We start from the raw sequence: 57,671 nt of genomic DNA on the forward strand, positions 1-57,671 counted from the left end.
GGCGGCGGGGTCAGGGTCGAGGCCAGGGGCTACCTGTCGGGGCACACCACGCCAACCCACGCCCCCCGACCCCCCAACCGCCGCCCCCAGACGCCCAGCGCAGCGTCGGCCAGACCGGAGCCCCGACCCCGACTGCCCTAAAGACCCCGACCCGGGCCCAAACCCCGACTGGAGGAAGACCCCGACCGTAGTGGCGGTGCCCCGACCGCTGTGGCCGTACCCCGACCGTCGTGGCAGTGCCGTGACCACACCCCCGACCCCGACCCCGACCCAGACGGTAGTCAGCCGCCAAACCTGCCCCGCAGCAACGCGCGCAAATCCACGATGGGCTCGAGCACCGCCCCTTCGCGCGGGCCCGGCAGCGGGTGCAGCGGCGGCTCCGGTTCGCCGATCGTGACCCGCTGCATCGTCTGCCGCACGCCGGGGTCGAGAAAGCGCGAGAGTTGCGAATAGGCGAAATCGGCGCCCATGCGCGTGGCGTAGCTGTGCAGCGGGTATGTCACATAGAGCTCGTGGCGCGCGCGCGTCATCGCCACATACAGCAGCCGACGCTCCTCCTCTATCTGCGCCTCGTCGTTCGCCAGGCGGGCCATGGGGAACACCCCATCGCTGGCGTGGATGACGAACACCGCGTCCCATTCCTTCCCCTTGGCCGAGTGCACCGTGGAGAGGATGAGTGCGTCGTCCTCGTCGGTGCTCCCCACCGCCAGATCCTGCGTCGCCGCTGGCGGCTCGAGCGCCAGCGTGGCGAGGAACGTGGTACGGTCGGGGTAGCCCGCGGCAATGGTCTCGAGCTGGTCCAGATCCGCCATCCGCGGCGGCGCGTCGTCGTACGTCGCCTGCAGGAGCGGGTCGTACAGCTGCCGCACCAGCCGGATGCTTTCGGCGGGGCTGTGTGGCTGGTCCTGTCGTTCCACGCGCCGCATGCCGTCGAAGAGCGCGGCGATCGCCAGCAGGCCGGGGCGCGACCGCGCGGCCGCGCGCACCGCGCCGAGGGCCATGGGTTCCCACTGGTGCTGGGCCAGCAGTTCGATGGCCGCGCGCGCCGTGGCGTCGCCCACGCCGGGGAGCAGCCGCAGGAGGCGGTACCAGCTCACCTCGTCGCGCGGGTTCTCGAGAAGGCGCAGGAACGCCAGCAGGTCCTTGACGTGCGCCGCCTCGAGGAACTTGAGCCCGCCCCACTTCTCGTACGGAATGCGCCGGTTGGCCAGTTCGATTTCGAGATCGGCGCTCAGGTAGCCGGCGCGAAAGAGCACCGCCATTTCCCGCAGGGGCGTGCCCTGCTCGTGCAGTTCCAGCAGGCGGTCCACCACGAACGCCGTTTGCGCCGCCTCGTCGCGCACCGTCACCAGCCACGGGGCCTCGCCGCCGTCGCGCTCGGTGAAGAGCCGCTTGGAGTACCGTTCGGTGCTGCGCGAGATGAGCACGTTCGTGCTCTCGAGAATGGGCGCCGTGCTGCGGTAGTTCTGTTCGAGCGTGATGATGCGCGTGCCGGGAAACTGCCCCGGGAAGTCGAGGATGTTGCGGATGGTGGCGCCGCGGAAGGCGTAGATGCTCTGGGCATCATCGCCCACCACGGTGAGGCGGCCATTGGTACAGAGACCGCGCAGAATGCGCGACTGCAGCGGGTTGGTGTCCTGATACTCGTCCACGAGCACGTGATCGTAGAGCGCGCGCAGCTGCTGGGCGATGGGCGGCGCCTGCTCCAGCAGCAGCGCCCACGAGAGCAGCAGGTCGTCGTAGTCGAGCAGGTTGCGGTCGGTCTTGCGCCGCACGTAGTCGGTGAAGCACCGCTCGATGTCGCCGGTCCAGCTGAGGAAGTGCGGCCACTGCTCGCCGAGGATATCCGCCACCTCCTGTCCGGTGTTCACGTGGCGCGAATAGATCGCGAGCAGCGTTTCGGCGCGCGGGAAGCGCGGGGCGCCGCGGGGGGCGTTCTTGAGGTCTCCATAGCCCAGCGCCGAGCGGGAGAGCCCCATGAGGTCGCCGGCATCGCCCTGGTCGAGAATGGTGAAGTCGGCGGGGAGGCCGGCCGCCGGCCCGAAGCGGCGCAGCAGCCGGTGCGCGGTGCCGTGGAAGGTGCCCCCCTGTACCTGTCGCGAATCGGAGCCGACCAGGCGCTCGCAGCGGCTCACCATTTCCTGTGCGGCACGCCGCGTGAAGGTGAGCAGCAGGATGCGGTGGGCGGGCACCCCGCGGTGGATGAGCGCGGCCACGCGGTGAATGAGCGTACGCGTCTTCCCCGACCCCGCCCCGGCCACGATGAGCAGGGGGGTATCGCCGTGACTGGCGGCGTCGGCCTGGGCCGCATTGAGCGCCGGTCCCTCGGGGGCCGGGGGCGGCGCGACGACCCGTCGGGCCGGCAGTGGGGTGTGGACGCGGGGGAGATCGTCGGCCATCCCCGAAGATACGCAGAAGACGGGCCCCGCAGACAGCGGCGGTGACAGGCGACGCCCGTCCGGGGTACGGCAGCGACCGGACGGGACCCTGGCGCCAACGCGGCCGGCCTCGCCCCGGTGCCGGGTCCGTGACGTTGGCGGGGGGCGGCGCGTCCCTGTCCCATGAGGTACCGTTCCTGAGCGCGGTGCGGGTTTTCTACGGGTCGTGATGTGGATAACTCGCCGGGACGGGGCCAACGTGGTAACATTGTGACAGGCGACCGGAAACTCGGGGGATCTCGGCGGCTTGACCGTGCCGCCGATCACCCCTAGGTTTCGCGCTTGCTATTGTCGCGAGGAGTGTGTGCGCCATCCTACCCTTGGATGGGCGCGGCACTGCTGGTGAGCAATAGGAGAGGGGCCCGCATGCTGGCGGAGCTTGGACCGTCCAGCTGGTGGGGTAGGGCTGCTGCCGTGGGTACGGCAGCGGGCAGGTCTTCCGGGCATCACGCTGCATCTGTACGACACTGAACTCCCTTCGGCCGCTCCCCGATACGAGATCAGGTCCCCTGCACTGCGGTGTTGATGAGGCGGTCGCCGACTGGCGGCGCCTACCACAGCAGGTCTGTTGTAGCGCGGGTACCCGACCCACGCGACGGCAACTACCTCCACTACCTCGCAAGAGGGGGATGAATGCAACTCTTTTCTCGGAACAAGGCGCTCGCCGCCCTGAGCCTCGGTGCCCTGGTGGCACTCGGTGCTTGCGGTGACGACGTCACGGTGCCCGTAGCACCGGCGGCTCCGGTGGTCATCTCGATCACCCCGCCGAGTGCGTCGATGAACGTCGGCGAGGCGCTGAACTTCGCCGTCCAGATCACGGGCGGCAGCACGACGGCCGCGCCGACGCTGTCGTCCTGCACGTCCAGCAATGCCGCCGTGGCCACGGCCGCGGTGCAGGGCTCGGCGTGCCGCGTGACCGCGGTCGCCGCGGGTAACGCCACGGTGACGGCGGCGGCCTCGACCGGTCAGGTCGCGGCGGCGTCGGTTACGGTGTCGGCCCCGACGCCGGCCATCACGTCGCTCGCGGTGTCGCCCTCGGCGGCGCAGCTCGGCGTTGGCCAGTCGGTCACGCTGGTCCCGACGGTGCAGCCGGCTGGCCGCACGGTCACGTTCACTTACGCCACCTCCTCGGCCGCCACGGCGACCGTGAGCGCGGCGGGTGTGGTGACGGCGGTGGCTCCCGGTGTCGCCACCATCACGGTGACGGCGGCGGGTTCGGGCGCGGGCTTTGCCAACGCCAGCATCCAGCAGGCGGTCACGATCACGGTGTCCGAGCGGACGCCTGGCCTCACGGCGCTCAACGTGCAGCCGGCCACGGTGGCGCTCGCGCTCGGTGGCACGCAGGCGCTGACCGCGTCGGTCCAGGGCCCGCGCGCCTCGGCCGCGACGATCACGTACGGCACCAGCGCCCCGTCCATCGCGACGGTCAGCGCCATGGGTGTCATCACGGCGGTTGGTCAGGGTACGGCGGTGGTGACGGTGACGGCGCAGAGCACCGAGTCCGGTGCGTTTGCCGCCTCGTCGGTCACGGCCCTCGTGCCGGTGACGGTCTCGCCGAACGCGCAGGTCGTCATCACGAGCCTCACGGACAACGGCAGCACGATCGACATCACGAACGTCGCCGGCCAGTTCGAAGTGAACCTCTCCGTGCAGCCGAACGGCCAGAACGTGTCGTCGGTGCAGGCGTGGGTCTGCGACCCGGCCGAGACCGTGGCGCAGTGCGCCGCGCGCACCAACGGCGTGCCGGCTGCGCAGCAGTCGTTCACGGCCGCCGGTGCGCAGGCCTCGAACGTCCAGCTGTACATCAACTCGGCGGAGTTCAGCACGCCGAACTTCACCACGGGTGAAGACGCGAACACGCTGTACAAGAACGGCCTCCGCACGATCGTGGCCACGCTGACCACGACCCCGGCCGCCGCGTCGACGATCGCGTCGAACAACATCTCGCAGGTGAACTTCAACAACCCGGACGGCTGGACCATCCAGTGGACGCAGCCGACCAACCGTGCCAATGCCTCCAACGGCATCACCTGGTACGGCGGTCCGAGCACGCCGGATCCGCTCGTCCCGGGCGCCACGTCGGGCGACGGCTCGTTCACGGTTGTGCCGGTCATCTACACCCCGAACCGCACCATCGCCTCGGCCGTGCTCGGCTTCGTCGACGCGGGCGTGGCCACCTTCTCGTGCGGGTCCACCATCCAGGCGACGCAGCGTCCGTTCCGTGCCGCCTACGGCACGAGCGCGCGCAACACGACGCAGGGTTCGCTGTACTTCAACTGCGGTACGCGCCCGACGCTTGGCGTCGCTGGTGCCGTGTCGGACGCAGCGGGCTACTCGCCCTGGGTCTCCAGCTCGGTTGACAACAACAACGCCGCTGGTCCGAACAACACCGGCCTCACGCCGGCTGCGGCCACGTCGATCTACACGCCGATCAACGCGGCGGGCAACCCGGCGTTCGCCGGTCGCTTCCGCCAGTCGCTGGCGTTCCGCCCGAACACCATCTTCATCCCGGGTGACTACCGCTCGCCGGTCGTGAACAACTACGACGTGCGTGGTGGTGGCGGCACGGGCACCTTCGTCGACTCGGCCTGGACCAACGGCACGTACTCGATGGCTGGTGGCTTCAGCAGCAGCACGGGCGACCCGCTGCGTCTGACCGTCACCGACGGCGGTGTCGGCCTGCTCGGTTCCGGCTCGACCACGTCGGCTCGTAACACGCAGTTCCAGGTGTGCGCGTTCCCGGCCACGATCTCCGCGACTGCGGCCACGAACTGCACCGAGCCGATCGCGACGGGTGGCATCACGGCCACGGTGGCCTCGATGAACATCCCCGAAGCGGCCGACCTGACCAACCGCGCGTACATCACGCAGGTTGTGGAAACCGATCGCCTCGGCAACCGTGGCGTCTCGGTGCTCTCCACGTGGAGCAACAGCAGCACGGGTGAGTCGCAGACGCAGACGGCCGGCATCAACACCACGTCGACCTTCCCGTCGTCGTTCGGTGTCGACCTTACGGCGCCGACGGTCGTGGCCATCCCGAACACGGGCACGGGCGCGATCACCGGCTTCACCCGTACGGACGTCGACTCGATCTACGCCAGCACGGCCAGTGGCCTGAACACGGCCGGCGCCATCGCGTCGGAAGCCGCGGTCTTCGCGGTGCGCTTCACCGACAGCCGCGCGGGCTTCCCGACCTGTACGACCACCAGCACGAACTGCTTCGGCAACAACGCAGCCAACGTGCGTGGCGGTAACTTCCAGATCACCCGCCGCACGGCGCCCGCGCTCGCGAACGTGAGCAACGACGCCCTGGTCGAGAGCCTCGTCAACAGCGGCACCGCCGCTGGCCGCACGTTCCGCAACTCGATCGACGCGGGCGTGTTCAGCCTCGACAACTCGGTCCGTGAGTTCTCGATCGCCCTCGGCAGCGTGGCCGGCCGCAACAACCTGACGACTGGCCTCCCGGCCAGCCTCGGCACGGCGGTTGATGGCTACTACACGTTCTCGGGCACCATCACCGACCGCGCTGGCAACAGCCGCGATCTCACGCCGCGCACGGTGGCCGTCGACAACTCGTCGCCTGCCATCTCGAGCCTTACCGCCCCGGCCGTTCTCACCGGTGGCCAGACGGTGACGTTCACGCCGACCGCGTCGGACGCGCTCGAAGTGATCTCGGCTGACCTGCAGCTCACGTACGGCCAGCTTGGCAAGACGGATGGTACCCAGGTTGCGGCGACGCTTCCGACGGGCCTCCGCTTCTGGCGCGTGCCGAACTTCGCGAGCGGCGGCAACCCGGTGCTCGGCCTCTGGAACAATCCGTTCCAGGCCGTCACGAGCGGCAAGCTGGCCTACGTGATCGGCGCGGGCACCACCCTGGGTGGCGGCCTCAACCTGCCGATTGCGTTCGTCCAGCAGCTCATCACGGTGGACGGTGCGGACGCGCCGATCGCGCCGGCCGGTTACGCGACCTTCACGGACGTCAAGCCGTCGGCCGCCTCGGCCCGCGTCTACGACATCCGTACCACGTCCACGCGTGCCTTCACCGACCTCGGCCGCTCGTCGACCGTAGGCACGGTGACCATCGGCGGCGGTCAGGTCCCGACGTCCACGAAGGATTGGACGACGGCGACGGGCGGCTCGGGCATCACCTCGTGGCAGCTGTTCAGCTCCACGGGCGGTGTGGCCGAGTACCGCGCCACCACCTCGACGTCGGTCACCAACCCGCCGTTCACGGCGGTGCACGTGATCCGCGCCGGCACCACGGAGTGGGAGTACCTCGGCACCGCGACCTTCGCGGGCACGGTTGACCAGGGTGCGCTCCGCTTCTACCGCTACACGTTCACGTTCGCGGGCGTCAGCCAGGGCCAGTTCAACCAGGCCGGCCTCACCGGCGGCGACATCATCCGCGCCATCGGTGTGGATGCGAACGGCAACGGTCTGTCGTCGCGCAACGGCCAGTTTGGTCTCGCCAACGCGATTCCGGCTGGTACGACGATCAACGCCGCCACGGCCGCGATCTCGGATGGTGGCACGAACGCGGTGGCGCTCTCGCTCACGCCGAATCCGGCTGGCGTCAGCATCGCCTACACGTGCTCCACGTCGTCGCCGTTCCTCACGGCCGCGATGACGGGCCCGGCTACCTGCACGCTGACCGCGCAGGGTGTTGCGGTGGCCACGGTCAATGCCGATGTGGTCTTCACGGCCACCGGTGTTGCTGCGGGCACGAACACCAACACGATCACCCGCACGGTGCAGTTCACCCGCGTTCCGTAACAACGGAGTAGGGTGGTAAATCAGAGGGCCTCACTCCTTCGGGAGTGAGGCCCTTCTGATTTGCGCCAAAGTTGCGATCTTACAGGCGCCCCGCGTTGCGGGGCGTGTTCGTTTCCACCCAGCCCACAACATCCCATGAAGACTTCCGTTGTCCGCGTGTTTGCTACCCTCTCGTTCACCACCCTGGCCGCCTGTTCGGGTGATGCGGCAGGCAGCTCCCGGCTCAATAGCCTCGATGAAGGCATGACCGTGGATCAGGCCGTCGACGCCATGGGCGCCGGTCCGCTCACCGCCACCGGCAGCGACACCGTGCGCCTGGTGAACGGCTACCGCCGCATGCGCTACTTCCTCAACGGCGCCAACTTCGAGGTGGTCTACGCCCGCGATCTCGAGGGCAACGTTTCGGAGCCGCTACTGCAGGCCAACGAAACCCCCGCCGTCTTCAAGGACGGCAAGCTGGTGGGGTGGGGGTGGAAGTACTACGTGGAGGAAGCCATGCCCAAATTCATGCTCCCCACCCCGCTGCGTGCCGTGGACACCATGCAGGTGTACAAGGCGGACAGCGCCAGGAAGGACAGTGCGCCCGCCCTCCCACCCGGTATGCAGACGCCGGAGCAGGCGGAGCCACCGGCCTCGCCAAAGGCGAATCCGCCGTCCGCCGCCCCCGGCTCCAAGAGCTGAGGTCACCACCGGGCAGTACCGCTGCCCGGCTACCACCCGGCAAGAAGGCGGCATAAACAGCACGGCCCCGGCGATTGCTTGCCGGGGCCGTGCTGTTTGCTCCTGCTGTTTGCTCCTGCTGTTTGCTCCCCCCGCGAGCTCACGGTGACCACCGCCGTTGGCGATGGTCACCGTGGGCCACGGCGCCTTACGGCACGTTGGCCGTGAAGGGGATGGGGCTGCCAAGAATGCTGCCCGACACCGTAGCAGTGACGGTACGCGCACCGCTGCCGCTGGGCATGACCCATGCGCCGGACGAGGCCAGGCCGCTGGCGTCGGTGACCGCGGTGACCGTGGTGCCCCCGCTGATCGTGCCGCTTCCGCTCCCGACCACGAACGTAACGGTGACGCCGAGTACCGGGTTGTTGAACTGGTCGCTCACCCGCACCGTGGGAATGGACGTGACCGCCGTGTTCGCCGTAGCACTCTGCGTAACCGCCGACAGCGCGGCGGCCTGCGAGGCCGCCAGCGCCGTGCCGGTGACGCGCCACGTCACGTCGGGCGTGAGCGTGAGGCCGTTCACCAGGACACGCAGCCGGTAGTCACCGGCCTGCGTGCCAATCCGCCACGAGGTGAGCTGCGCGAGTCCATCTGCGCCGGTGGTGCGCGTAGCCCCTACGAGCGTGTTGATGCCATCGAGCGACTCGAAGGTTACGGCGGCCCCGCTGACCGGGTTGCCGTTCGCGTCCACGACCCGGGCAGTAGGGATGGGCGAGATGAAGCTGTTGACCGGGAAGTTGGGGGCAACGGAGTCGCCCACCACCACCACATTGGCCGCCACACCCGCCGTGGCCGTGGCCGTGAAGGTCACGCTGGGCACGTTGTTGATGCTGGCGGTGAGCGTCTGCACGCCAGCCGTGTTGCCCAGGCGCCAGCTGCCGAGCGTGGCCTGACCGGCCGCGTTGCTGACCGCCGACGCCCCGGTGAGCACGCCCGTGCTGGCCGTGAAGGTGACCGTGACCCCAGACACCGGGTTGCCGCGGTTGTCCCGCACCACCACCGACGGCGCGACGGGGAGCAGGGAACCGGCGACGCCCGTCTGGTTATTGCCCGCCGAGATGCTCAGCGAGGCCGGGGCGCCCGGGGTGGCCTGCGCCGTGAAGAGCACCGGCTGCACGGTAATGCCCGAGGCGGTCGCGCGCAGGGTGTTGGTACCGGGGGTCTCACCCAGCGTCCACGCGCCAACCGTGGCCGTGCCGTTGGCGTCGGTGGTCTGCCGGCGGGCGACCGCCGAACCACCGCCGTCGATGACGTCGAACACCACTTCAATGCCCGACACCGGGTTGCCCAGCGCGTCGGTGATGCGAACGGCCGGGTCGATGGGGAGGGTACGACCCACCGTGGCCGATTGGTTGTTGCCGGCGAGCGCCACCATGCTGGTGGCCGCCCCCGGGCGCGCCACCGCCGAGAACACCACCGGCGGGAGCGAGCCCACCGCGGCGGACAGCGTGTAGGTGGCGGCCGTGCTGCCCAGCTGCCAGCCATCGGGCGACGCGACACCCTGCAGGTTGGTGGTGCGGGTACCGCCCACCACCGTGGAGCCGGTGGAGGCGGTGAAGGTCACGTTGGCCCCCGCCACCGGGTTGCCGTTGGCATCGACCACGCGGATGCTGGGCACCGGCGTGACCAGGGCGCCCACCGTGCCGGTGATGCTGGTGCTGGTCTGCGCGCTGATGCCCGCCGCCGTACCGGCCGTGCCGTTGGCGGTAAAGGTGACGGGGTTGGACGTCACGCCGTTGGCGACCACGAGCGCGGTGAGAGTGTTGGTGCCCACGTTGGCGCCCAGGGTCCACGACCCCACCGTGGCCACGCCGCTGGCGTTGGTGGTGGCCCCGGCGCCGGTAACCGAGCCGCCGCCGCTGGAGACGGAGAAGAACACCGACGTGGCGTTGACCGGGTTGTTGAACCGGTCGCGCACGATGACCGACGGCGGCGTGGGCACCACCGACCCGGCGGTGGCACTCTGGTTGTTCCCCGCCTGCACGGCCACGTTGGCCGGTGCGCCCGCCGCCGCGGCGGCGATGAAGTTGATCTGCGTGGTGACACCGGTCACGGTGGCCGAGACACGCTGCTGGCCGGCGGTGCCGCCCAGGCGCCAGCGAGTGCTGGCAACACCGGTGTTGTCGGTGGTGTCCACGGCCGGCGTGACCGACCCGCCGCCTTCGGCGACGGCAAAGGTGACCACGATGCCGCCCAGCGCGGCGCCCCGGTCGTCGGTGACCTTGACCACGAGGGGGTCGCTCACGAGATCACCGACCGTGCCGGTGATGTTCGTGGCACTGGTGGCTGCGAGCGTGGACGGCGGGCGGGGGCCGTCGTCGCCGTTGCAGGCAGCCAGCAACGCGGCCGTGGCGGCCAGCGCGGCCCAGGAGAACGAAGCGCGTCTCTGCATGGGAGGCAATGAGGTGTGAGGGGGAGGCCGGCGCACGGGCGTGATACCGACAGTGGGCATTCATACGGGAGCGATTACCCCGCATGTGGGCAACGCGTGACAGTAATGCCCAATGCCTCGACTGGAAAGACTCGCCGGACCCGCAGGTCGTGCAGCGTTACCCGTCGAGCACGGACTGATATGCGGAGGGAAACGGCACGGCCTCGAGGCCGAAGACGCGCGCGGTACTGTGCGCCACATCACGTTCCACGGCGGCGAGCGACGGGGTACGCACGCCGGCGGCGACGCACTCGCGCGCCACGGTACTCATGACCACGCCATCGATGCCGCAGGGCACGGTGTGGCCAAAGGTGGCGAGGTCGTTCTCCACGTTGAGCGCCACGCCGTGCCACGTGACCCAGTCGCGGGCGTGCACCCCAATGCTGGCGAGCTTCACGCGGCTGCCGTCGGCGCGGGTATGCCACACGCCGGTCAGCCCCTCCACACGGTGGCAGGACAGGCCGTGCGGCGCGAGGGCGCCAATGATCACCTCCTCCACCTGTCGCAGGTACCAGTGCAGGTCCTTGCGGTGGCGCTTGAGGTCGATGATGGGGTAGGCCACGAGCTGTCCGGGCTCGTGGATGGTGACATCCCCCCCGCGCTCGACCTCACGCACCTGGATGCCGTGGCTTTCCAGGTACGCCGCCGGCGCCAGGAGATGGCCGGGCTTGGTGCTCCGCCCCAGGGTGACCACCGGCGGGTGCTGCACGAGCAGCAGCAGGTCCTCCGGCAGCGCGCCACTGATGCGCGCCGCCGCCGCGCGCTTCTGCAGCGCCCATGCGGTGTCGTACGGGGTGAGGCCGAGGGGGAGGGTGTAGAGGAGCACGGGAGATAGGGGAAGCACCGAAGAACTGACGACCAGAAACTACCACTACAAACTACGAACTCCCCGCCGTTCGCGAGATCTCCTCTTGAGCGGAGATTGCGTGATTGGCGGGGAGTTTGTAGTGCGTAGTGAGAGTCTTCAGTTGTCGGTTAACTGCCTACGCGGCGAACATCTCCTGCAATACCGCCAGCATTTTCTGCTGGGTTGCCGACGTGAGCGCACCCAGTTTGCGCGACAAGCGAACCCGATCGATCGTGCGGAGTTGATCGAGGACCACGTGACCATCCTTCCCGCCGAACCGGCACGCGACGCGGAACGGATACGGATGGGCGCCTGTCGTGAGGGGTGCCACGATGTACGTGGCCAAATGCGCATTCAGCTCATTCGGCGAAACGATGACACAGGGACGCGACTTGCGGATCTCACGCCCGACGGTGGGGTCGAGATTCACGAGATACACCTCGCCGCGGCATGGTGTGGGGGCTACCACATCCACTCCGTGTCGTCGAAGTCCACCGCGGAGACGCCGTCCAACACCGCCTCCTGGGGACCACGTGCGGCTGCTTCAGCCCATCCTGCTCTTGGGGGGGTCGCCGACCTGATGGTGATGGTCCCCGGTTCGGCCACGATCTCCACATCATCCGCCAGCGCCGCGTGCTCCAGCATCGCTTTGCTCAGGCGGACTCCACGGGAATTGCCGATTTGGACGAGGCGGGATTTCATGCGCATGGGGATTCACGCGAATCGGGTGTAATTACACTGTAACTACAATACTATCCCGAAAGGGCCGGATTCGCCATCGCGTACACAATGCCGCAGCGATCCCGGCGATGACGCATCGAAAAACTGCGCGTGCTATCAATCGAACGCGGGTCCGCGCAGGTAAACTGATCACCGACAACTTTTACCAAGAACGACAAACTCCCCGCGGGCCGCGAGATCGTCCGAACGGAGAGATCTCGTGAACGGCGAGGAGTTTGCAGTTCGTAGTTTCAAGTCTTCAGTTGTCAGTCAACTGCCTGTTACGCGTGCAGCATCTTCCCCATGGAATCGAGGACGGCCTCACCAATGGCCTCCGACAGCGTGGGGTGCGCGTGCACGGCGAGATCGATTTCCTCCACCGTGAACTCGTTCTCGCGCGCCACCACCAGTTCGTGAATCATTTCGGTGGCGTGGGCGCCCACGATGTGTGCGCCGAGGATTTCGCCGTACTTGGCATCGCGAATGATCTTCACGAAGCCGTCGGTCTCGCCGCTGGTGCGCGCGCGGCCGTTCGCGCTGAAGGGGAACTTGCCCACCGTGTACTCGCGCTTCTGCTCCTTGCACGCCGCTTCGGTGAGGCCGATGCTGGCTACTTCCGGGTGGCAGTAGGTGCAGCTGGGGATGTTCTGGTAGTTCACCAGGTGCGGGTGCTGCCCACCCAGCAGGTCGGCCAGCACATGCCCCTCGCGCGAGCCCTTGTGGGCGAGCATCTGGTTGCCGGCCACGTCGCCAATGGCATAGTACCCGGGCACGCTGGTCTCGAACTTCTCGTTGATCTTCACGAAGCCGCGCTCGCTCTTGGCAATGCCCACCGCTTCGAGGCCGATCTTCTCCACGTTGGGCGCCCGGCCGGCGGCCACGAGCACCTTCTCCACCTCGAGCGTCTGCGTCTGCCCACCGGCGTCCACGGTAAGCGTGGCGCCGCTCTTGGTGACCTTCACGTTGGAGATCTTCGCGCCGGTGAGCACGTCGATCTTGCGCTTCTTGAAGGCCTTGGCGAGTTCGGCGCTGCAGTCGGCGTCTTCGATGGGGAGGATGTTGGCCGCCACCTCGATGAGCGACACCTTGGTGCCGAAGCTGGCAAACACGTCGGCAAACTCGCACCCCACGGCGCCGGCGCCCACCACGGCCATGGTGGCCGGGGCCTTTTCTGCCACCAGTACGTCGTCGCTCGACAGCACGACGTGCTTGTCCAGTTCGAGACCGATCTGCGGCAGCCCCTTCACGCGCGAACCGGTGGCAATGACCACCGCCTTCTTCGCCTCGTGCGTTTCCTTCTTGCCGTCGGCCAGAGTGACCGTGACCTTCTTGCCCTTCTCGATCACGCCCTCGCCACGGATGTGCTGCACCTTGTTCTTCTTGAGCAGGAACTCCACGCCCTTGGAGTTCTGCGCACTCACGGAGCGCGAGCGCTTCATGGCGGGGCCGAAGTCCAGCGTCACCCCGTCGAGGGTGATGCCGTGCTCGGCGGCCTTGCCGAGCTTCTGCGCGAGGCCGGCGCTTTCGAGCAGCGCCTTGGCGGGGATGCACCCCCAGAGCACACAGGTGCCGCCCAGCGCTTCGCGCTCGATGACGGCGACCTGCAGCCCCAGCTGGGCGCAGCGAATGGCACACACGTAGCCGGCGGGGCCGCCGCCGAGGACGATGACGTCGAACGAAGCCATGGGGAGTTCGGCTGGAATTTCAGTGAAGGCGCCGGAGTGGGCGCAGCGTCCAATCTAGCGGGACGCGCGGGTGCAGGGAGATCGGCGCGGTCCGGGTCGGGGTCGCCGTGTGGGTCGGGGTCGCCGTCTGGGGCGTGGTCCGGGTTCACCGTGCCATCACGGAGCTCACCGAGATGGTGGGAGGCCATGGAGAACGGCGACGGCATGCAATGAGGCAGTGCTCGGTGCCCTCGACCCCCTCGGTGATCTCCGTGCGTTCGCGTTTCCCCTCCAGCGGGACGCGCGCGTGCAGGGAGATCGGCGGGGTCCGGGTCGGGGTCCGGGTTCACCTTGCCATCACGGAGCTCACCGAGGTGGTGGGAGGCCATGGAGAACTGCGCAGGCACAAAAAGAAGCAGTGCTCGGTGCCCTCGACCCCCTCGGTGCTCTCCGTGCGTCCGCGTTTTCCCTCCAGCGGGACGCGCGCGTGCAGGGAGATCGGCGGGGTCCGGGTCGGGGTCCGGGTTCACCGTGCCATCACGGAGCTCACCGAGGTGGTGGGAGGCCATGGAGAACGGCGACGGCATGCAATGAGGCAGTGCTCGGTGCCCTCGACCCCCTCGGTGATCTCCGTGCGTCCGCGTTTTCCCCCGACCCCGACCCCGACCCCGACCCTACCCGGGGTGCAACGTGCGCGTTACCGCCGCACGACGCTCCGCACACCGTCGGAGAACACCACCTCCGTCGCCCGTCCGCCGGTGGCCACCTCGGCCCCAGGGCGCCGCACGAAGCCCATCAGTTCGCCCGTGGCCGCGTCACGAACCATGGCCATGCGATAGCTCGCGTTGTCCCAGCGCACGCGTACCCGCCGCGCGGTGCGATCGAGCGTCGCCCCCGGATCGCCTCCACTGACAGCCGCCGCCGCTCGCGGCACCCCTGCCCGCTGCAGCGCCGCTCGCAGCGGGACCCGCGTGTCGCGCACCCGCACCGCCGCCAGCCGCTCCTCCAGCGTTGCCGACCAGGGCAGCACCACCGCGAAGTGCCGCTGTTCGTGGCCGGGCTCCACGTGGTCCACCACCGAGCTCTCGAGCGGCAGGCTGCCCAACACGGCGCCCCCGTCGTCGAGCAGTTCCACCTGGTGCGAGGCATTGCGTGCGGCGGGGGTGATGGGCGCCTGCACACGGAACGCCGGTTCCAGCTCGATGCGCCCGTCGATCACCCGTCCCCACACCAGCAGCCCCTCCCCCTTCACCGCCGCTTGCGCCGGCGCCCCGAACCCGGCGGTGCTGCGGTAGTTCATCACCGCGGTCCAGTTGTAATCGCTGATCCAGTTGTTGTTGCAGTAGCTCATGATGTCGGTGGCCGTGTTGGGCACGATGGCATTCGTGCTGGGGTTCCACCCGAAGCCGCCAATGACGCCGCCCGCGTACGGGTAGTTCAGGTCCCCGGTCGTGCCGCACGGCGCGTGACTGCGGGAGAAGTTGTGCCCCCACTCGTGGGCGGCCACGTTGTCGCCGCTGGGCAAGTAATCCCAGCCAATGGCGGCGCGCCCCGGCACGTAGCCGTACCCGGCAATCCCACTGCTGTAGCGGACGCGTACGACGCCATAGTAGTGCGCGGTGCCGGGCGCCCCATCGGTGGTGCGCAGCGCGTTCATCTCGCTCAGCACCGTGAGCCAGCGTCCATTGGCGTCGTTGCTCTGCAGCGTGTCGGCGCTGCTCGTGAACGGCGCGCGCACATCACTCACCACCTCCTGCACCGGGAAGAGGCGACGCGTCGTGACGAGGAAGCTCTCGCGGTTGGCCGCGGTAACCCGGCCCGTGTCGTTGCCGGTGACCACCGGCACGAAGCGCACGATGAAGGGGGGCACTGGAGTCACGGTGATCAACTGCGGCGCGCCGTTGGCGGGCCACACATTGTCACTGCGGTTTACGTCGGGCACCGTCTGCGCCGGATCGAGTTCGACCAGGACCCGCATACCGGGGCGCACGCTGGTCGCCGGCACCGGCAGGTTCCACGTGGACGTGAGCACCCCCTCGGCGATGGCGGTGCGCACGGCCGATTCGGGGGCCGCGAGCGTCGTGGTGCTCACCAGCGTGGCACCGTCGTAGAGGCGGACGCGCACATCGGGGCGCGCACTGTTGGCGGCCGTGGCGGTGACGAAGACCCGCAGCAGCGCATTGCGGTTGGCCACCAGCGCGACCGAGTTGTCGAGCTTCTGGATGGCCTGCGTGAGGTACACCGCGCTGATGGTGAAATTGGTGCCGGCGCCGCCCGCGCTGTAGGCAAACGACGCGGTGGCCGTGCCGCCGGTGGCCACGCTCACCGTGCTGCTGGCGGGCGTGGGCGTGAAGGTGGTGCCGCCACTGCTCACCGTGGCCGCACTCACCGTCCAGCTTCCCGGGGCGAGGCCGCTCACGGTGCCCGCGCCATTCTGCGTGCGCGTGCCCCCTGGTCCGGAGAGGGTGAACGCGGGCGTGCTGCCGGCGGGGAGGCCGCTGGCCGCAATCGCGATGCTGCCGCCCGGCAGCGTGTACGACACCGTGGCACCGGCCGCCACGGCGGAGGCGGTCACGGTGACGCTCTGCGTGGCCGGCATGGGCGTGTAGCTTGCGGCGCCCCAGCTCACCGGTGCCGCCGTGACCGTGTACACGCCGGGGGGGAGCAGACCCAGCGTGGTCGTTGCCGTGAGGGCGCGGGTGAAACCGTTGGGCCCGCTCACGGTCACGTTGGCATTGGTACCGGTTGGCAGCCCCAGCACGGCCACGGCGAGGGAGCCGGTGATGCGCGTGTAGGTCACGCCAAGGACCAGCGTGTCGCCGGCCATCACGGTGGTGTCGCGCGAGACAGGCGTTGGCGTGAAAATGGCACTTCCAGTGGTCACAATCGAAGCAGTTTGGCGCCAGCGTCCAGGCATTGCTGGGAGAATACGCCTGGTGCTGGTTGCCGAGTAGGCTTCGCCCGACGGATCGATCAGCTGGATGGCGGCGGCCGTGCCCGTGGGCAGGCCGCTCACCGGCACGTCCACCACGGTCGGTACGAGCACCCAGTTCATCGTGGCGGTCGCCGGGGTGGCCCCTGCCACCACATCTACGCTGGCGCTGCCCAGCGGCACGCCGAAGGCCCCGGTCGCGCTGCGCACGGCCCGGGGGGTGAGGGTGTAGCGACCGGGCTCGAGTCCGCGCACCGTGTCGGAGGCGGTGAGGGTACGGGCAAAGCTTCCCGGCCCGGTCACCCGCACATCGCCGGCAAGGCCCGCCGGCAACCCCACGAAGGTGACCGCGAGGGAGCCCGAGGCCAGCATGTACGACACCGTCGCGGTGGACGTGCCACCGGTGGTAATGGCCAGCGGCTGCGTGGCCGGTGTGGGGGCCCAGCGATCACCACCGGCCAGGATGGAGGTCGCCGTGACGGTGTAGCTGCCGGCGGGCAAGGAATCCACGGTGGCATGGCCGGCGACGCTGCGGTCCACGCCGTTGCCGACCAGACGAATGGCGGCCGCCGCGCCCGCGGGCACTCCCGTCACCTGGAGCGTCAGGCGCCCCACCTGGGCGGCGTACGGTACCGGGGCCGGCGCGGCCGTGAGTGACGCCACCACGTCCACCGCGAGCGTATCCGCGGCCGGCCGGAAGGTGATCCCCTGCTGCACCACCGGCGCACTCACCACCCGGTAGCGTCCGGGTTCGAGTCCAACAAGGGTGGTCGTGGCCGTGAGGGCGCGCAGGGTGCTGTCGCTGCCCGGCCCCAGCACACGCACCGCCGCCGCCACACTGGCGGGAAGCCCGGTCACCGCCACCGCGAGGCTGCCGGTGGCCACGGTGTAGCCAATGGCCACGCGGGCGGTATCACCGAAGCTCACGGTGCTGTCGAAGGTGACGCGGGCGGGAGCGAATCGCGCCCCTTCGGCCAGCACCGGCGCCGCGGCCACCAGCCAGCGTTCCGCCTCCGTGGGGACGTCCGTGCGTTGGGTGGCGGCGAACGTGCTGCCCTGCGGGGCGGCGGTTGGGGTGCCGCCGGGCGCGGTCACCGTAACGGCGGCGGCCGCGGTGCCCGGCAGTCCGGTCACCGTCAGCATGAGCAGTGACGGCGCGGGGCGATAGACGGCCGCCAGCGACACCGGCACGGCCGGGGGGACCGCGAGTTCGAAGCTGTCCGGGGCCCCAACCCAGCGTCCCAGCGGGGTGCGCACCGGGCGCACGGTCGCCAGGTAGCGTCCGGCGGGGACATCGCTCCAGCTGGTCCCGGCGCTGGCGCTGCGCGAGAACGAGGCGCCGGGGAGTGGGCCCACCAGCTGCACATCGGCGGCCGCTCCGGCGGGGAGGCCGCTGCTGGCAATATTCACGATCCCCGGGGCCACCGGGGCCGGGGTGATGGGGGGCGGCGAGGTCGGCGGGGCAGCGGTATCGCTCGTACCGCTGCATCCCGCCAGCAGGTAGGCCGCAAGAAGGGTGGCGCCGTGGCGCCGAAGCAGATTGCGCATTGTTCGTCTGAGCCGGGGTCCGATCTCAGACGACCCGGGTGCGCCGACGCCACGCGCCCGGCCTGCGGTGTGACACCCGGAACCAGCTTCCGGCCCAAGGCGCCCACACTGAACTGGCCGGTGGAGAAACACTGAACTGACCGGTGGAGAAAACGAGAAAGGGGGAAAAGGAGGCATTCTCCTCTTCCCCGATTCTCCTGTTCTCCCACGATCAATTCCGACCGGCTGTCGACGGCGTCGTCAGCAGAAGGGTCGCCCTAGAACAGCATCATCATGGGCGCTTCCAGCAACTGCCGCAGCGTCTGCAGGAACTTCGCCCCCACGGCACCGTCGATGATGCGATGATCGCAGCTCATGGTGACGCGCATCTTCTGCCGCGGCACGAACTGGCCGTTCTCCCACACCGGTTTGGTTTCGGTGGCGCCCACCGCGAGAATGGCGGCCTCGGGCGGGTTGATGATGGCGGTGAACTGGTCGATGCCGAACATCCCCAGGTTGGACACGCTGAAGGTGCCACCGCTGTAGTCGGCCGGGGTGAGCTTGCGCTCGCGCGCCTTCTTGGCGAGATCGCGCGCTTCCCTGCCGATGGTGCCGAGCCCCTTGAGGTGCGCGTCGCGGATGACGGGCACGATGAGTCCGTCGTCGGTCGCGACCGCCATGCCCACGTGCGCCGCGCTGAAGTAGCGGATGCTGTCGCCCATCCAGTGCGCGTTGACTTCCGGATGGCGCGTGAGCGCGATGGCGACCGCCTTGATGACAATGTCGTTCACCGAGACCTTGAACTGGTCGCCCGCCGCCACCATCTGCTCGCGCAGCGTGCCCACGTTCGTCATGTCGATCTCCGACGTGAGGAAGAACGTGGGGATGGGGCCAATGCTCTCGCCGAGGCGGCGGGCAATGGTCTTCCGCATCTGCGTCAGCGCCACATCCTTGAACGCGCCGTCGATCTGGAGAGCCGTCGTCGTGGCGCTGGGAGGCACGGAGGCGCTGGGGCGCGGAGCGGCCGCGACGGGAGCTGCCGCGACGGGAGCTGCCGCGGAGGCCACGGAGGCGGCCGCCTGTTCGATGTCGCGCTTGATCACGCGACCGCCCGGGCCGGTGCCGCTGATGGCCTGGAGATTGAGCCCCTTCTCGGCGGCAATGCGTCGCGCCAGCGGCGAGCTGCGCACGGGGCCGCCGGGTACGGGTGCGGGGGTGTGCTCCGCCGTGCCGGCGGGCGGATGCGCATGCTCCCTGGCTTCCACCGGCGGCGCCGGCATAGCGCTGGCGGGCACGGCCTGGGGCTGCTCCGACGGCGCCTCCGTGGGGGCGACGGCCGGCGTGCCGCCGGCCAGCGCCGAGATGTCCTCGTCGGCGGCGGCAATGACCCCGATCGTCACCCCCACCGGACTCGTGGCGCCCTCCTCGATGAGGCGCGCGCGTAGGATGCCGTCGCCACGCGCGACGAGCTCCATGATCGCCTTGTCGGTCTCCACCTCGGCCAGGGTATCGCCGTTCTTCACGACGTCGCCGACGTTCTTCACCCACTTCACGAGACGCCCCTCTTCCATGGTGGGAGAGAGCGCCTCCATCATCACTTTGGTCGCCATGTGGTCGCCTGTAGGGTGAACGATCAGTCGAGGTAGAGAACCTGTTTCACCGCCGCGATCGTCTTGGGGACGTCGGGCTTGGCGGCCTTTTCGAGGCTCTTGGTGTACGGCATGGGCGCGTCGGCCTGATGCACGCGCAGCACCGGCGCGTCGAGATGATCGAAGCAGTACCGCTGCACATAGTCGACCACCTGCGCGCCCACGCCGCACAGCTCCCATCCTTCCTCGACCACCACGGCGCGGTTCGTCTTGCGCACCGATTCGGCAATGGCATCCACGTCCATGGGGCGAATGGTGCGGAGATCCACCACATCACAGCGGATCCCTTCCTTGGCCAGCAGGTCGGCGGCCTGCATGGCCACGAGCACCATCTTGCCGTGCGTGATGAGCGTGCAGTGCTCGCCCTCGCGCTTGAGGTCGGCCTTGCCCAGCGGGATCACGTACTCCTCGTCGGGCACCTCGCCCTTCGTGTTGTACAGCATCTCGCCTTCGAGGAAGCACACCGGGTTGTCGTCGCGGATGGCCGCCTTGAGCAGCCCCTTCGCGTCGTAAGGCGTGCCAGGCGCGACCACCTTGAGGCCGGGGATGTGCGCCAGCCAGGACTCGAACGCCTGCGAGTGCTGCGCCGCCAGCTGCAGCGCGGCGCCGTTGGGCCCGCGGAACACCAGGGGCATGGGGAACTGGCCGCCCGACATGTAGAGCATCTTGGCCGCCACGTTCACCACCTGATCAATGGCGAGCAGTGCGAAGTTCCACGTCATGAACTCGATGATGGGACGCAGGCCGCACATGGCGGCGCCCACGCCCACCCCGGCGAAGCCGAGCTCGGTGATGGGGGTGTCCACCACGCGCATTTCGCCGAACTCCTGCAGCAGCCCCTTGGACACCTTGTAGGCACCCTGGTACACGGCGACTTCCTCGCCCATGAGGAAGACGCGGTCGTCGCGGTGCATCTCTTCGCGCAACGCCTGGTTGAGGGCGTCGCGATACGTGATTACTGGCATGGTCGTGGCGGTCTCAGCTCGTGGTTTCGACGAGGATGTCTTCCATGAGCGCCTCGAGCGGCAACTCCGGGCTCGCTTCCGCGAAGTCGATGCTGTCCTGGACGATCTTCCTGATCTCGTCGTCCATCGCGGCCACCTCGGCCGCCGTGATTTCACCGGCGTCTTCCATGCGCTGGCGGTGCAGGGCAATGGGATCGCGCTTGAGGTACTGCTCCAGCTCTTCCTTGGTGCGGTAGGTACCGCTCACCGCGTCGGACATGGAGTGGCCCATGAACCGGTAGGTGCGCACTTCGAGCAGCGTGGGCATGCTCTCCTTGCGCGCGCGCTCGATGGCCTCGGCGGCGGCCTTGCGCACCGCCAGCACGTCCTGGCCGTCGACCACGTCACGCGGCATGTCGTACGAGGCGCCGCGCTTGTAGATGTCGTGAATCGAGGAGGCGCGCTCGAGGGCCGTGCCCATGCCGTAGCGGTTGTTCTCGATGATGAAGATGCAGGGGAGCTTCCAGAGCGCCGCCATGTTGAGCGCCTCGTGGAAGGCGCCGGTGTTCACCACCGACTCGCCCATGAAGCAGGCGATGACCTGGTCGCCGCCGCGGTAGCGGATGGCGAACCCCACGCCGGTGGCGATGGGGACATGCCCACCCACGATGCCATGGCCGCCGAGGAACCCCAGCTGCTTGTCGAACATGTGCATCGAGCCGCCTTTCCCCTTCGCGCAGCCGTCCTGACGCCCGAAGAGTTCCGACATCACGGCCCGCGGCGTCATGCCGCGCGCCAACGCCTGCCCGTGGTCCCGGTAGGTGGTGATGATGTAGTCGTCGGGGCGGAGCAGGGAAATGAACCCGGTGGAGACGGCTTCCTGCCCGATGTACAGATGGCAGAAGCCACCGATGCGGCCGATCGCGTACATCTCGGCGCAGCGTTCCTCGAAGCGGCGCTGCAGGAGCATGCTGTAGAGCAGCTCCGTGTGCAGCGCGGCGGTGTGGTCCGTCTTCACGGTCACCTGGGTGTCGGATTTCTTCTTGGGAGGCATCGGAACAACAGAGGGGAGTGTTGGGTGGTGCGGGCTGCGTGGTCAGGCGAGTGACGCCGCCTGGACTTGCTCCCAGGCGTGATAGCTGGACCGCACCAGCGGACCGCTCTCGACATGCTTGAAGCCGAGGCGCATGCCCACCTCGTACAGGTCGCGGAACTCCTGCGGCGTGACGTACCGGTCGAGTTCGATGTGCCCGTCGGAGGGGCGCAGGTACTGGCCGAGGGTGAGGATGTCCACGTCCACCGCCCGCAGATCCTTCATGACCTCGACCACTTCCTCGTTGGTCTCACCGAGGCCGAGGATGATGCCGGTCTTGGTGGGGATGTCGGGGGCCAGGCGCTTGGCGGTGCGGAAGATCTCGAGCACCCGCTCGTAGCGCCCCCCGGGGCGCGCCTTCTTGAAGAGGCGCGGCACCGTTTCGGTGTTGTGATTGTAGATCTCCGGCCGTGCCTCGAGGACGGTGCGGATGGCGTCCACGTTCCCCTGGAAGTCCGGCACGAGCACCTCCACGGAGCAGTCCGGGAGGCGCTGGTGGATCTGCCGAATGGTTTCGGCGAAGATGTAGGCGCCGAAGTCGGGGAGGTCGTCGCGATCCACCGAGGTGATGACGGCGTGGCGCAGCCCCAGGCGGGCAATCGCCTCCCCGACCCGGTGCGGCTCCTCGATGTCGTACTCGGGCGGCTTGCCGTGCGCCACGGCGCAGTACGCGCAGTTGCGGGTGCAGACGCTGCCCAGAATCATGAAGGTGGCCGTGCCGTGCTGCCAGCACTCGCCGATGTTGGGGCAATGCGCCTCCTCGCACACGGAATGGAGCTTGAGCTCCTTCATCATGTGCTTGAGGCGGATGTAGTTCTCTCCGCCCGGCGCCTTGACCTTGAGCCACTGCGGCTTCCGCTCGGGGAGCGGATCGCGGCGGTGGCGCCCCATGATCTGTACCAGCTGCTCAGCCATTTGCGGCACGGTGTTGCCCGGGGGTGGTCCCGGGACGTGAACCGGGGAAGCTAGTTCCGTGCACCATTTCCGGAAACACTCGCATAACCCCCTAAGCTGAAATAGCAGGAAATCGACACTGGTCGAAACCGGGAATGGTGCGTGATCGTAGAGAGAAAAGAATCCTTCAACCGCGCTGAGGCGTGTATGCTCCGCACCTTGTTCACTGTCGGTCTCGTCGCCCTGGCCGGGCTGGTCGCCCTCAAGCTCGTCTTCGGGTTGCTCGGGCCGCTGGTGGCGTTGCTCTTCTGGCTGGTCGGGTTGGCCCTCAAGGTGCTGCTGCTCGGGGCGGTCGTGTATTTCCTGCTGCGGCTGGTCAGCCCGGCCACGGCGGAGCGCATCGAGCGGGCCATCCGGAGCTGACGTGGGGGGCGCGTGCCCCACCTGGCCGGCACATGACAACGGGGCGACCAGTCAAAGGCTGGTCGCCCCGTTGTGCGTTTGGTCCCTACCTGCCGGTGGCTCGCTCAGTCGCTCAGTCGTTCCCGCCGGCGGCGCGATCGCCGGCGCCGTCGTCGCCGGCGGGGCCGCTGCCCTTGCCGTCGCCACCATCCTTGCGGCCGCGCGACCGTCGGGCTCCACCGCGGCGCCCGCGGCGTCCCCGCCGCCGAGGACGCGGGGCCCCTTCCGACATGCTTTCCACGCCGGCGACGTCGTCATCGCCGTCGTCCCCGTCATCGCCGTCATCAAACCCACCGGCCGCCTCGAGGGTCGCCTCGTCGCCGTCCACCGGCGCGGGCGTTCGGCGCGGGCGCCGCGGGCGCCGCGGGGCAACCGGCTCCCCGTCGATGTGGTCACCCGGGGAGAAGCGCACGGGTTCGTTCACCGTCATCGGGGCGACGCCGTTCACCTGCCCGGCTCCGTCGCCCGTTTGTGTACGCTCGCTCCCCTCCCCCTCCCCCTCCCCCTCCTCCTCACCTGCGCCGCCGACCTCGCCGTTCTTGCGACGACGCCCCCGCCGCGAGCGGCGGTTCCGGCGCCGCTTGCGCCGCGGCTGGCCATCGGCGCCAAGCTCGGTCTCGCTGTCGGTCTCGCTGTCGCTGTCGCTGTCGCCGACGCCGTCGCTCTCGATATCGCTCTCACCTTCGATTTCGCCCGGCTCGTCAACGCCGGCCCGCCGCGACTCGGCGCGTGGACGCACGGCCTCCTCGTTCCGGAGCACGACCTGCTCCTTGCTGACCGTCTCGTCGGGCGTGTCGTTTGCCGGCGGGCGAGCGGCGCTGCTGGCGGCGGGCACCGGCAGCGACGCCGTCTCGCCCGGGGCATTCGCCCCCGGCGCCTCGCGCCGGACCGGCGCGGCGAAGGGATCGTCGAGCGATCGCGTGGGATCGGTGACCGGCGACCTCGGCTCCTCGCGCTTGCGGGACGGTCGCATTGTCTCCGCCTCCCTCGGCGCGCCCGATCGCCCCTCGGCCGCACGGTCCGCACGCGCCGTGCGGGTACGCTCACGCGGTTCGCGGGCTTCACGGGGCTCGCGGGCTTCACGCCGCTCACGGCCACGGTCGCCACGCCCAGGCCGCTCCGCCCGCGCCGTACGGTCACCCCGCTCGGAACGCTCGCCGCGATCACGACGGCCACGGCGCACCTCCGGCGCTTCCCCGTCGATGCCGCTCGACCCGTCCCGCTCGCGCACCTTTTCCCGGATGCGCTCCACGGAGAGTTCCGGCTCGTCGCGGCGTTTGCCCCCCTGCCGGGGAGCGCGCCGCTCGTCGGGACCGGTCTCGGCCGGTGAGGAGCCCACGACGGCGCGACGGCCGCGCGAGGCCCACGCCCACTTGAGCGCGCTGATGGTGTCGGCCATGGCCACGCGGCGCGTGTCGCGCATGCGCACGCCGAAGGTGGGCTCCAGGGGGACCGACTCCACCCGCCGCGCATGCGGCGCGAGACGCAGCAGCAGGTCGGCGTTGGCCGTCCAGCTGTCGCCGCTCACGAGCGGTGACGAGCCCGCCACGCGAATGGCCTCGCGCAGCGCCGAAATGCGGACCAGCCGCATCGATGCCGTGAGGTCGGCCACGCCGCTGACCTTCACGAAGGGACGCATGGCCCAGTGGCCGTACTTGAAGAGTCGCTTCACGGCGGTGGGGGCGTCGGCCACCGTGAGGCGTTCACCCACCACGAGATCCGCGCCCCCTTCGAAGCGGCGGGCGAATTCCGGCACGACGACCGGCGGATCCGTGAAGTCTCCCTGGAGCAACAGCACTGCATCCCGACGCGGATAGCGCGTCAGGGTGGCCACGTGCCGCAGCAGGGCGTCCACCGCGCCCGCATAGCCCAGCCGACTGCGCCCGCGCAGCACCGACACGGGCATGGCGCGCTCGTATTGCTCGGCCACCGCGGCCGTGTCGTCGGTGCTGGCATCGTCGTATACCACCACCTCGTACTCGCGCGGAAACTCGGCGAGCACCGTGCGGAGCCGCCAGAGCAGCACGCCAATGGTGGCCACTTCGTTGTGCGCAGGAATGGCGAGGTAGAGCACGGGTCGGGTGCGAGGGACGAACGGGCGGGTGCACGGCGGCGGACCACCGACACATTGGCGTACTGGTCTGCGTCCGATAATAACAGGGAAGGGGCTCCGGTGCGGCGGGACGCGGTATCCGGCCGGCTGCAGCGTGGCGTGATGCGCGCCACGAAGACCCACGCGTCCGGAGACTCGTGCCTCCTTCTCGCGAATACCCACGCCCGCCTGCAGCGCGCCGATGCCCATCTGGCCGTGCGTCTCGTCGCGCGCGCACGCGGCGTCCCTGACTGTCGCTCTTTCGAGTCGATGGGACCGCGGGGCTTCCGCCTGGCGGCCCACCGTCGGCTGGCGAACGAGCATGGGCTGGGGCCGGTGCTCGCCACGGCGGCCGAGCAAGTCGGGGCGGTCCGCGTGGCGCTCAATCTGGTCAGTGATCGCCTGCTGTTCCCGCCCGTGCACACCCCCGAACGGCTCATGCGGCAGGTGCGTGACCTCGTTCCGCGGGACGTGGGTCCGGACTGCTGACCCGTGCGGCGTGGTCGCGATCGCCCGCCGTGGCCCCCGGTGACCGGCGACCCGTCGCGCGCGCGGCACCGTTGGCGTATCGCGGCTGAGCGCTTCGTCCCCTAGCTTACGCGCATGTTCGACGAGCTCCGCGACTCCCTCCGGGCCCTCTCCTCCCGCCTCGATCCCGACGAACGCCGTCGGATGGGGCAGGGAATGCGCGAGGCCATGGTGCATGCCAAGCTCGCCATCAACGACATGCGCGCGGCGCTGGCCACGACCGAACAGCGACTGCGCGTCGAGGAAGGCGAGCTGGCAACGGTGCGTCGTCGGCAGTCGCTCGCCGCTGACATCGGTGATCAGGAAACCGTGGCGATTGCCGAGCGGTTCGCGGCACAGCACGCCGAGCGGGTGGCGGTGCTGGAAACGAAACGCATGGCGCAGCAGCAGGAGCTGGCGCTCGCCGAGCGGGAATACGAGGCCATGAGCAGCGACCTGCGCCAGATCCTCTCCGGCGTGGCCCCTGGAGGAGAGAGCCCCGACGCAGCGGCTGCCCGCGAAGTGCAGGCGCTGTTCACCCATGAGGACCCCGGCGCGACGGTCGATCCCTTGGCGTCGGGTGCCCCGGCACGCCGCTCCCGTGTGGAGCGGGAGGCCGATGCGGAAGCCCGTCTGGCCGAGCTCAAGAAGCAGTTCGGACGTTGACGGCATGCTGAGGCAACGGGGGCTGCGATGGCGCAGCGCCGTGTTCGCGCTGTCCTTCGTGGTGCCGACGCTCGAGGCGCAGCAGATCACGCGAACCGACAGTGTGCGAGCGGCGCCCGTCTCCAGTCAGGGACGGTTGCCGGTGACCGGATGCTCCGGTCAGGTGATCAGCGACATCGTGGTCATCACCCAGCCGCCCTTCACCGACCGACTGCCGCGTGACCTGGAGTGGGTGCGCCGCACGGTGCGTGCGCTGCACGTCAACACCCGCGATGATGTGGTCCGCCGATTCCTGCTGCTCAAGGTTGGCGAGCCGTGCAACCAGATCAAGCGCGCCGAGTCGGAGCGCATCCTGCGCGCGCAGCCGTACCTCGTGGACGCCCGCATTCGCGCCTACGACGACGAACAGGGGGGCGTACGCCTCGAGGTGGAGACGCGTGACGATTTCAGTCTGATGTTCGAGCCTCTCATTCGTGGGTCGTCACCCATCTTTCGCGGCATTCGACTGGGGGAGACCAACCTGGCCGGGAACGCCACGCAGGCGGCCGTGGAGTGGCGCGACGGGCTGGCCTACAACGATGTGCTGGGCGTGCAGTACACCGACTATCAGTTCCTCGGCGGGCGCGATGAACTGCGCCTCGAGGCCCGGCGTGAGCCGTTCGGGCAGCGCATGCAGATGCAGGTGGTGCGTCCCTTCTACACGGACCTGCAGCGTCTGGCGTGGATCGGATCGGTGGGTGGCACCCGTGAGCCGCTGCGCTTTCTGCGCGGCGATCTGCCCATGAACGCGGTGAACGTGCGCCGCGCCTTCGCCAATGTGGGTGGCCTCGCGCGCGTGGGGCCGGTGGGGCGCCTCAAGCTGCTCGGGCTGCTGCTCACCCGCGAAGAGGAGCGTACCGATTCGGGGTCGCTGCTGCTGACCCGCGAGGGCGTGTTCCCCGATACGCTGGGGACGCCCGTTCCGCCGTTTCTGCGCCAGAACGTGATGCGCGCCAACGTGCTGCTGGGCTTTCGCGCCCTCCGGTTCGTGCGCGTGCAGGGCTTCGACGCCCTCACCGGCGCGCAGGACATCCGGGTGGGGGTGCAGGCGGGCGTGGCGGCGGGGCACTCCATTCCCGTGGGACCGGCGGTGGATCGCGACCGGTTTCTGGCCACCAACATCTACCTCGGCTGGGGCGGCGAGAAATGGTTCGCGGGGGCGCAAGGGATCACCGAAGCGCGCTACAGCCTCGACCGCAAGCGGTGGGAGAATGTCATCGGCAGCGGACGGGCGGCCTGGTACTTCCGCCCGGCGGTGCGGCAGACCACGGTGCTGCAAGCCGAATGGGCAACCGGGCGGCGCATGCAGGCGCCGCTGCAGCTCTCGCTGGCCGATCGCGAGGGCGGACTGCTGGGGCATCGCCTGTCCACCGATCCGGGAGCGCGCCGGCTGGTCTTTCGCGCCGAGCAGCGGCTGGTGGTTCCCACACGCCTGAATGTGGCTGATGTGGGCCTTGCCGGATTCGCCGAAGCGGGGCGTCTGTGGGCGGAGCGCTCGGTGCCCTATGCCATCGATACGCCGTGGCGCGGCGCCGTGGGCATATCCCTGCTGGCCGCCGTGCCCCCCCGTTCCCGCCGGCTGTGGCGGCTCGACGTGGCCGTGCCGGTGAGCAACGATCCGCGCAAGCGGCTGGAAGTGCGGGTGACCGGCCTCGATCGCAGCCGCACGTTCTGGCGCGACACGCCCGACGTGGAGCGCAGCCGCGAACGGACGGCGCCGACGTCGTTGTTCACCTGGCCCTGAGGGAGGCTGGCGGGGGGGGGAACTACGGGGGGGGGAACTACGCGGGGGGAACTACGCGCGATCGACGACGCGCTGGAACGAACGCGTTGGCACCCACGTGTTGGCGTGGACGCGTTGGCAGCAACGCATGGGGACGCGGGCAACGACGCGGGCAACGACGCGGGCAACGACGCGGGCAACCACGCGGGCAACCACGCGGGGCGACCGAGGCGAAGCCAGGTCGCCCCCCGTCGTTCCCCGGCGTTGTTCCCGGCGTATCCGTTTGCGTGGCCACGCGTTGGTGCCAATGCGTCCCTGCCAACGCGTTCGTGCCAACGCGTCGTTGCCAACGCGTCGTCGATCGCGCGTCGTTCCCCGCGTGGTGGGCCGCCAAGCCACTCTCTACTTCACGGAGGTCATCATGCGGCGTATGGGCACGACCATCGCCAGCAGGATGGCGGTGCTCACGAACAGGGCAATGGCGGTGCCGCTGAACACCGCGGGGGTTTGCTCGAGCTTCGATGGGTCGACATGCCCGCCCACGAGGCCGGCCACGAGGTTGCCTACCGAGGTGGCGAGGAACCAGATGCCCATCATCTGTCCCACATAGCGCCGCGGCGACAGCTTGGTCATGGACGACAGTCCCACGGGGCTGAGGAACAGCTCCCCGATCGTCTGGAACATGTAGCTCATGATGAGCCACCAGGGCGAGACGAGCACCGAACCACCGCTGGCCACGACCTTGTTGGCGGCGAACACCATGAGCAGAAAGCCGAGGCCGGCGAAGGCGAGCCCCATGGCGAACTTGGTGGGGCTCGACAGATCGATGTTCCGCTTGGCCAACCCTACCCACAGGGCGGCGAAGAGGGGAGAGAAGATGATGATGAACAGCGAGTTCACCGACTGAAACCACGTGGCCGGGATGTCGAACCCGAACATCGCACGATCGGTGAAGTCGTTGGCAAAGAGCTGCAGCGACGTGGGCGCCTGTTCGAACGCCGCCCAGAAGATCGCGGCGAAAACGAACAGCACGAAAATCACCGCGCTGCGCTTTTTTTCATCACCGGTGAGGCCGCCAAAGGCGAAGATGTAGCCGAAGAACGCCACCGCGATACCAACCAGCACGAAGGTCATCCACCCGCCGATCTGCTGCGGATCGAGCGCCACGACACCGCTGGCGGCGAGGGCAAACACGATGGCGAGGATCGCCAGCCCCCCGTAGGTGCTGGTACGCACCAGCGACTCCTGCTTCGCCTGCGCCGCCGCATCGGGGTTGCGCACGATGTCCTCACCGATCGTCCCCAGCAGCTTCTTGCCAAACAGCCAGAAGCTCAGCAGGCCGAGCGCCATGCCCACGCCGGCCGCGCCGAAGCCCCAGTGCCAGCTCACGCGCTCACCGAGATAGCCGGTGACGAGCTGCCCAACGAAGGCCCCGGTGTTGATGCCCATGTAGAAAATCGAAAACCCGGCGTCGCGACGAGCGCCCCCTTCCGGATACAGGTCACCCACGATCGCGGAGATGTTGGGCTTGAGCAGCCCCGTGCCCAGCACGATCAGCACGAGCCCCAGGAAGAAGAACACGGTGCCGAGACGGGCGCCGGCAAAACCCGACACGCCAATGGCCAGGTGCCCGCCGGTGATGAGCACGGCGCCGATGAGAATGGCGCGCCGCAATCCCAGCCACCGATCGGCAATCCACCCGCCGGGGAGCGACGCCAGGTAGACACTGGCCGCGTAGATGCCCACGATGGCCGACGCCTGCGTGCGCTCGAGGCCGAACCCGCCCTCATTCAGCGCGGCCGCCATGAAGAGCACGAGCAGGGGGCGCAGCCCGTAGTACGAGAAGCGCTCCCACATTTCCGTGGCGAAAAGCAGGCCCAATCCCTTCGGATGTCCGAAGAAGGAACGATCGGTGGTGACGGCGGTGCTCACGGGGTGGGGACTGAAGTGGAGGGTTCCTTGATGCACGCCACGAAGTGGCCGGGGGCCTTCTCTTCGAGGGGCGGCACAATGCGGCTGCACGCCGCATCCTTGCGCGGATGCGGGCAGCGGGGATGAAACACGCACCCGGACGGCGGGTGTGCCGGTGACGGCGGCTCGCCCGGCAGCAGTATGCGCCGGCGCACGGCACCGGGCTCGGGGATGGGCACCGCCGACAGCAAGGCCTGCGTATACGGCATGCGCGGCGCGGCAAAGAGCGCGGCGCGCGACGCGAGCTCCACGATGCGGCCGAGGTACATCACGGCCACGCGATCGGCCATGTGCGACACCACCGCCAGATCGTGCGCAATGAACAGATACGACAGCCCGCGATCACGCTGCAGGTCGCGCAGCAGGTTCACCACCTGCGCCTGTACGCTCACATCGAGCGCCGATACCGGCTCGTCGCAGACGATGAACGAGGGTTCCACCGCCAGGGCGCGCGCGATGCCCACGCGCTGACGCTGGCCACCGGAGAACTCGTGGGGGTAGCGGGTCGCATGCTCGGCGCGCAGCCCCACCTCGTCGAGCAGGCGCGCCACGCGGCGATCGGCCTCGGCGCCTTCGGCCAGTGCGTGCACAATGAGCCCCTCGCGAATGGCCTCGCCCACGGTCAGACGCGGATTGAGGGAGCTGTAGGGATCCTGAAAGACGATCTGCATGTGGCGCCGCATGCGCCGCAGCGACTCGCCCTGAAGCGCGAGGACATCGGTGCCGTTGAAATGCACCTCGCCACGCGTCGGCTCCACGAGGCGCAGCAGCGCGCGCCCGGTCGTGGTCTTGCCGCACCCCGATTCGCCCACCAGCGCCAACGTTTCTCCCCGGTAGACCGCGAACGACACATCGTCCACCGCCTTCACGGCGCCCACGACGCGCTGCAGGAGACCGCGTCGGATGGGGAAGTGCTTCGTGAGCCCACGCACCGTCAGGAGCGGCGCCCCGGAGGTCGTGTACCCAGGCGTCTCCGCCGCCGCCGAACGCTCGGCGCTCACGGGCGCGATACCTCGGCCACCGGCAGAGCGTGCCGGCGACGGTCGGGCTCCTGCACCAGGTGACAGCGGGCGCGATGCGCCGGCCCCACCTGGTACAGCACTGGCTCCTCCCGCGCGCAACGGTCCCAGGCGTGCGCGCAGCGGTCGCGGAAGGTGCACCCGCCGGGCACGTCGTCCGGCGACGGGACCGTGCCGGGAATGGTCGCGAGCCGCTCGCCCGGTACCGCGTCGAGCCGAGGCATCGCCGCGAGCAAGCCTTCGGTATAGGGCATCTGCGGTGCCGCGAACAGCGCCGCCACCGGTGCCTCTTCCACGATACGCCCCGCGTACATCACGATCACCCGTGAGGCCATCTCCGCCACCACGCCCAGATCATGCGTGATGAGCAGCAACGCCATGCCGGTGCGCGCGCGCAGATCGCGCAGCAGCTCCAGAATCTGCGCCTGGATCGTGACGTCGAGGGCCGTGGTGGGCTCGTCGGCGATCACGAGTTGCGGCGAGAGCACCAACGCCATGGCGATCATGACACGCTGCCGCATCCCCCCCGACAGCTCATGCGGATACTGTCTCGCCCGCACGGCGGCGTCGGCGATTCCCACCTGGGTCAGCATGTCGACCGTGCGCGACCACGCCTCCGCGCGACGGCAGCCGGTGTGCACCTGCACCACTTCGGCAATCTGATCGCCGACGGTCAGCACAGGGTTCAGCGCCGTCGAGGGCTCCTGAAAGATCATCGCCAACTGTTGGCCACGCACCCGGCGCAACGCACGCTCCTCGAGCGTCAGCAGGTCATGCCCGCTGAAACGAATCTGCGTGCCGGGCTCGATGCGCCCCGGCGGCGGCACGAGCCGCAACAGGGACAGCGCCGTGAGCGACTTGCCACACCCCGACTCACCGACAAGGCACACCGTTTCCCCAGCGGCCACGGTGAACGACACGCCGTCCACCGCATGCACGGCCCCGGTCGCGCCGGGAAACGCCACCTGCAGCGACTGCACCTCGAGCAGCGCCTGTTCGCGCGTGGGTTCGGCGGAGGGAGAGGTCACGGGGGACTGGCGGAGGGGACGCGCGACGACCCGGGCAGGACAGCCGAACCGGGGGCGCTCCCGGCAAACTGGACCGGCGCGAAGCGGTCGCGCAAGGCGTCACCCATCGCGTTGCAGAGCAGGACGGGCAGCAGCATGCACACAGCCGGGAAAACGGTGAGCCACCACTGCGATTGCATGAGTCCCACGCCGTCGCGAATGATGTTGCCCCAGCTTGCGGCCGGCGGCTGGATGCCGAGCCCCAGAAAGCTCAATCCGGCCTCGATGCCAATCGTCCCGGCAATGTTGAGCGCGGCCAGGGTGAGCAGCATCGGGGCGAGATGTGGCAGCAGATGCCGCTGCAACAGCCTTCGCGTCGGTATGCCGGTGGCTGCAGCGGCGAGCGTGAACTCCCGTGCGCGCAGTGCGCGCAGTTCGTCGTGCACCAGACGCGCCACCGCATACCATCCGGTCAGCCCCGTGAGCAGCACGAGTGCCACAAGGCCCATCGGCCCGACCGCGCCGAGCACACCAAGCAGCACCAGCAGTCGGGGCACGGAGAAGGCAATGTCGAGCAGGCGTGCCAGCAGGGTGCTCACCCGCGTCGACGCGAACGCCATGGCGGCCCCGTACGCGGTGCCTACGCTGAGCGCGATGGCGACGGCGCTGAGCGCGAACCCCAGCGATACCCGGGTACCGGCAAGTACGCGGCTGAGCACGTCACGCGAGTAGGGATCGGTGCCGAACGGGTGCGCCAGCGACGGCGGACGATTCTTGAGGGCCAGCAGGTCGAGCGGCAGGTTGGGCTCGTACGGGGCGAGCCATGGGGCCACCAGCGCCACGCCTGCCAGCGATGCCAGCAGCCACGTTCCCGTACGCAGGGGGCGCGACGAGGTGCCGGAACCGGCCGAGGGCGACATCATGACGTGGCCGCGTTGGGGCGCGCGCCGGCCGCGGGGCGTGGCGTATCGGCCGCCACGCGCGGGTCGGCCACACCACGCAACAGGTCAATGACGGTCGTGGTCAGCGCAATGACGAGCCCCTGCACGAGCACGCACCCCGCGACCACGTGGTAGTCGCGCGCGTTAATGGCGTTGAGCATGGTGAGACCCAGGCCGGGCCACGAGAACACCTGCTCCACGAACACCACGCCCAGCATGTTGATGGGCACGAGGATGCCGAAGACGGTGAGCACCGGCGGCACCGACGCACGCCACGCCTGCCGATACACGCGCCCCGGTGAGAGGCCGGCGGCGAACGCCGTGCGCACGAAGGGTTCGTGCAGCACATCGCGCATGCTCTGGCGCTGAATGCGCGTCAGCGTGGCCGCGTCGATCAGCGCGACCACGAACGTCGGCAGAACAAGATGCCGCAGCCGATCGAGCAGCCGTTCGCCGGCCGGCAGGTACGCGTGCAGATCACTCACGAGACCGCCACTCGGCAGCACCGGCCAGATGACGCTGAACAGCAGCAGCAGAAACAGCGCCACGGTGAATTCGGGCAGACCGTACAGCACGAACACAATGATCGTGAGCACGCGATCGAGCGGTCGCTGCGCATGGATGCCCTGCCACACGCCAACGACCGAAGCCGCGAGCAGGGCGAGCAGCAGCCCCGGGACGACGAGCATGAGGCTGTTGGGCAGGGCATCCAGCACGACATCGAGCGCGGGGCGCTGCTGGAGCGTGGACCATCCCAGGTCGCCCTGGACGAGAGCCGCCAGCCACCGCAGATATTGCACGCCGAGCGGGGCGTCGTACCCGTAGATCTCGCGCAACTGGGCGCGCACGGTGGCGGGGACTCCTTCGCCCAGCGCGGTCAGCGGATCGCCCGGCGCGAGTTGCAGGCACACGAAGGCGAACGTCGCCGCCGCGAACGTTGCCATGGCCCCCTGCAGCATGCGCGCGCCCAGGCGCATCCGGCCGGTGGTCAGCGCGAGCCTCCAGGGGCGCGCAGGCCGATGCGGTCGCGATCGAGACGCTGTGCCGGATCGACCCGCCACTCGGCGAGGTCGGCATACCACCCGTCGGCCCGCAGCGGCGGCACGATGAGCCGCCGGTGCATCACCACCGGCACGCGCTGCTCGTACAGCCAGATCGCCGGCACGTCGTTCACGGCCAGTTGAAACGCCCGGGTCCAGTACGCGCGACTGCGTACCGGATCGAAGCTCGACAGCGCGCTGTCGGCCAGCGCATCGAAGGTCCGGTTACGATAGCGCACCTCGTTGCTCGCCCCCGTCGACATCCAGGTCTGACGAACGCCCACGAGCCCGGGGCTGGTGGCCCAGCCGCTCAGTGAGGCGTCGAAGCCCAGCGCCGCGGTGCGCTCCATGAACGTGTTCACTTCCAGCTGCAGCGGTGTGGCCTTGACGCCGATGCCCCGGAACTGCTCCTGCAGCAGCACCGCGAAGCGCTGCCGGGTGACACTGATGTTCGGCACCAGCATCTCGAAGGCGAGCGACCGGCCGTTGCGCTCCCGTACGCCGTCGCCATTGGTGTCACGCCACCCCGCCGAGTCGAGGAGCGCGCGCGCGCCGGCGGGATCGTACGGGATCTGGCGAATGGCGGCCGTATCGGGCATGAGCACCCGCGGCGCCGGACCCAGCGACACGACGCCGAGCGAGTCGAAGACGTTGCGCACCAGGCGCTCGCGATCGACCCCCATGGCGAGGGCGCGGCGCACGAGCGAGTCACCGAAGACGGGATGCGGGCGCGTGGTGTCAGCCGGATCGCGCTGGTTGAGGCCGAGGAAGGTGTACGCGAAGGCGGGATTCACCACGAGGCGCAGCGACGGCGTCTGTGCCAGCTGCGCGAGGTTTTCGCCGCGCACCATCTCGAGGAAGTCCGCCTCGCCGGCGAACAGGCGCACCGTGGCCGCCCCGATGTCGGGGGTGAAACTCCAGATGACACGGTCGAGCTTGGCCCGTCCACGGGCGTTGGTCGTGTCGGCCACCACCTCGATGCGCTGTCCGGCATCCCACCGCACGAAGCGGAATCGTCCCGTGCCCACCGGCCGTCGCGCGAACGGTGCGCGCCCCACCTGCGCCATGGGAATGGAATCGAGCAGGTGCGACGGCAGGATGTACATGGGGTACGTGGCGTCGTAGAACTGCTGGGGCAGGCGACGCTTGAACCAGAATACGGCCGTGCGGACATCGCGCGCGGTCACCGAGTCGATGTTGCCCAGCACCGATCGCAGTTCGGCGCCAATGCTGTCGCTGGTGTAGGCGCGATAGGTGTACACCACGTCGGCGGCGCGTACGGGAGCGCCGTCGTGCCAGCGGGCGGTGCTGTCGAGCGCAAAGGCAATCGAGAGGGAGTCGGCCGCCCAGCGCCACGAGGTGGCTAATCGCGGCTGAAAGCCGGCGTCGCCGTAGGTCTCGAGCGCGGGACCAATCTCCGCCAGTCGGTCGAAGAGCGCGCTGACGACGGCGCCCCCCTGGGTGCCAGTCACCTGCGGCGGAAACAGCGTGTTTGGCTCGGCCGGGACCGCCACGACGAGGGTGCCGCCCACATCGCTGGTGGTGCGCGCGTCGGGCCGGCGATCTCCGTTGCAGGCGGTCGGCCCGGCGAGCGCAGCGACCGCGGCCGCCAGCAGCAGTCGCCGTCGTTGCGCGCGAGTGGGACGGAGCGAGAGGGGCATCACGGCGGGTGAGAGCGGAAAGAGGTGGCGCCGAAAGATAGGATGGGCGGTGCCCGCTACCGGCGCCAGAGCCATGTGGGATCGGCGAACCGGGAACGGTGCGCAGCCAGCAGCGCCGTCCAGGCGTCGGACGCGACGAACGGCGTCACGTCACCCACCCGCTGCAGCCGTTCACGGGTGGCGGCATAGGTGCGTTGGCGCAGCGCGTCATCGTCGTGGCCGGGGAGCAGGGGGCGGAGCGCCGCGGCGGCCGGCGGTGGCGCGTTGCTGCCGCTGACCGGCGCGAGCTGCGCCTGCACGTCTTCCAGGAGGATACTGCCATGTTGCAGGTAGCCGTCGCCGTGGCGCCAGACGGCGCTGCCCACGAGCTTGCCTCCCGCGACGCTCAGTTCGCCGGCCGCGGGGTGGTCGAAACACACAGGCCCGTCGGGCGTCATCGGGACGCCCCCGGCGGAGAACTCCACTGGCAGCCCAAGGGACCGCAGGGCATCACGCAGCACGGTGTTGATGGCGTCATACGCCAGGCGCCAGGAGAGCGGCTGCGGCCACGGCATCGCCACACTGTACGTGAGCTCCCGCGCGTGGAGCAGCGCCCGGCCACCGGTTGGCCGCCGCACGGCAGCCAGCCCCGCGTCGGCGAGCCAGGCGGGGGTGATACGCCCTACCACCCGCTCGTTGCGGCCGAACGAGACGGTCGGCTGCGCCCACCCATACCAGCGCCAGATCCCCTCGCCCGCCCGCACCGTGGCCAGCAGCGCGTCGTCGGTGGCCATGTTGGTCACGCCGTCGTGATCGCCGTCCTCCCACCACTCCCAGTGGCGGGGGAGTCGGGCGTCCGGTCTGGACCCGCTTCCCTGTACCTGCGCCCGGGAACGATCGGGCGCGGCCGACGTTCGGTCGCTGCGCATCGGCGTTAAATTACCGAGGCTGAGGGATATCGCGCAGACATCGGCGCCATGCCGGTGCCGCGCCCCGCACCCGTTCGTATTCCGTCGCCACCACGGACCGGCTCCGAGTGGCGTTGCCCGATTTCTTCCGAGGATGGTCATGGCCCCCCGCACCATCTCGCCCGCGGTCGCCGCGGTCGATTCGTTCATTCCGCGACATGTCGGTCCCAGTGTTCCCGAGCAGCAGCAAATGCTCGCCGCGCTCGGCTACGACTCGCTCGACGCGTTCATCGACGCGGTGGTCCCGGAGCAGATCCGCTTTCGCGGCACGCTGAACACCGGGCCGGAGCGCTCGGAAGCGGAGGTGCTGGCCTCGTTGCGGCAGATCGCAGCCCGGAATCAGGTGTATCGCTCGTTCATCGGCATGGGCTACTACGGCACGCATACGCCCAATGTGATCCTGCGCAACATCATGGAGAATCCCGCCTGGTACACGGCATACACGCCGTACCAGGCCGAGATCGCGCAGGGGCGCCTCGAGGCGCTGCTCAACTACCAGACCATGGTGGTCGATCTCACCGGGCTGGAGATTGCCAACGCCTCGTTGCTCGACGAGGGCACGGCGGCGGCCGAGGCCATGGCGCTGGCCTTCGCTGCCAAGGGGAGTGCGACCAAGAACGTGCTGCTGGTGGCGGCCGACTGCCATCCGCAGACGATTGCCGTGGTGGCTGCGCGGGCCGCGGCGCGCGGGGTGACCGTCGCGGTGGGCGACGCGCGCGAGTTCGTCGTCACCGAGCGCGTCTTCGGCGTGCTGCTGCAATATCCCGGCACGGACGGCGCGATCGTCGACTATCGCGCGCTCACGGAGCAGGTGCATGCGGTGGGGGCCATGGCCATCGTGGCGAGCGACCTGCTCGCGCTCTGCTTGCTGACGCCACCCGGCGAGTGGGGGGCCGACATCGTGGTCGGCAACTCGCAGCGGTTCGGCGTGCCCATGGGCTACGGTGGCCCGCACGCCGCCTTCTTTGCCACGCGCGACGAGTACAAGCGGCTGTTGCCCGGGCGCATCATCGGGCTGTCGCGTGATGTGGAGGGCGCGCCCGCGCTGCGCATGGCACTGCAGACGCGCGAGCAGCACATCCGCCGCGAAAAGGCCACCAGCAACGTGTGCACGGCGCAGGTGCTGCTCTCGGTCATGGCGGGCATGTACGCGGTGTATCACGGCCCGGCCGGCCTCACGCAGATCGCCGAGCGGGTGCATGCGCGCGCGGGCGCCCTGGCGGCGGGGCTCGAGCGCCTGGGCTTTGCCATCACGCACGAGCAGTACTTCGACACCATTCGCGTCGAGGTCGGGGCGCACGGGCAGCAGGACATCCTCGCGGCGGCCGACGCGCATCGTCTCAACCTGCGTGTGCTGGAGCCCGGGACCCTTACCGTGTCGGTCGACGAGACGACGACGGAGCAGGACGTCGCCGACCTCTGGCAGGTGTTCAACTCGGGCGCGGCCGTGGACTTCCGCTACGCCGACGTCGCCGCCGAGGTGGACACGCGCTACGATGAGCGGTTCCGCCGCGTGGCGCCGTTCCTCACGCACCCCACGTTCCACCGGTACCACAGCGAAACCGAAATGCTGCGGTACATGTACGCGCTGCAGGCCAGGGATTTCTCCCTCGTGCACGGCATGATCCCGCTGGGGTCGTGCACCATGAAGCTCAACGCCACCGCCGAGATGATTCCGGTCACGTGGCCGGAGTTCGGGCAGCTGCACCCGTTCGCGCCGCGCACCCAGGCCGAAGGGTACGCGCAGCTGTTCCGTGAGCTCGAGCACGACCTCGCCGAAGTGACCGGGTTCGCCGGGGTCTCGCTGCAGCCCAATGCGGGTTCGCAGGGTGAGTACGCGGGGCTGCTCGTCATTCGCGCCTACCACGCGGCGCGCGGCGAGGCGCACCGCACGGTGTGTCTCATTCCGCAGTCCGCGCACGGCACGAACCCGGCCTCGGCGGTCATGGCAGGCTTCGGCGTCGTCGTGGTGAAGACCGATGCCGACGGCAACATCGACGTGGATGATTTGCGCGCCAAGGCCGAACAGCATTCGGCCAACCTCGGCGCGCTCATGGTGACCTACCCGAGCACGCACGGCGTGTTCGAGGCGCGCATCAAGGAGATCACGGCCATCATCCACGAGCACGGTGGCCAGGTGTACATGGACGGCGCGAACATGAACGCCATGGTCGGGGTGTCGCGTCCGGGTGATCTGGGTGCCGATGTGTGTCACCTGAATCTGCACAAGACCTTCTGCATCCCGCACGGCGGCGGTGGCCCCGGCATGGGGCCCATTGGCGTGGCCGCGCAGCTGGTCCCGTTCCTCCCCACCCATCCCGTGATCGCCTCGCACGACGTGAGCACGGCCATCGGCCCGGTATCTGCGGCGCCGTGGGGGAGCGCAAGCATTCTCCCCATCTCGTACGTCTACATCAAGATGATGGGTGGCGACGGGCTGGCGTATGCCACCAAGGTGGCCATCCTCAACGCCAACTACATCGCCAGGCAGCTCGAGCAACACTATCCCGTGCTGTACCGTGGGCAGAACGGACTCGTGGCGCACGAGTGCATTCTGGATACGCGTTCGCTCAAGGGTGCGGCCGGCATCGAGGCGGAGGATCTGGCCAAGCGGCTCATGGACTACGGCTTCCATGCGCCCACGCTCTCTTTCCCGGTGGCCGGCACGCTCATGGTCGAGCCCACGGAAAGCGAAAGCAAGGCCGAACTCGATCGCTTCATCGAGGCCATGATCGGCATGCGCGAGGAAATCGCGGCCATCGAGCGCGGTGAGGCCGATCGTGAGGACAACGTGCTCAAGAACGCGCCGCACACGGCAACGCACTGCACGGCGGATGCGTGGGCGCACCCGTACACGCGTCAGCAGGCGGCGTATCCCACGGCGTGGACCCGCGAGCGCAAGTTCTGGCCCACCGTACGTCGCGTGGAAAGCGCCTTTGGCGATCGCAACCTGGTGTGCGCCTGTCCGCCCATCGAGGAGTACGCGCCGGCGTCGGCGTGAGCAGCGCTGCTGGCGGTCCCGCGCCAGCAACGCCCGAGGGCCCCGGAGCATGACGCTCCGGGGCCCTCGTGGCGCATGGTGGGGCGGTTATTCGCCGAGCTGTGCGCGGTAGGCGTCGGGCGACATGAGCCCCGCGTCGCCGCCAGCGGTCATGCGCACCTTGATCATCCAGCCATCGCCGTACGGGTCGGTGTTGATGAGCGCGGGCTCGCCGTCGAGGCGCCCATTCACCTCGAGCACTTCCCCGGCCACCGGCATGAAGAGCTCCGACACGGCCTTCACCGCCTCGACCGTCCCGAACACGTCGTGCGAACCGTAGGTGGCGCCCACCTTGGGAAGCTCCACGTACACGATGTCGCCCAGCTCACCCTGCGCATAGTCGGTGATGCCGATGAACACCACGTCGGATTCCGACGTGGCACGGACGTATTCATGCTCCTTGGTATAGCGCAGGTCGGCGGGGATATTCGACACGAATGGCTCCGGAAGGGAAGGAAGAACCGAACCCGGGAAGTATCCGCCCCGGGACCCGGAAGGGGAAGCGGTTTGCTACAACGGGTTTGCTTCCCGCTGCGCGGCGCGGGCCTCGATCTGCGTCCACAGCGCCTGAACATCGGCGGCCAATGCGTCTCGGTCGCCGCTGTTGTCGATGACCCAGGTGGACCCGGTCCGCTTGCGTGCCGATGGCCACTGCGCATCGATCATGGCCTGCCCCTCCTCGGCGCCCAGGCCACGATCGCGCACGAGGCGGGCGAGGCGTACGGGCTCTGGCGCATCCACGAGAATGACCGCATCGAAGGCGTGCTCGAGTCCCACCTCGAACAGCAGCGGAATGTCCGACACCACGATGCGGTCCCCGCGGGCGTGAGCGGCCGCTACCGCCTCCTCACGCAGCTGTCGCACCGCCGGATGCACGATGGCGTTGAGCGCGTCGCGGGCCACTGCGTCCCGGAACACCCGGGCGCGCAGGGCGGCGCGGTCGAGCGACCCGTCGTGTGCCAGCACGCCGGGTCCGAAGCGTTCCACCACGGCTTCGAGCCCCGGGGTGCCGGGGGCCACCGCGGCCCGGGCCAGTTCGTCGGCGTCGATGATCGTGGCGCCGTGCGCGGCGAGCAGGGTGGCCACGGTGGACTTGCCGGAGGCGATGTTGCCGGTGAGGGCGACGTGGAGCATGGGGGAAACGTAGGGGCAGATCGCGTGGGCGACCACCGGCAGACGGCAGACGGCAGGAACGACAGTGGGCAGACGGCAGGGATGCGGAAGAACGAAACGGGCGCCACTGCTTCGCAGGGCGCCCGATTTCCTTCGCGGTTGGGACATCGGCGGCGGCGCATCGCGCACGCCGCCGTGTTGTTCTTCCGCATCACTCCTGTCTGCGTGCTGTGGTTCCTGCCGACTGCGGTCTGCTGTTCAGCACCGTTTGCCGACCACCGGAACCCCTCCGCCGTTCACGCTGCCGCCGAGTCCTGCAGGTCATCCTCATGATCCGCGATCTGCCGCCGCTTCTCGCGGTTCACCAGCAGCTCCTGCATGACCCAGCTCGCTCCGCCTCGGAGGCGGATCTGGTGTGGCGTGCAGCCGAGATAGCGCTGGCAGGTGTTGCGGAACGCCGAACCGGAGGGGAAGTCGAGCGCACTGGCCACGCCGTCGGCGCTGCGCGAACCATCCTCGAGCATGCTGGCCGCCACGATGAGCCGACCCCAGGTCAGCAGCTGGTGTGGCGGCGGCAGTTGCGCGCCCTCGAGGCGCTTGGAGAGCAGCCGGCGGGAGACGGCGATGAGCCGAGCCAAGCTGTCGGGGGTGAGCCGCTCGTGGGCACGCGTCACCGACAGCATCACGGCGTCGCGCACCACGCTGCGGAGGCCGGTGAGGTGCGGCTTGAGCAGACTCGACACGCTGCGCGCCTCGGCCTGGTCGAGCAGCGCAGCCAGCAGTTGCGGCGTGTCGGTTTCTTCTGCCACGACGAGCACATCGATGCCGCAGCGTCCGGCGTCGAACATGTCCTTCGCCCGCTCCCGTGTCAGGTCCACGTACGCCACGAGTGCCGCGCGCGGCACGCGAATGCGCAATTGACGCACACGTTCGAAGTCGGCGCGACCGTCGACGTACAGGTCGAAAACGACCACATTGATGGGCCCTCGCTCACAGGCACGCGTGAGGGAGGTCCAGTCTTCGCATGGCACGAACCGATACCGGTCGCGCGCGGCGCTGCGCAGCCGTGCGAGCCGGGGTTCGTGTGCGAGCAGCGTCGCGATTACACCCATGCGACGATCCGTCCGGGGAAAGTGAGGAGAAATGCCATCGGGTTCGGCAGAATGACGCCCACCCCGCGTCACGCGTCACACCGCTCCCGGTCGGGGCCGCCGCCGACCGTCCAGGCGTGCCCTCCCTTGCCCCCTCCGGATCGCCAGGGTACCGGCGGCGCGGGCCCCTACAGCAGGGACTGCTGCGCCTCGTCGCGCCGCGGTACCTGATGGCACGCCCGGCAGCGGGCCTCGTAGGAATCCGAGGCACCCACCATGATGGTCGGCGAATCGTACGGCGCCGGTTTTCCGGCCAGCAGTCGTTGGGTGCGGCTGGCCGGCGACCCGCACAGCACGCAGATGGCATGCAGCTTGTCCACCACTTCGGACATGGCCATGAGCTGGGGCATGGGGCCGAACGGTTCACCGCGAAAGTCGGTATCGATGCCCGCCATGATGACCCGGCGTCCGCGATCTGCCAGCCCCGACACCACGTTCACGATGCCCGCGTCGAGGAATTGCACCTCGTCGATCGCGATCACCTGCGCCATGGGATCGAGACGGAGCAGGATCTGCGACGAGGAATCGACCGGCGTGGCATCGAAGGTGCGCCGGTCGTGACTCGATACGGCCCACAGCCCGGCGTAGCGGTCGTCCAGGTGCGACTTGAACACCTGGACGCGCTTGCGGGCAATCGTGGCGCGCCGGACCCGACGCAGCAGCTCTTCGGTCTTGCCGCTGAACATCGAGCCGGCGATGACCTCCATCCATCCACCGGATGCCTGAAAGCCGCCACTCACGCGTTACGCCTCGTCGCCCCGATCGGTCGACGGCCGTGCCGGCCGTTCGCGCTTCGCGTGCTTCATGCGCTCGGCACGTTCCGTCCACTCACTGCGGCCCTCGGTGCGCTCTCCCACGGGGCGATCCCCCCAGCTGCGTCGCTCATCGGCGGCGCGGGGCGGACGACCACCACCGAAACCACCGCCGAAGCCACCGCCGGCGCCGCCGCGCGGGCCACGGTCGGCCCCGCGTTCGCCGCCAAACTCGCGACGCGGACCACGCTCACCACGATCGCCGCCGCGTGCGGGGCGCTCGCCGCCGAAGTCGCGGCGCGGGCCGCGATCACCGCCGCCGTCGCGACGCGGACCACGCTCACCGCCGAAGTCACGGCGCGGCCCACGCTCGCCACCGAAGTCACGGCGCGGCCCACGCTCGCCACCGAAGTCGCGGCGCGGCGCGCCACGGTCACCACCGAAGTCCCGTCGCGGGCCGCGGTCGCCGAAGCCACCGCGCTCGGGACGCTCACCCCCGCTGCGCTCATCGATGCGCGCACTCAGGCGACGGCCACGCAGCGTGGCGCTCCCCAGCGCGGCCACGACCTTCGCGGCGTCCGGGGCGTCGAGCTCCACGGTGGCGTGCGACTCGAACAGGTCGACCTGGCCGATCTTCTCCCCCGGTACCCCCGCCTCGTTCGCGATGGCGCCCACGATGTCGCCCACCCGCACGTTGTCGCGCTTGCCCGCGGCAAGGAACACCCGCTGGCGTCCAGCCGGCGCCGCCGGCGCATCGCCGGCACGCGCGCTCTCTCGGGGCGTCTCACGCATCGTCGACTTGGCGCCGGCGGCGGCCGCCTTGGCGCGCACGGTGATGGCCTCACGTCGCGCACTCTCGTAGAGGCGCAGCGCCGCGCAGGCAATCTCGAGGGCGTCGTGCGACTCGAGCAGCGGGGCGAGCAGTGCGAGTTCGCTCGCGGCCGCATGGCCGTTGCCCAACGTGGTGCGCAGGGCGTTGCGCAGCTGCTGGACACGGTCCTCGGCAGCGGCCTTGCGGGGCGCCGGCGTCCACGCTTCCGCGAGACTCTGTGTCATGCGCCGGAACGCCGGCAGTTCATCGGGCAGCAGCAGGGCCACGGCATCGACCGGCCGCATGGCCAGCGACTCGACCAGCGCCTCGAAGGTGGCCGGTTCCTCCCACAGCACCGCCATCGCCACGTGCTGCGCTGTGGGCTGCCGGGTGACCTGCACCGAGAGGCCGTCGACGACAAGACCGAGGCGCGCCAGCGCCGCGGTGGCGTCGGCAACACCGGCGTCGGTGGCGGCGATGATGACGAGCGATGGCGGGTCCGTTTCGTCGAGCACCAAACGCAGGGCGTCGACCCGCCCGGAGGGTGCCGTGAGAATGAACCGCGGGGTGACCGCGAGCGGCGTGTCGCCAACGAGGAGCGGCGTCATGCGGCGCGCGCGTCGCAGCTGCGCCTCGAGGAAGGCGTCGCTGGCTTCGGTTTCGCGTTCGAGCGTGGCCACGCGGCTCACGTTTTCCGGCGTGTCCCCCAGCAGGGCCTGCAACGTGTCGGCACCGTTGGCCGCCAGCATTTCGTCGAGGCCCACTATGACGACCGTCTGCAGCTGGTCCACACCCAGCGCCGCGTCGCGGCGCAGCGTGAGCAGATCGGCGGGGGTGCCGGTGACCACGCCCACGGGGGCGAGCCCAAGCACACGGCGGGCGCGGACGGCCCCGGTGACCGGGACCACGCGTACTGCGGGATCGGCCAGCAGACGGCGTGCCTGATCGGCGGCCGCCATGGCCTGTTCGATGGTGGGGGTGATGACGAGGCACACCGGGGCACCGGCGGCGCCGCCCTGCCGGCTGCGCTCCACACCGGGGCGCATGGCCGCGGTCATCGTCCGCAAATCAGCGGGGCCCTCAAGCACGATGTGCTGGCTCCGCGTCGCCCCTGGCGACGAGTCTTCCCGTTCCTGCTCGCTCACACCCACCCCATCAGTTGTTAGTCAGCCCGGCAGCCCAACTGCCGGTGTCGTGCGCCCGGTTGGCGCATTGGTCCCACGTGGCGCGTGCTCCCGGAGCGCGCTTAATTGCCTCGAGACGCTCGAGTCCGAACCTCGAAAGATAGTCGGTTTCCGCCCCAATTCCACTCCGGATCCGTCCGACATGCCGCTGTCCTTTCAGCCGTCCCCGAACATCGCCCGACTGAAGGAGTCCGCCACCCTCGCCGTTGCCGCCAAGGCGCGCGCCCTCAAGGCGCAGGGCATTCCCGTCATCGATCTCGGAGCGGGGGAGCCGGACTTCGACACGCCGGCGTTCATTCGGCAGGCGGCCACGCGCGCGATCGAGGCGGGGGCCACGCGGTACACCAACACCGAAGGGATCCTACCGCTCCGCGAAGCCATTGCGGCCGACGCCAATCGCATCCAGGTGCAGCAGCAGCCGGTGACGCCCGGCGAGGTCGTCGTCTCCAACGGCTCCAAGCAGTCGCTCTACAACGCCGTGATGTGCTGCTTCGGCCCCGGTGACGAAGTCCTCATCCCCATTCCGTCGTGGACGAGCTACTTCGAAATGGTCGAACTGGCGCGTGCCGTGTCCGTTCCCGTGCTCGGCGATCCGGCCAACTCGCTCAAGGTGACGGCCGCGATGCTCGATGCGGCAGCCACCCCGCGCACGAAGGGGGTGATGCTCAATTCGCCCACCAATCCCACGGGGGCCGTGTACTCGCGCGACGAACTGGCCGACATCCTTACGTTGGCGCGCGATCGTGGGTGGTGGGTCATTGCCGACGAGATCTACCGGCGCATTGCGTACGAAGGGGACGCCGTCTCGGCACTGGAGATCGCGCCGGCGCGCGACAACCTCATCATCGTGAATGGCGTGGCCAAAGCCTACGCCATGACCGGCTGGCGCATTGGCTGGACCATTGCCCCCGCACCGCTCTCCAAGGCCATGAGTGCCTTTCAGGGGCACACCACCTCCAACGCCGCCGCCGTGTCGCAGCACGCCGCGCTGGCGGCGCTCGCCGAGCGGGAACAGGCCGATGCCGCAGTGCACGAGATGGTGCGCGCCTTCCGCCAGCGCCGCGACGCCGTGCTGCGCGCCTTGGGGGCATTCCCGGGAGTGCAGTACGTGCATCCCGCCGGAGCATTCTACCTGTACCTGAACGTCGACGGATTTCGCGGCGCCGCCGATCCGGGCGCCGCCTTTGCCGCCGCCGTGCTCGAGGAGCAGCAGGTGGCGATCGTGCCCGGCAGCGCGTTCGGGACCCCCAATTGGATTCGCGCCAGCTACGCCACGACCGAGGCCGTGGCGGTCGAAGGGGTGACGCGAATCGCCACCTGCCTCACTACCTGACACCTGGTGCCATGTCGATGATTACCACGATCGTACTCGTGCAGGCTGATCCGCGCAGCATCCCCGCCTGTGCCGTGGCGCTCACGGCCATCGACGGGGTGGCGGAGGTCTACTCGGTCTCGGGAGCCTGGGATCTCGTGGCCATCGTCCGCGTGCCCGACCTCGAGCAGATCGCGACGGTGGTCACACAGGAATTCGCCAAGGTGCCGGGTATTCAGCGCACGCAAACACTCACGGCGTTCCGCCAGTACAGCAAGCGTGACCTCGAACAGGCGTGGGATATCGGCGTCGAGTAGCTGCCACCGACGCCCGCGCGCGTCAGCCCAGGCAGCGTGTCCGCAGGTACTCCCAGTCCGCGATCCAGGCATCGCCACTGAAGCGATAGCTGAATGTGGCCAGCTCGCCGCGTGCGACATTTTCGCCGAATCCGAAGAACAGCTCGGCGCGCCCATCGCCATCGGTGTCGAGTGCGCCGAGAAACCGGCGGCGCGGTGTGAGGCGTGCCGCCGACACGTCGGCCAGCGTGAGCGACGGCCGGTAGCCGTAGGCCCCCTTGTCGAGCACCAGCACCAGCTGCCGCGGGCGCTCCGCCATGCGCGAAGCCCCCTCGGGGAGTTCCTGGGGATCGCTGTACGTCACCACGATCGTGGGACTGGCGGTGGCACCCGTCCCCACGACCTGCACCGTGCGCCGATAGCGCGACATCTTGGACATCGGCACGCCGGCCGACGGCGCCACGAGGGTGGAGACCACGCTCAGCACCCGGTCCAGCTCGCCGGTGGCCAACCCGTTCGCGCGTACGGGCAGCGCCTTGCTCCCGGACGTGAGTAGCTCGACACCGTCGGGCACTGCCACGGCGGCTGCCGGAAGCATCTGGCTGCACCCCGGCAGCGAGTCGAGCGTTGCCCCTTCCCACATACCGCGTCGCGACACGATGGCCCCCAGCGGCTCACTGCCCCGGTACGGCACGAACCGCCGTCCCTCGTGCAGCAGCTGCACATCCAGCGCCCGCCATCCCCGCGGGGTGAGCGAGAGGGTGTGCACGCCCTTGCCGTCAATCGTGGCGAGCGGCACGGCCCGCGTGCCCTCCTTGCCCCGCACCACCCGCATGAGCACCGCGGGAGAAGCGGCCAACAGCGTACTGTCGCTTTGCCACCCACGGTCGACAGCCTCGGGATACAGCTTGCCCTTCACGGCGTCGCAGGCGGCAAGTGACAGCGCGCACATGGCCACGGCGCCGGTGGAGACGGCGCGCGAGGGCCGGAGAATACGTGACAGGATGGACACGCAGGCAGTTTCGTACGCCAGCGGTCGGAAGTCCATTGGTCGGGGAGCATCGCGCGGCGCCCGGGGTATGAGCTCGCGGTGCGCATGGCATTCAGCACGGATCTCTGGTGGCATGATGCGGGTACGGGCCCTCGTGGCACACATGACTTCGACAGGCGCCGTAGTGCATCGGTACGGCCGGTGATGTCCGGCCGAGGATTGGGAAGTGCCGCCGCGGGCATGCTGCTGGCGGCCAGCATGGTTGCCGTACCGGCCGCCGCGCAGCGGGCAGGCACGAGGGGCGTGCAGCTGCTGGTGCGCCCCCATGTCGGGGACACCCTGCAGCTCCATGTCGAACAGGCGGTGCACGTCAGCGGCCGCCGTGTGGATGGCCCCCAGTCAACGGTTCCCCCTCTCCTGCAGGGCAAGCGCGGGGCCTCGCCCGCACCCGACTACGGCCCTCGCGCCGGGCGCGCCAAGACGCGCGTGTCCCATGTCCAGCTGTATGCCCACTCGCTGGTGGAGGCGAGTGATCTGACGGAGACGACGCTGCTGGCCACGACCGATTCGATCGTGATGTGGAGCGGCACCACCGGCGACGCGGTGCGGCCGGTGCGCCTGCCCGTTCAGGAGGGCAGTCGGTACGTCCGTGTCACGGTCACTCCCGATGGGGCCATGCGGGTGCGCGATCCGGCGTCGGCCGACGCCACGCTCGGCGCCACGCTGGCCTCGGTGCCAGGACTCCTCCCCACCGGGGCCGTACGCGCCGGGAGCACGTGGCAGCGGGAGATGCGGCTCCCGTCGCTGCCGCTTGGCTCCTATCGGGCCGACGGCGTGGTGCAGGCGCGCCTCCGGCTCGACTCGCTGTCTCGTGGTGGCCGCCACGCCTACATCTCCCTCGTGGGTGTGCTGCGGCGTGATGGTGCGGCACGCGAGCTGCCGCCGGGTACGCGCGTCATCACCGCCGGCACCCTGCGTGGCACCATGGTCGTGGACCGCAGTCGCGCCTGGATTACCGACGCGCGGACCGTCATGGACGTGCAGTCGGAGGTGGCCCCCGGGCCCGCCGGCACCAGTCGTCCGATGCTGCTGGACATTCGCATCGAACAGCAGGTCCGGGTGCACTGAACGGAGCGGGGCACGTGCCGCGCAGCGATGCGCGCCCCGCTGCCACCCGCGCCGGAGACACCCGCCGTTAGGTTTGGGGATGCGTCTCGTCCACCTCGCCGATCTCCATCTCGGCTTCCGCCAGTACCAACGGCTCACCGCCTCGGGTACCAACCAGCGCGAGGATGACGTCGCGGCCACTGTACAGCGGGCCATCACGCAGATCATCGACGTGGCCCCCGATCTGGTCGTCATCGGTGGCGACGTGTTTCACACCGTGCGGCCGTCCAATCCGGCTATCCTGCACGCCTTTCGTGCCCTCATGCAGCTGCGGGAACGCCTGCCCGAGACGCCCGTGATCATGGTGGCGGGCAACCACGACGCGCCGCGCACGGCGGAAACGGGGTGCATTCTGCGGCTCTTCCGGGAGATCGGCGTACACGTGGCCGATGCGAGCGCGGAGCTGTTCACCTTTCCGGAGCAGTCGCTTGCCGTTTTGGCCGTACCGGATGCCCCCGGTGTTGAGCGACCACCGCTGCTGCCCCCCGAAGGCTTCCGGCATACCGTGCTCCTGCTGCACGGCGAGGTGGCGGGACTGTTGCCGGCGCAGGCCGCGAACGCCGAGCGGGCCGCCATCGAGATTCCGCCGGAGGCGCTGCATGCCGACCAGTGGAGCTACGTGGCGCTTGGTCACTACCACGTGTACCGTGAAGTTGCGCCACGGGCCTACTACAGTGGCTCCCTCGAATACACCAGCACCAACCCGTGGGGCGAACTGCGCGAGGAGCGCGACCGCCGCATTCCCGGCAAGGGCTTCATCGAGCATGACCTGACCCACGGTGTCCATCGCTTTCATCCGGTGACGCCGGCGCGCCCGCTGCTCGATCTTGAACCGATCGACGCCAGCGGGATGGGAGCGGGCGAGATCGATGCGGCCATACGGGCGCGGGTGGACAGCGCGCCGGGGGGGATCGATCACCGCATCGTGCGGGTGACCGTGCGCAACGTGGCCCGTCACGTGGCCCGCGAGCTGGACCACGGGGCGCTGCGCGAGTATCGCCGGCGGGCGATGCACTTCCACCTCGATACGCGACGCCCCGACCCGTTGCCGCGTCGCGCGGGAGGCGGCAACGGCAGCGGCGGAAGCCGCCGCGCCACGCTGCCGGAGATCGTCGGTGATCAACTGCGCGAGCGACCGCTGCCGGCCGACGTGGACCGCGACCAGTTCGTGGCGCTCGGCCTGCGCTATCTGCACCTCGCGGAGGAAGCGGCCGTCGCGGCGCTCCCGGTGATGGACGGCTGAGCATGCGACTCCTTTCGCTCCGCCTGCAGAACTTCCGCCAGCATGCCGACACGCGACTGGACTTCGATCGCGGGTTGACCGGCATCGTCGGGCCCAATGGATCGGGCAAGTCCACCATCCTCGAAGCCATTGCGTGGGCCCTCTACGGCAACCCGGCAGCCCGCGGCACGCGTGACGGCATCCGTTTCTCGCGCGCCGGCGCGCGCGCGCCGGTGAAAGTGGAGCTCGTGTTCGAGCTGGCCGGCCACCGGTACCGCGTCCTGCGCGGACTCTCCAACGCCGAGGTCTACCTCGACGCTGGTGAATCCCCCATCGCGAATACCATCACCGGGGCCACGGAGTTGCTGCAGCGCCGCCTCGGCATGACGCGCGCGGAGTTCTTTCACACGTACTTCACGGGGCAAAAGGAGCTGGACGTGATGGCCGCGCTGGGGGCGGCCGAGCGGGCGCGTTTCCTGTCGCGCGTGCTGGGATACGATCGCATCACTGGCGCCCAGGAGTTCGCCCGCGAGCGTCGGCGCGCGGTGCTGGCGGAAATCAACGGACTCAAGCAGGGCATGGCCGACCCTGACGCCATCTGGCGCGCCGTGGCCGACGCCGAGGCGCGTCTGGCCGTGGCGCGCACGCGATCGGCCGAAGCGGAAACGGCGCAGCGGGACGCGGCCGCGCGGCTGCAGGGGCTCGTGCCCCGGTGGCAGGATGCGCAGTCGCAGCGGGAGCAACGGCTGCAGCTGGCGTCCGAACTGCGGGTGGCCGAGAGTGAGGCGGTGTCGCTGTCGCGCGAACTCGAACGGCTCGATCGTGAACTCGACGCGGTGGCACGCGCGCACGACGAGCTCGTGCCATTGCGCGCGGAGGCCAACGGACTGGCCGGTGTGCGCGAGGCGCTGTCGGCGCAGGAAGAGCTTGCCGCCGCCGGGGCCCGCCGACAGGCGCTGCTCGAACGGGTGGCCGCATACGCCGAAGAGGAGGCCAAGCTCATCGATCGGGCGGCGCGGCTCGAGTCGGCGCCCGCGCTGGAGGTGGAGACCACGGCGCAGCTGCTGGCGTTGCGTGCAGTCCTGGCGCAGGCAGAGCAGGCGCTCGATACCGAGCGTACCGCCTGGGCGCGTGATCGGCAGGAGGCGGAAACGCGTCTCGAGGCGCTGCGCACGCAGTACGCGGAGCTCTCGCAGCAACGGGAGCGACTCGAAGGGTTGGGAGAGGAAAGTCCCTGTCCCACCTGTGGCCAGCCGCTGGGGGCGAACTTCGCCTCGGTACTGGAGCAGCTCAACGAGCAACTCGAGACGGTCCGTGTCGATGGCCACTATTTCCGGCAGCGCGCCGAGCAGCTCTCGGCCGTGCCGGCGAGCATTGACGGCCTCGAAGAGGGACGTCGCGGCCAGCAGCAGGAGGTGGCCGTCGCCGAGCGCCGGTTGGCGCGCATCCAGGCGGCGATGGGAGAGGCCGGCATGGTGGCGGAGCAGCGGGCGCAACTGACGCGTCGGCTGGAGGATGCCACGACGCAGCTGGCGGCGCTGGCGTCCGGCTACGACGCGCATCGGCACGAACAGCTCCGTGCCGAGGTGCAGCGGCTGCAGGAGATCGAAACGCGCATGGCACGGGTGAGCGGACTCCTCGAGCGTGAACTCGTGACCCGTACCGAGCGGGCGCGTGTGCTGGCCGCGCGCGACGCGGCGCGCGAGCGCATGATGATGGTGGAAACGCAATCGGCGGCGCTGGGTATGGATGATGCCACCTACGGCACGGTGCGGGCGGCGTACGAGGCCGCGGCCGCCGAGGCGCAGCGCGCCGAACTGGAAGCGGTGGCTGCGAGCGGCGAAGCCGAGCGGGCGCGCACGGCACTGGACACGGCGGAGCAGGCGCGACGGGAGCTGGCCCGCCTGCAGGCCAGCCTCGATGCGCTGGAAACGGAAAAGCGCGTGCACGATGAACTCGATCGCGCCTTCACCGACCTGCGCAGCGACCTGAATCATCAGCTGCGCCCGGAGCTGGCGGAAATCGCGAGCCGATTCCTCGACGATCTCACCGACGGGCGGTACACTCAACTGGAGTTCGACGAGGAGTATCGCCTGCTCGTGCTCGAGGACGGGGTGCCGAAGCCGGTGATCTCGGGCGGCGAGGAAGACCTGTGCAATCTGGTGCTGCGTCTGGCCATCTCGCAGATGATCGCCGAGCGGGCCGGCCAGTCGTTCTCGCTGCTCATTCTCGACGAGGTGTTCGGTTCGCTCGATGAAACCCGACGGAGCAACGTGGTGGAATTGCTGCGGAGACTGCATGATCGATTCGAACAGGTCATCGTGATCACGCACATCGAACAGGTGCGCGAGGGACTCGATCGCCTGCTGCTGGTGCGTTTCGACGAAACGCGCGGGTGCAGCGTGGTCACCGACGCCACAACGGCGATGGAGGGCGCGTCGTTGTCATCGGAGGTGGAGTTCGCGGCAGGTGCCGCGCCCGCGCCCTGGGGCGAGGGGTGAGCCGATGACCGTGTCGACCCGATCGTTCCGCAGTGCCCGACCGGTTGACGGACCGTTCGTGGCGACGTTGGCGGACATCCCCGAGCTGAACGAGATCTTCACCGAGGCGTTCACCGAGCGCTATCGCAAGGACGGGATGACGGGCGTGCGGGTACCGCCGCTCAATCCGGCTATCTGGCGCTATGCCATCGAGGACGCCGGCGACGGGGCGCTCTGCTGGCGGGATGGGCAGGGACGCCTCGTGGCCTTCAACATGGCGCACCACTCGGGCACAGAAGGGTGGATGGGGCCGCTGTGTGTCCGCCCCGACCAACAGGGCGTGGGATTGGGGAAGGTGGTGGTGCAGGCCGGGATGCGTTGGCTTCGGCTGCAGCAGGCGCGCGTCATCGGCCTCGAAACGATGCCGCGAACGATGGACAACATCGGCTTCTACTCCAACCTTGGCTTCGTGCCGTCGCATCTCACCATCACGGTGACGCTCGATGCGGCGGTCGGCCCCAAGGCACCGCGCCTGCTGTCACAGCTGTCGGCGAGCGACAAGGTGGCCGCGATGGCGGCGTGTCTCGCGCTCACCACGCGCGTGATGCCGGGGTACGACTTCACCCGCGAACTCGAACTGACCGACCGGCTGGGGCTGGGGGATACGGTGCTGCTCGGCCCGCCGCACGATCCGTCGGGGTTTGCCCTCTGTCACTCGGCGCCGCTGGTCGAGGGGCGCTCACGTGACGAGCTGCGCGTGCTGAAGCTCGTGCTCGCGCGCCGCGCTGAGCTGCCGGCGCTGCTGGGGGCGCTGGCCGACCTGGCGCGGCGCACCGGCACACGCCGTCTCGCCATCCGCGTGCAGGGTGACTATCCCGACGCCTATCGCACGCTGGTGGCCCGCGGCGCGCGCGTGCGGTGGACCGATCTGCGGATGAGCGTCTTCGGGTGGTCCGAAGTGCCGCCCACCGAGGGCATGGTCCTGTCGAATTGGGAGATCTGACGCCACCGTGCGCCCGGGGGCGCGGTGGCGGCGTGACAACTACCGCCCAGTGCCGGGGCCGTTGGGCGTGTCGCGCACGACGATGCGCCAGATGATGAGGAACACCCCGGCGGTCAGCAGCAGGTGAATCCAGCCGGGCGCCTCCGTGGCGACGGTGAGCCCGCCCCAGACGACCAGCATCACGATTCCGGCAAGCAGAGTGAGGTCCATGAGACAATCTACTCCAGTGCGCAATTGCGCGTTCCGGGGCCGCATTCTACAATACGCCTCGTATCCATGGCTGCGGGGGCGGGGAGGCTTTACTTCTTGAGCCGATAAGTCCTGAGAAGGGATTCAACAAACGGGTGAACGTCATGCCCCAGTGCGGGGAAGGCGACAGCGCGGTGAGAGTCTTATTGTTTTCTTTGGGCTTCAAGATCACCCTCTTCGTTCCCGTGTTGTTGCGAAGGCCCCGTCCTTGTGGCGGGGCCTTCGCTTTGGGGGTAGCCGACGGAACCAATTCCCTTCCGGCCGGCTTCATTCCACATGCCAATCGTTACCGTGACACGCCGTCTCCGCTTCAACGCGGCGCACCGAGTTCACAATCCTGCGCTCTCCGACGCCGAGAACACCCGGCTCTTCGGCAAGTGCAACAACCCCAACTGGCACGGTCACAACTACGAGTTGGAAGTGTCGGTCCGGGGGCCCGTGGATGAGCGAACCGGTTACGTGATCGACCTGGGGCAGCTGCGGGACGTGGTGGACCGGCATGTGATCGACGAGACGGACCATCGCAATTTCAACATCGACGTCCCCTACACGCAGGGCATCAATCCGACCACCGAAAACGTGGTGGTGGCCATGTGGCGGGTGCTCGCTCCGGCGATCGCGCCCGCCCAACTGGTTCGACTGCGGCTCTGGGAAACCGAGAACAACTATGTCGACTACGAAGGGGAATAAGGACGTGATCCGACCTGTAGCAGGAGTGCCGTCGGGACGTGCGGCGGTCAGCGTCGTCGATCCCGACGACTTCGCCGTGGATGGCAACCTCGCCGAGTACGAAACGATGGTGCGTCGTCAGCTCGAACTGATCGGAGAGGACCCCGATCGTGAGGGGCTACTCAAGACGCCGAGCCGTGTGGCCAAGGCGCAGATGTGGCTCACCCGCGGCTACGGCCAGACGGCATCGGAAGTCATCGGCGACGCCTTGTTCGCGGAGGATCACGAGAACATGGTCATGGTGCGTGACATCGAGATGTACTCGATGTGCGAGCACCACATGTTGCCCTTCTTCGGCAAGGTGCACATCGCCTACATCCCCAACGGCAAGATCGTGGGGCTGTCGAAGCTGCCGCGCGTGGTGGAAGTGTTCGCGCGCCGCCTGCAGGTGCAGGAGCGTCTCGGGGAGCAGATCGCCGACGCGCTGGAAGAGGTACTGCAGCCCAAGGGGGTCGGCGTCGTCATCGAGGCGGTGCATCTGTGCATGATGATGCGCGGTGTGGAGAAGCAGAGCTCGCGGACGATCACGTCCAGCATGCGGGGCCTGTTTCGCGACGATTCGAAGACCCGCAGCGAGTTTCTGCGGCTCGCCCACTCCCCCACCACGTACTGAGCGCCATGCCCGCGGGTGCGCCCCTGAGCGGCCGAACGGCGCTGGTCACCGGGGCGTCACGTGGCATCGGCCGCGCCGTGTCCCGTGCCCTCGCCTCGGCGGGGGCACGACTGTTTCTGCTGGCCCGCTCCCGGGATGCGCTCGAGTCCCTCGCCTTCGAGCTGGGTGGAGGCGCCGAGGCATACGCCTGTGATCTCGCCGATGCGCCCGCTCTGTCGCAGACCGTCTCCGGCGTGTTGGCCGCCGCCGGCGGTCAGGTGGACATCCTCGTCAGCAACGCCGGGATCTTTCCGTTGGCCGCCATTGCCGACACGTCGCCATCCACGTTCGAGCAGACGCTCACCGCCAACCTCACGGCGCCGTACCGGCTGCTGCACGCCCTGCTGCCCGGCATGCGGGCGCAGCGCAGCGGACACGTGGTGACCATCGGGTCGGTCGCCGATCGTCGGATCTTCGGTGGCAATGGCGCCTACTCCGCCAGCAAGTTCGGCGCGCGCGCCCTGCACGAGGTGTTGCGCGAGGAGTGCGTCGGCTCGGGCATTCGCACCACGCTCGTCTCGCCCGCCGCCACGGACACGCCCATCTGGGATCCGGTCGACCCCGACAATACGCCGGGGTTCCCGCCGCGCGCCAGCATGTTGCTCGCGGCCGACGTTGCCGATGCCGTGCTGTGGGCCGTGACGCGCCCTCCACACGTGAACGTCGACGAGCTGAGAATCAGTCGGGCCTAGCGGCGTGCACGCTGCGCGCCGTCGCCGTTAGCTTTCGTCATGCTGAGAGACCTGCTCGATGCGCTGCGGTGCCCGCGTCCGCACGACGAGTCCTGGCTGGTGGCCATGGTGCAGCGTGCCGAGGGCGCGGAACTGCTCGATGCCGACCTGGCCTGCCCCGTCTGCGGCGCCGAGTTCGTCATTCACGAGGGCATCGCGCGCTTCGACCCACCCGTTGCACCGGCTCCGGCCATGGCCGTCGAGGCCGTGCGCCTGGCCGCCCTGCTTGGGGTGACCGAGGGCCAGCAGCCGGTGCTGCTCGCTGGCGTCTATGCCGATGCCGGTGCCGCGCTGGCCGAGCTTGTGCCGGTCCCGCAGCTGTGGCTCAACGCCCGCCGCACGGCACCACGGCCCGCGACCCTGGTGGGCGCGCTCGAAGTGCGCGGACGGGTACCGCTCGGCGTCGAAACGCTGGCTGGCGCCGCGCTCGATGGCGCGCACAGTGACGGGCCGATGCTCGACAGCGTGGTGCGCGCGGTGCGACGGGGCGGTCGTCTCGTGGCGCCCGCCGCCGCGCTGCTCCCGGCCGGCGTGCAGACGGTGGCCCACGACGCGCACGAGCTGGTGGCCGACGTGACAACGCGCGCCAGCGGACTCGTGGAGCTCCGCCGGCGCGCGCCGGATCAGGTTGGCTGAGAAGCGCCCACGCCGCGCGGGTCAGTCCGCGCCGGCGTACAGCTCGTCGATCTGCGCCTTGTACGTCTGGTCGATGACGCGCCGCTTCACCTTCAGGGTGGGGGTGAGCTCGCCACGCTCGATGCTGAAGTCGTGCTCGATGAGCTTCACCTTCTTGGGCATCTCGTAGCTCGCCAGCCCCTTCAGCTGTTCCTTCACTTCCTTCTCCACCTTCGCCTGAATGGTGGGCATGTTCATGAGCTCAGCGCGCGACGTCCACACGATCTGGTTGCGCGCCGCCCACTTTTCCAGCTGATCCCAATCGGGCACGATGAGCACCACCGGGAACTTGCGCTTGTCCCCCAGCATCACCGCCTGCGAGACATACTTGTTGGTCTTCAGCATGTTCTCGATCGGCTGCGGCGCGATGTTCTTGCCGCCGGCCGTCACGATGATGTCCTTCTTGCGGTCGGTGATGCGCAGGAAGCCGTCCTCGAGCACGCCGATGTCACCCGTGTGGAACCAGCCGTCGTCGGTGAGGCACTCCCGTGTGGCCTGCTCGTTGTTGTAGTAGCCGCGCATGACGTGGGGGCCGCGCGTGAGGATCTCCCCGTCCTTCGCAATGCGCACTTCCACACCGGCAATGGGCTTGCCCACCGTGCCGAGCCGGTAGTCCCGCAGGTTGTTCGCCGAGATCACCGGCGAGGTTTCCGTGAGGCCGTACCCTTCGAGAATGATCAACCCCGCCGAGTAGAAGAACTTGGCGATCTCGGGGGACAGCGGCGCGCCGCCGGAAATGAAGTAGCGGATGTTGCCGCCCGTACGTTCGCGCAGCTTCGAGAAGACGAGCTTGTCGGCGAGCCGGTACTGGAATCCGAGCAGCCCCGCCGGCTCCCGCCCCGTCAGCTTCTCGTCGGCCCAGCGTTCTCCCACCCGCTTGGCCCAGAAGAAGATCTGCTTCTTGATCCCACCGGTGGAGACGGCGTTCTCGAGGACACGCGCATAGATCTTCTCGTACAGACGCGGCACCGACATCATGAGCGATGGCTTCACCTCGCTCATGTTCACCGGTACGGTGTCGATGCTCTCGGCGTACGCGATGCGCACGCCGTTGGCGAAGAGGAAGTAATCGCCCGTGCGCTCGAAGATGTGGCTCAGCGGCAGGAAGCTGAGCGCCGTATCGGCGGTGCTGACGGGCATCGTGGCCTTCGTGGCCAGCACGTTCGAGCACAGGTTGTCCTGTGTGAGCATGACACCCTTGGGGTTGCCCGTGGTGCCCGACGTGTAGATGAGGGTGACGAGCTGGTCGGGGGTCACGGCCAGCGCTTGCTCCTTGAACAGCGTCGCGCGCTCACGACTGTCATCTGCCGCGCCCAGCGCCTCCAGTTCGGCCAGCGTGTAGTCGCAGCCGTCATCCTTGTCGGCGGCGAAGCCGATGATCCACTGCACGCCCGGCGCCTGCGCGC

43 protein-coding genes and 1 pseudogene (1 of these 44 running past the window's edge) are annotated in these 57,671 nt (G+C 69.2%); 17 read left to right on the plus strand and 27 right to left on the minus strand.

Annotation, left to right across the window (positions count from 1 at the left end):
* Positions 1-281: 281 nt before the first annotated feature.
* The gene (locus tag O9271_RS14840; protein ID WP_298271290.1) at positions 282-2,399 is read right to left on the minus strand and encodes an ATP-dependent helicase; all 2,118 of its coding nucleotides are present in this window, start codon (positions 2,397-2,399) and stop codon (positions 282-284) included.
* 672 nt (positions 2,400-3,071) lie between these two features.
* Between O9271_RS14840 and O9271_RS14845 the strand changes: the two genes are divergently transcribed.
* Together O9271_RS14845 and O9271_RS14850 are read left to right on the plus strand one after the other, a co-directional pair.
* A complete protein-coding gene (locus O9271_RS14845; protein WP_298271292.1) occupies positions 3,072-7,211 on the plus strand; it encodes an Ig-like domain-containing protein in 4,140 nt (1,379 codons plus the stop codon).
* Between the two features lie 135 nt (positions 7,212-7,346).
* Positions 7,347-7,892, plus strand: a complete 546-nt coding sequence (locus O9271_RS14850) for a hypothetical protein (protein WP_298271294.1) — start codon at positions 7,347-7,349, stop codon at positions 7,890-7,892.
* Positions 7,893-8,079: 187 nt separating this feature from the next.
* Here O9271_RS14850 and O9271_RS14855 read toward each other — a convergent pair whose 3' ends face one another.
* The 10 genes and pseudogenes from O9271_RS14855 to lipA all read right to left on the minus strand — a co-directional run bounded on the left by O9271_RS14855 (position 8,080) and on the right by lipA (position 22,653).
* A complete protein-coding gene (locus O9271_RS14855; RefSeq protein WP_298271296.1) occupies positions 8,080-10,323 on the minus strand; it encodes an Ig-like domain-containing protein in 2,244 nt (747 codons plus the stop codon).
* Positions 10,324-10,480: 157 nt separating this feature from the next.
* Positions 10,481-11,188 (minus strand): lipoyl(octanoyl) transferase LipB, encoded by a 708-nt coding sequence (gene lipB / locus O9271_RS14860; RefSeq protein ID WP_298271299.1) that lies wholly within the window; start codon positions 11,186-11,188, stop codon positions 10,481-10,483.
* Positions 11,189-11,345: 157 nt separating this feature from the next.
* The gene (locus O9271_RS14865) at positions 11,346-11,678 is read right to left on the minus strand and encodes a type II toxin-antitoxin system PemK/MazF family toxin (RefSeq protein WP_298271301.1); all 333 of its coding nucleotides are present in this window, start codon (positions 11,676-11,678) and stop codon (positions 11,346-11,348) included.
* Positions 11,672-11,917 (minus strand): AbrB/MazE/SpoVT family DNA-binding domain-containing protein, encoded by a 246-nt coding sequence (locus O9271_RS14870; RefSeq protein ID WP_298271303.1) that lies wholly within the window; start codon positions 11,915-11,917, stop codon positions 11,672-11,674. The genes O9271_RS14865 and O9271_RS14870 overlap by 7 nt, the downstream gene beginning before the upstream one ends.
* Before the next feature lie 293 nt (positions 11,918-12,210).
* On the minus strand, positions 12,211-13,614 hold the full coding sequence (gene lpdA, locus O9271_RS14875; protein WP_298271305.1) for a dihydrolipoyl dehydrogenase: 1,404 nt from the start codon (positions 13,612-13,614) through the stop codon (positions 12,211-12,213).
* Between the two features lie 676 nt (positions 13,615-14,290).
* Positions 14,291-18,073 carry a hypothetical protein gene (locus O9271_RS14880; protein ID WP_298271308.1) on the minus strand — a complete coding sequence of 1,261 codons (3,783 nt, stop codon included), beginning with the start codon at positions 18,071-18,073 and terminating at the stop codon, positions 14,291-14,293.
* 257 nt (positions 18,074-18,330) lie between these two features.
* Positions 18,331-19,662: a dihydrolipoamide acetyltransferase family protein gene (locus tag O9271_RS14885; protein WP_298271310.1), complete on the minus strand. Its 1,332-nt coding sequence runs from the start codon at positions 19,660-19,662 to the stop codon at positions 18,331-18,333.
* A gap of 23 nt (positions 19,663-19,685) precedes the next feature.
* Positions 19,686-20,822, minus strand: a complete 1,137-nt coding sequence (locus O9271_RS14890) for a pyruvate dehydrogenase complex E1 component subunit beta (RefSeq protein ID WP_343213925.1) — start codon at positions 20,820-20,822, stop codon at positions 19,686-19,688.
* Positions 20,710-21,699 (minus strand): annotated as a pseudogene (gene pdhA, locus O9271_RS14895) (pyruvate dehydrogenase (acetyl-transferring) E1 component subunit alpha); the annotation flags it as partial. The gene O9271_RS14890 and the pseudogene pdhA, both read right to left, overlap by 113 nt.
* Before the next feature lie 42 nt (positions 21,700-21,741).
* Entirely contained in the window at positions 21,742-22,653 is a 912-nt protein-coding gene (gene lipA / locus O9271_RS14900) for a lipoyl synthase (protein WP_298271315.1), read from the minus strand.
* A gap of 186 nt (positions 22,654-22,839) precedes the next feature.
* On the opposite strand from lipA, the gene O9271_RS14905 reads away from it, so the two are divergent.
* The gene (locus O9271_RS14905) at positions 22,840-23,055 is read left to right on the plus strand and encodes a hypothetical protein (protein WP_298271317.1); all 216 of its coding nucleotides are present in this window, start codon (positions 22,840-22,842) and stop codon (positions 23,053-23,055) included.
* Between the two features lie 112 nt (positions 23,056-23,167).
* Here the strand turns inward: O9271_RS14905 and O9271_RS14910 are convergent, their stop codons facing one another.
* A complete protein-coding gene (locus tag O9271_RS14910; protein ID WP_298271320.1) occupies positions 23,168-25,168 on the minus strand; it encodes a glycosyltransferase family 2 protein in 2,001 nt (666 codons plus the stop codon).
* Positions 25,169-25,309: 141 nt separating this feature from the next.
* On the opposite strand from O9271_RS14910, the gene O9271_RS14915 reads away from it, so the two are divergent.
* The 3 genes from O9271_RS14915 (at position 25,310) to O9271_RS14925 (ending at position 28,142) form a co-directional block, all read left to right on the plus strand.
* Entirely contained in the window at positions 25,310-25,675 is a 366-nt protein-coding gene (locus O9271_RS14915) for a hypothetical protein (protein WP_298271323.1), read from the plus strand.
* Positions 25,676-25,789: 114 nt separating this feature from the next.
* Positions 25,790-26,359, plus strand: a complete 570-nt coding sequence (locus O9271_RS14920) for a hypothetical protein (protein WP_298271326.1) — start codon at positions 25,790-25,792, stop codon at positions 26,357-26,359.
* Between the two features lie 4 nt (positions 26,360-26,363).
* Positions 26,364-28,142, plus strand: coding sequence for a hypothetical protein (locus O9271_RS14925; protein WP_298271329.1), 1,779 nt, complete (start codon positions 26,364-26,366; stop codon positions 28,140-28,142).
* Between the two features lie 381 nt (positions 28,143-28,523).
* On the opposite strand, the gene O9271_RS14930 is transcribed toward O9271_RS14925, so the two are convergent.
* Genes O9271_RS14930 through O9271_RS14960 form a run of 7 tightly spaced genes read right to left on the minus strand, consistent with a single transcriptional unit; the run spans position 28,524 to position 36,668 of the window.
* Positions 28,524-30,053 (minus strand): peptide MFS transporter, encoded by a 1,530-nt coding sequence (locus O9271_RS14930; protein WP_298271332.1) that lies wholly within the window; start codon positions 30,051-30,053, stop codon positions 28,524-28,526.
* Positions 30,050-31,093 (minus strand): ABC transporter ATP-binding protein, encoded by a 1,044-nt coding sequence (locus tag O9271_RS14935; protein ID WP_298271335.1) that lies wholly within the window; start codon positions 31,091-31,093, stop codon positions 30,050-30,052. Before O9271_RS14935 ends, O9271_RS14930 begins: the two co-directional genes overlap by 4 nt.
* Complete coding sequence (locus tag O9271_RS14940) at positions 31,090-32,139, minus strand: ABC transporter ATP-binding protein (RefSeq protein ID WP_298271338.1); 1,050 nt, start codon at positions 32,137-32,139, stop codon at positions 31,090-31,092. Before O9271_RS14940 ends, O9271_RS14935 begins: the two co-directional genes overlap by 4 nt.
* Complete coding sequence (locus O9271_RS14945; protein ID WP_298271340.1) at positions 32,136-33,041, minus strand: ABC transporter permease; 906 nt, start codon at positions 33,039-33,041, stop codon at positions 32,136-32,138. The genes O9271_RS14940 and O9271_RS14945 overlap by 4 nt, the downstream gene beginning before the upstream one ends.
* Complete coding sequence (locus O9271_RS14950) at positions 33,038-34,036, minus strand: ABC transporter permease (RefSeq protein WP_298271344.1); 999 nt, start codon at positions 34,034-34,036, stop codon at positions 33,038-33,040. The genes O9271_RS14945 and O9271_RS14950 overlap by 4 nt, the downstream gene beginning before the upstream one ends.
* Before the next feature lie 11 nt (positions 34,037-34,047).
* On the minus strand, positions 34,048-35,760 hold the full coding sequence (locus O9271_RS14955) for a peptide ABC transporter substrate-binding protein (RefSeq protein ID WP_298271347.1): 1,713 nt from the start codon (positions 35,758-35,760) through the stop codon (positions 34,048-34,050).
* Between the two features lie 56 nt (positions 35,761-35,816).
* Positions 35,817-36,668 carry a hypothetical protein gene (locus O9271_RS14960; protein WP_298271350.1) on the minus strand — a complete coding sequence of 284 codons (852 nt, stop codon included), beginning with the start codon at positions 36,666-36,668 and terminating at the stop codon, positions 35,817-35,819.
* A 133-nt stretch (positions 36,669-36,801) separates the two neighbouring features.
* On the opposite strand from O9271_RS14960, the gene gcvP reads away from it, so the two are divergent.
* Complete coding sequence (gene gcvP / locus O9271_RS14965; RefSeq protein WP_298271353.1) at positions 36,802-39,708, plus strand: aminomethyl-transferring glycine dehydrogenase; 2,907 nt, start codon at positions 36,802-36,804, stop codon at positions 39,706-39,708.
* A gap of 87 nt (positions 39,709-39,795) precedes the next feature.
* On the opposite strand, the gene gcvH is transcribed toward gcvP, so the two are convergent.
* The 5 genes from gcvH to O9271_RS14990 all read right to left on the minus strand — a co-directional run bounded on the left by gcvH (position 39,796) and on the right by O9271_RS14990 (position 44,632).
* Positions 39,796-40,182 (minus strand): glycine cleavage system protein GcvH, encoded by a 387-nt coding sequence (gcvH, locus tag O9271_RS14970; protein WP_298271355.1) that lies wholly within the window; start codon positions 40,180-40,182, stop codon positions 39,796-39,798.
* A 75-nt stretch (positions 40,183-40,257) separates the two neighbouring features.
* A complete protein-coding gene (coaE, locus tag O9271_RS14975; protein WP_298271357.1) occupies positions 40,258-40,881 on the minus strand; it encodes a dephospho-CoA kinase in 624 nt (207 codons plus the stop codon).
* Between the two features lie 275 nt (positions 40,882-41,156).
* Positions 41,157-41,972 carry a helix-turn-helix domain-containing protein gene (locus tag O9271_RS14980; protein WP_298271360.1) on the minus strand — a complete coding sequence of 272 codons (816 nt, stop codon included), beginning with the start codon at positions 41,970-41,972 and terminating at the stop codon, positions 41,157-41,159.
* Positions 41,973-42,139: 167 nt separating this feature from the next.
* Positions 42,140-42,751 (minus strand): thymidine kinase, encoded by a 612-nt coding sequence (locus O9271_RS14985; protein WP_298271362.1) that lies wholly within the window; start codon positions 42,749-42,751, stop codon positions 42,140-42,142.
* A gap of 3 nt (positions 42,752-42,754) precedes the next feature.
* Positions 42,755-44,632: a DbpA RNA binding domain-containing protein gene (locus tag O9271_RS14990; protein WP_298271365.1), complete on the minus strand. Its 1,878-nt coding sequence runs from the start codon at positions 44,630-44,632 to the stop codon at positions 42,755-42,757.
* Between the two features lie 268 nt (positions 44,633-44,900).
* On the opposite strand from O9271_RS14990, the gene O9271_RS14995 reads away from it, so the two are divergent.
* Positions 44,901-46,091: a pyridoxal phosphate-dependent aminotransferase gene (locus O9271_RS14995; RefSeq protein ID WP_298271368.1), complete on the plus strand. Its 1,191-nt coding sequence runs from the start codon at positions 44,901-44,903 to the stop codon at positions 46,089-46,091.
* Between the two features lie 11 nt (positions 46,092-46,102).
* A complete protein-coding gene (locus O9271_RS15000) occupies positions 46,103-46,387 on the plus strand; it encodes an Lrp/AsnC ligand binding domain-containing protein (RefSeq protein ID WP_298271373.1) in 285 nt (94 codons plus the stop codon).
* A 22-nt stretch (positions 46,388-46,409) separates the two neighbouring features.
* On the opposite strand, the gene O9271_RS15005 is transcribed toward O9271_RS15000, so the two are convergent.
* The gene (locus O9271_RS15005; RefSeq protein WP_298271375.1) at positions 46,410-47,378 is read right to left on the minus strand and encodes a hypothetical protein; all 969 of its coding nucleotides are present in this window, start codon (positions 47,376-47,378) and stop codon (positions 46,410-46,412) included.
* A 183-nt stretch (positions 47,379-47,561) separates the two neighbouring features.
* Between O9271_RS15005 and O9271_RS15010 the strand changes: the two genes are divergently transcribed.
* The 4 genes from O9271_RS15010 (at position 47,562) to O9271_RS15025 (ending at position 53,229) form a co-directional block, all read left to right on the plus strand.
* Positions 47,562-48,485 carry a hypothetical protein gene (locus O9271_RS15010; RefSeq protein ID WP_298271378.1) on the plus strand — a complete coding sequence of 308 codons (924 nt, stop codon included), beginning with the start codon at positions 47,562-47,564 and terminating at the stop codon, positions 48,483-48,485.
* A 79-nt stretch (positions 48,486-48,564) separates the two neighbouring features.
* Positions 48,565-49,767, plus strand: a complete 1,203-nt coding sequence (locus O9271_RS15015) for a DNA repair exonuclease (RefSeq protein ID WP_298271382.1) — start codon at positions 48,565-48,567, stop codon at positions 49,765-49,767.
* A 2-nt stretch (positions 49,768-49,769) separates the two neighbouring features.
* Positions 49,770-52,247 (plus strand): SMC family ATPase, encoded by a 2,478-nt coding sequence (locus tag O9271_RS15020; RefSeq protein ID WP_298271385.1) that lies wholly within the window; start codon positions 49,770-49,772, stop codon positions 52,245-52,247.
* A gap of 4 nt (positions 52,248-52,251) precedes the next feature.
* On the plus strand, positions 52,252-53,229 hold the full coding sequence (locus tag O9271_RS15025) for a GNAT family N-acetyltransferase (protein WP_298271388.1): 978 nt from the start codon (positions 52,252-52,254) through the stop codon (positions 53,227-53,229).
* A 39-nt stretch (positions 53,230-53,268) separates the two neighbouring features.
* On the opposite strand, the gene O9271_RS15030 is transcribed toward O9271_RS15025, so the two are convergent.
* A complete protein-coding gene (locus O9271_RS15030) occupies positions 53,269-53,439 on the minus strand; it encodes a hypothetical protein (RefSeq protein ID WP_298271390.1) in 171 nt (56 codons plus the stop codon).
* Positions 53,440-53,754: 315 nt separating this feature from the next.
* Here O9271_RS15030 and O9271_RS15035 point away from each other — a divergent pair, with 315 nt between their 5' ends.
* The 4 genes from O9271_RS15035 to O9271_RS15050 are packed head-to-tail and all read left to right on the plus strand — an operon-like array spanning position 53,755 to position 56,226.
* The gene (locus tag O9271_RS15035; RefSeq protein ID WP_298271393.1) at positions 53,755-54,168 is read left to right on the plus strand and encodes a 6-carboxytetrahydropterin synthase; all 414 of its coding nucleotides are present in this window, start codon (positions 53,755-53,757) and stop codon (positions 54,166-54,168) included.
* A 4-nt stretch (positions 54,169-54,172) separates the two neighbouring features.
* Positions 54,173-54,820, plus strand: coding sequence for a GTP cyclohydrolase I FolE (gene folE, locus O9271_RS15040; RefSeq protein ID WP_298271396.1), 648 nt, complete (start codon positions 54,173-54,175; stop codon positions 54,818-54,820).
* Positions 54,821-54,825: 5 nt separating this feature from the next.
* Positions 54,826-55,551, plus strand: coding sequence for an SDR family oxidoreductase (locus O9271_RS15045; protein WP_298271399.1), 726 nt, complete (start codon positions 54,826-54,828; stop codon positions 55,549-55,551).
* A 39-nt stretch (positions 55,552-55,590) separates the two neighbouring features.
* Positions 55,591-56,226 carry a hypothetical protein gene (locus tag O9271_RS15050; RefSeq protein WP_298271401.1) on the plus strand — a complete coding sequence of 212 codons (636 nt, stop codon included), beginning with the start codon at positions 55,591-55,593 and terminating at the stop codon, positions 56,224-56,226.
* 21 nt (positions 56,227-56,247) lie between these two features.
* Here O9271_RS15050 and O9271_RS15055 read toward each other — a convergent pair whose 3' ends face one another.
* Positions 56,248-57,671: the 3' portion of a long-chain fatty acid--CoA ligase gene (locus tag O9271_RS15055; protein ID WP_298271403.1), read on the minus strand. The gene runs 463 nt beyond the window's last position; only the last 1,424 of its 1,887 coding nucleotides appear in the window; the start codon falls outside the window, past its right edge; the stop codon is at positions 56,248-56,250.

Source organism: Gemmatimonas sp., from assembly GCF_027531815.1.
Classification (GTDB): domain Bacteria; phylum Gemmatimonadota; class Gemmatimonadetes; order Gemmatimonadales; family Gemmatimonadaceae; genus Gemmatimonas.

Excerpts from the sequence above, each read along its gene's own strand:
- lipA (WP_298271315.1), bottom strand. The coding sequence starts at position 22,653 with ATGGCTGAGCAGCTGGTACAGATCATGGGGCGCCACCGCCGCGATCCG.
- O9271_RS14905 (WP_298271317.1), top strand. The coding sequence starts at position 22,840 with ATGCTCCGCACCTTGTTCACTGTCGGTCTCGTCGCCCTGGCCGGGCTG.
- O9271_RS14850 (WP_298271294.1), top strand. The coding sequence starts at position 7,347 with ATGAAGACTTCCGTTGTCCGCGTGTTTGCTACCCTCTCGTTCACCACC.
- O9271_RS14855 (WP_298271296.1), bottom strand. The coding sequence starts at position 10,323 with ATGCAGAGACGCGCTTCGTTCTCCTGGGCCGCGCTGGCCGCCACGGCC.
- lpdA (WP_298271305.1), bottom strand. The coding sequence starts at position 13,614 with ATGGCTTCGTTCGACGTCATCGTCCTCGGCGGCGGCCCCGCCGGCTAC.
- O9271_RS14945 (WP_298271340.1), bottom strand. The coding sequence starts at position 33,041 with ATGATGTCGCCCTCGGCCGGTTCCGGCACCTCGTCGCGCCCCCTGCGT.
- O9271_RS14920 (WP_298271326.1), top strand. The coding sequence starts at position 25,790 with ATGTTCGACGAGCTCCGCGACTCCCTCCGGGCCCTCTCCTCCCGCCTC.
- O9271_RS14955 (WP_298271347.1), bottom strand. The coding sequence starts at position 35,760 with ATGCCCCTCTCGCTCCGTCCCACTCGCGCGCAACGACGGCGACTGCTG.
- O9271_RS14880 (WP_298271308.1), bottom strand. The coding sequence starts at position 18,073 with ATGCGCAATCTGCTTCGGCGCCACGGCGCCACCCTTCTTGCGGCCTAC.
- O9271_RS14870 (WP_298271303.1), bottom strand. The coding sequence starts at position 11,917 with ATGCGCATGAAATCCCGCCTCGTCCAAATCGGCAATTCCCGTGGAGTC.
- O9271_RS14925 (WP_298271329.1), top strand. The coding sequence starts at position 26,364 with ATGCTGAGGCAACGGGGGCTGCGATGGCGCAGCGCCGTGTTCGCGCTG.
- O9271_RS14845 (WP_298271292.1), top strand. The coding sequence starts at position 3,072 with ATGCAACTCTTTTCTCGGAACAAGGCGCTCGCCGCCCTGAGCCTCGGT.
- O9271_RS14990 (WP_298271365.1), bottom strand. The coding sequence starts at position 44,632 with ATGACCGCGGCCATGCGCCCCGGTGTGGAGCGCAGCCGGCAGGGCGGC.
- O9271_RS15025 (WP_298271388.1), top strand. The coding sequence starts at position 52,252 with ATGACCGTGTCGACCCGATCGTTCCGCAGTGCCCGACCGGTTGACGGA.
- O9271_RS15035 (WP_298271393.1), top strand. The coding sequence starts at position 53,755 with ATGCCAATCGTTACCGTGACACGCCGTCTCCGCTTCAACGCGGCGCAC.
- O9271_RS15020 (WP_298271385.1), top strand. The coding sequence starts at position 49,770 with ATGCGACTCCTTTCGCTCCGCCTGCAGAACTTCCGCCAGCATGCCGAC.
- coaE (WP_298271357.1), bottom strand. The coding sequence starts at position 40,881 with ATGCTCCACGTCGCCCTCACCGGCAACATCGCCTCCGGCAAGTCCACC.
- O9271_RS14980 (WP_298271360.1), bottom strand. The coding sequence starts at position 41,972 with ATGGGTGTAATCGCGACGCTGCTCGCACACGAACCCCGGCTCGCACGG.
- O9271_RS14885 (WP_298271310.1), bottom strand. The coding sequence starts at position 19,662 with ATGGCGACCAAAGTGATGATGGAGGCGCTCTCTCCCACCATGGAAGAG.
- O9271_RS15000 (WP_298271373.1), top strand. The coding sequence starts at position 46,103 with ATGTCGATGATTACCACGATCGTACTCGTGCAGGCTGATCCGCGCAGC.
- O9271_RS14915 (WP_298271323.1), top strand. The coding sequence starts at position 25,310 with ATGCGCGCCACGAAGACCCACGCGTCCGGAGACTCGTGCCTCCTTCTC.
- O9271_RS14960 (WP_298271350.1), bottom strand. The coding sequence starts at position 36,668 with ATGCGCAGCGACCGAACGTCGGCCGCGCCCGATCGTTCCCGGGCGCAG.
- O9271_RS15010 (WP_298271378.1), top strand. The coding sequence starts at position 47,562 with ATGTCCGGCCGAGGATTGGGAAGTGCCGCCGCGGGCATGCTGCTGGCG.
- O9271_RS14950 (WP_298271344.1), bottom strand. The coding sequence starts at position 34,036 with ATGCGCCTGGGCGCGCGCATGCTGCAGGGGGCCATGGCAACGTTCGCG.
- O9271_RS14995 (WP_298271368.1), top strand. The coding sequence starts at position 44,901 with ATGCCGCTGTCCTTTCAGCCGTCCCCGAACATCGCCCGACTGAAGGAG.
- O9271_RS15015 (WP_298271382.1), top strand. The coding sequence starts at position 48,565 with ATGCGTCTCGTCCACCTCGCCGATCTCCATCTCGGCTTCCGCCAGTAC.
- O9271_RS14840 (WP_298271290.1), bottom strand. The coding sequence starts at position 2,399 with ATGGCCGACGATCTCCCCCGCGTCCACACCCCACTGCCGGCCCGACGG.
- O9271_RS15030 (WP_298271390.1), bottom strand. The coding sequence starts at position 53,439 with ATGGACCTCACTCTGCTTGCCGGAATCGTGATGCTGGTCGTCTGGGGC.
- O9271_RS15045 (WP_298271399.1), top strand. The coding sequence starts at position 54,826 with ATGCCCGCGGGTGCGCCCCTGAGCGGCCGAACGGCGCTGGTCACCGGG.
- O9271_RS15050 (WP_298271401.1), top strand. The coding sequence starts at position 55,591 with ATGCTGAGAGACCTGCTCGATGCGCTGCGGTGCCCGCGTCCGCACGAC.
- gcvP (WP_298271353.1), top strand. The coding sequence starts at position 36,802 with ATGGTCATGGCCCCCCGCACCATCTCGCCCGCGGTCGCCGCGGTCGAT.